General features: G+C 68.2%; 59 protein-coding genes (1 of these 59 running past the window's edge). 20 read left to right on the top strand and 39 right to left on the bottom strand.

The genetic code is table 11. The features are described from left to right. Both A5713_RS17355 and A5713_RS17350 read left to right on the top strand, forming a co-directional pair. A protein-coding gene (locus A5713_RS17355) for a nitroreductase family deazaflavin-dependent oxidoreductase (RefSeq protein WP_068097502.1) crosses the window boundary here: on the top strand, nucleotides 1-380 show its 3' portion. Its footprint begins 13 nt before the window's first position; 380 of the gene's 393 nt are visible here — the last part of the coding sequence; the start codon falls outside the window, past its left edge; it ends in the stop codon at nucleotides 378-380. Between the two features lie 143 nt (nucleotides 381-523). Further along, on the top strand, nucleotides 524-1,021 hold the full coding sequence (locus tag A5713_RS17350) for an STAS/SEC14 domain-containing protein (protein ID WP_068097501.1): 498 nt from the start codon (nucleotides 524-526) through the stop codon (nucleotides 1,019-1,021). On the opposite strand, the gene A5713_RS17345 is transcribed toward A5713_RS17350, so the two are convergent. Genes A5713_RS17345 through A5713_RS17330 form a run of 4 tightly spaced genes read right to left on the bottom strand, consistent with a single transcriptional unit; the run spans nucleotide 990 to nucleotide 5,710 of the window. Beyond that, nucleotides 990-2,375, bottom strand: a complete 1,386-nt coding sequence (locus tag A5713_RS17345; RefSeq protein WP_068097500.1) for an amino acid permease — start codon at nucleotides 2,373-2,375, stop codon at nucleotides 990-992. The two genes, A5713_RS17350 and A5713_RS17345, sit on opposite strands and share 32 nt — an antisense overlap. Nucleotides 2,376-2,398: 23 nt before the next feature. Beyond that, the gene (locus tag A5713_RS17340) at nucleotides 2,399-3,139 is read right to left on the bottom strand and encodes a class I SAM-dependent methyltransferase (protein ID WP_156751923.1); all 741 of its coding nucleotides are present in this window, start codon (nucleotides 3,137-3,139) and stop codon (nucleotides 2,399-2,401) included. Nucleotides 3,140-3,195: 56 nt separating this feature from the next. Beyond that, nucleotides 3,196-4,551 carry an MFS transporter gene (locus A5713_RS17335; RefSeq protein WP_067917786.1) on the bottom strand — a complete coding sequence of 452 codons (1,356 nt, stop codon included), beginning with the start codon at nucleotides 4,549-4,551 and terminating at the stop codon, nucleotides 3,196-3,198. 4 nt (nucleotides 4,552-4,555) lie between these two features. Continuing rightward, entirely contained in the window at nucleotides 4,556-5,710 is a 1,155-nt protein-coding gene (locus tag A5713_RS17330; RefSeq protein ID WP_068097496.1) for an LLM class flavin-dependent oxidoreductase, read from the bottom strand. 417 nt (nucleotides 5,711-6,127) lie between these two features. Between A5713_RS17330 and A5713_RS17325 the strand changes: the two genes are divergently transcribed. Beyond that, nucleotides 6,128-6,994: an alpha/beta hydrolase gene (locus tag A5713_RS17325; RefSeq protein WP_369804491.1), complete on the top strand. Its 867-nt coding sequence runs from the start codon at nucleotides 6,128-6,130 to the stop codon at nucleotides 6,992-6,994. A 314-nt stretch (nucleotides 6,995-7,308) separates the two neighbouring features. Here the strand turns inward: A5713_RS17325 and A5713_RS17320 are convergent, their stop codons facing one another. Beyond that, on the bottom strand, nucleotides 7,309-7,995 hold the full coding sequence (locus A5713_RS17320; RefSeq protein WP_197509018.1) for a GDSL lipase: 687 nt from the start codon (nucleotides 7,993-7,995) through the stop codon (nucleotides 7,309-7,311). Between the two features lie 91 nt (nucleotides 7,996-8,086). Then, entirely contained in the window at nucleotides 8,087-9,325 is a 1,239-nt protein-coding gene (locus A5713_RS17315; protein ID WP_067917813.1) for an acyltransferase, read from the bottom strand. Between the two features lie 324 nt (nucleotides 9,326-9,649). Here A5713_RS17315 and A5713_RS17310 point away from each other — a divergent pair, with 324 nt between their 5' ends. After that, the gene (locus A5713_RS17310; RefSeq protein WP_068097487.1) at nucleotides 9,650-10,066 is read left to right on the top strand and encodes an STAS domain-containing protein; all 417 of its coding nucleotides are present in this window, start codon (nucleotides 9,650-9,652) and stop codon (nucleotides 10,064-10,066) included. On the opposite strand, the gene A5713_RS17305 is transcribed toward A5713_RS17310, so the two are convergent. The 7 genes from A5713_RS17305 to A5713_RS17275 all read right to left on the bottom strand — a co-directional run bounded on the left by A5713_RS17305 (nucleotide 10,053) and on the right by A5713_RS17275 (nucleotide 16,246). Continuing rightward, the gene (locus A5713_RS17305; protein WP_068097484.1) at nucleotides 10,053-10,316 is read right to left on the bottom strand and encodes a hypothetical protein; all 264 of its coding nucleotides are present in this window, start codon (nucleotides 10,314-10,316) and stop codon (nucleotides 10,053-10,055) included. The two genes, A5713_RS17310 and A5713_RS17305, sit on opposite strands and share 14 nt — an antisense overlap. After that, on the bottom strand, nucleotides 10,313-10,879 hold the full coding sequence (locus tag A5713_RS17300) for a DUF3093 domain-containing protein (RefSeq protein WP_068097481.1): 567 nt from the start codon (nucleotides 10,877-10,879) through the stop codon (nucleotides 10,313-10,315). The genes A5713_RS17305 and A5713_RS17300 overlap by 4 nt, the downstream gene beginning before the upstream one ends. Nucleotide 10,880: 1 nt before the next feature. Next, nucleotides 10,881-11,861: a porphobilinogen synthase gene (hemB, locus tag A5713_RS17295; RefSeq protein WP_082973006.1), complete on the bottom strand. Its 981-nt coding sequence runs from the start codon at nucleotides 11,859-11,861 to the stop codon at nucleotides 10,881-10,883. Next, the gene (locus tag A5713_RS17290) at nucleotides 11,861-13,522 is read right to left on the bottom strand and encodes a uroporphyrinogen-III synthase (protein WP_068097475.1); all 1,662 of its coding nucleotides are present in this window, start codon (nucleotides 13,520-13,522) and stop codon (nucleotides 11,861-11,863) included. Before A5713_RS17290 ends, hemB begins: the two co-directional genes overlap by 1 nt. Nucleotides 13,523-13,544: 22 nt before the next feature. Then, nucleotides 13,545-14,489, bottom strand: a complete 945-nt coding sequence (gene hemC / locus A5713_RS17285) for a hydroxymethylbilane synthase (RefSeq protein ID WP_067923558.1) — start codon at nucleotides 14,487-14,489, stop codon at nucleotides 13,545-13,547. A 14-nt stretch (nucleotides 14,490-14,503) separates the two neighbouring features. Further along, nucleotides 14,504-15,874, bottom strand: a complete 1,371-nt coding sequence (locus A5713_RS17280) for a glutamyl-tRNA reductase (RefSeq protein WP_068097472.1) — start codon at nucleotides 15,872-15,874, stop codon at nucleotides 14,504-14,506. A gap of 102 nt (nucleotides 15,875-15,976) precedes the next feature. Then, the gene (locus A5713_RS17275; RefSeq protein WP_067923556.1) at nucleotides 15,977-16,246 is read right to left on the bottom strand and encodes a glutaredoxin family protein; all 270 of its coding nucleotides are present in this window, start codon (nucleotides 16,244-16,246) and stop codon (nucleotides 15,977-15,979) included. Nucleotides 16,247-16,305: 59 nt separating this feature from the next. Between A5713_RS17275 and A5713_RS17270 the strand changes: the two genes are divergently transcribed. The 7 genes from A5713_RS17270 to A5713_RS17240 all read left to right on the top strand — a co-directional run bounded on the left by A5713_RS17270 (nucleotide 16,306) and on the right by A5713_RS17240 (nucleotide 22,842). After that, nucleotides 16,306-16,614, top strand: a complete 309-nt coding sequence (locus A5713_RS17270) for a WXG100 family type VII secretion target (protein WP_067923541.1) — start codon at nucleotides 16,306-16,308, stop codon at nucleotides 16,612-16,614. Next, nucleotides 16,607-16,897, top strand: a complete 291-nt coding sequence (locus tag A5713_RS17265; RefSeq protein ID WP_067923553.1) for a WXG100 family type VII secretion target — start codon at nucleotides 16,607-16,609, stop codon at nucleotides 16,895-16,897. The genes A5713_RS17270 and A5713_RS17265 overlap by 8 nt, the downstream gene beginning before the upstream one ends. 4 nt (nucleotides 16,898-16,901) lie before the next feature. Beyond that, nucleotides 16,902-19,445, top strand: coding sequence for a TNT domain-containing protein (locus tag A5713_RS17260; protein ID WP_068097470.1), 2,544 nt, complete (start codon nucleotides 16,902-16,904; stop codon nucleotides 19,443-19,445). A gap of 23 nt (nucleotides 19,446-19,468) precedes the next feature. Further along, entirely contained in the window at nucleotides 19,469-20,098 is a 630-nt protein-coding gene (locus A5713_RS28375) for a hypothetical protein (RefSeq protein WP_156751921.1), read from the top strand. Between the two features lie 337 nt (nucleotides 20,099-20,435). Next, complete coding sequence (locus tag A5713_RS17250; RefSeq protein WP_067923532.1) at nucleotides 20,436-21,347, top strand: HAD family phosphatase; 912 nt, start codon at nucleotides 20,436-20,438, stop codon at nucleotides 21,345-21,347. 45 nt (nucleotides 21,348-21,392) lie between these two features. Beyond that, nucleotides 21,393-21,902 carry a MaoC family dehydratase N-terminal domain-containing protein gene (locus A5713_RS17245; protein WP_067923529.1) on the top strand — a complete coding sequence of 170 codons (510 nt, stop codon included), beginning with the start codon at nucleotides 21,393-21,395 and terminating at the stop codon, nucleotides 21,900-21,902. 10 nt (nucleotides 21,903-21,912) lie between these two features. Beyond that, complete coding sequence (locus A5713_RS17240; RefSeq protein ID WP_067923526.1) at nucleotides 21,913-22,842, top strand: cyclopropane mycolic acid synthase family methyltransferase; 930 nt, start codon at nucleotides 21,913-21,915, stop codon at nucleotides 22,840-22,842. Between the two features lie 61 nt (nucleotides 22,843-22,903). Here the strand turns inward: A5713_RS17240 and A5713_RS17235 are convergent, their stop codons facing one another. The 9 genes from A5713_RS17235 to A5713_RS17200 form a co-directional block, all read right to left on the bottom strand. Next, entirely contained in the window at nucleotides 22,904-23,989 is a 1,086-nt protein-coding gene (locus tag A5713_RS17235) for a lysophospholipid acyltransferase family protein (RefSeq protein WP_197516393.1), read from the bottom strand. Beyond that, nucleotides 23,971-25,098: an SDR family oxidoreductase gene (locus A5713_RS17230; protein ID WP_068097461.1), complete on the bottom strand. Its 1,128-nt coding sequence runs from the start codon at nucleotides 25,096-25,098 to the stop codon at nucleotides 23,971-23,973. Before A5713_RS17230 ends, A5713_RS17235 begins: the two co-directional genes overlap by 19 nt. A 51-nt stretch (nucleotides 25,099-25,149) precedes the next feature. After that, nucleotides 25,150-25,251, bottom strand: a complete 102-nt coding sequence (locus A5713_RS27720) for a 30S ribosomal protein bS22 (RefSeq protein WP_003402602.1) — start codon at nucleotides 25,249-25,251, stop codon at nucleotides 25,150-25,152. Between the two features lie 123 nt (nucleotides 25,252-25,374). Next, nucleotides 25,375-25,629 carry a cell division/environmental response transcriptional regulator gene (locus tag A5713_RS17225; RefSeq protein WP_067917146.1) on the bottom strand — a complete coding sequence of 85 codons (255 nt, stop codon included), beginning with the start codon at nucleotides 25,627-25,629 and terminating at the stop codon, nucleotides 25,375-25,377. A gap of 140 nt (nucleotides 25,630-25,769) precedes the next feature. Beyond that, a complete protein-coding gene (proC, locus tag A5713_RS17220; protein WP_197516392.1) occupies nucleotides 25,770-26,645 on the bottom strand; it encodes a pyrroline-5-carboxylate reductase in 876 nt (291 codons plus the stop codon). A gap of 27 nt (nucleotides 26,646-26,672) precedes the next feature. Next, a complete protein-coding gene (locus A5713_RS17215; protein ID WP_068097456.1) occupies nucleotides 26,673-27,515 on the bottom strand; it encodes a thioesterase family protein in 843 nt (280 codons plus the stop codon). A gap of 16 nt (nucleotides 27,516-27,531) precedes the next feature. After that, complete coding sequence (locus tag A5713_RS17210; protein WP_067928303.1) at nucleotides 27,532-28,374, bottom strand: sugar phosphate isomerase/epimerase; 843 nt, start codon at nucleotides 28,372-28,374, stop codon at nucleotides 27,532-27,534. A 24-nt stretch (nucleotides 28,375-28,398) separates the two neighbouring features. Then, nucleotides 28,399-29,352, bottom strand: coding sequence for a hypothetical protein (locus A5713_RS17205; protein WP_068097453.1), 954 nt, complete (start codon nucleotides 29,350-29,352; stop codon nucleotides 28,399-28,401). Further along, nucleotides 29,349-30,365, bottom strand: a complete 1,017-nt coding sequence (locus A5713_RS17200; RefSeq protein WP_067928309.1) for a Ppx/GppA phosphatase family protein — start codon at nucleotides 30,363-30,365, stop codon at nucleotides 29,349-29,351. Before A5713_RS17200 ends, A5713_RS17205 begins: the two co-directional genes overlap by 4 nt. 209 nt (nucleotides 30,366-30,574) lie before the next feature. Between A5713_RS17200 and A5713_RS17195 the strand changes: the two genes are divergently transcribed. Next, nucleotides 30,575-31,360 carry a hypothetical protein gene (locus tag A5713_RS17195; protein WP_067928310.1) on the top strand — a complete coding sequence of 262 codons (786 nt, stop codon included), beginning with the start codon at nucleotides 30,575-30,577 and terminating at the stop codon, nucleotides 31,358-31,360. Here A5713_RS17195 and A5713_RS17190 read toward each other — a convergent pair. Next, on the bottom strand, nucleotides 31,323-32,075 hold the full coding sequence (locus A5713_RS17190; RefSeq protein WP_067928313.1) for a FadR/GntR family transcriptional regulator: 753 nt from the start codon (nucleotides 32,073-32,075) through the stop codon (nucleotides 31,323-31,325). The two genes, A5713_RS17195 and A5713_RS17190, sit on opposite strands and share 38 nt — an antisense overlap. Before the next feature lie 42 nt (nucleotides 32,076-32,117). On the opposite strand from A5713_RS17190, the gene A5713_RS17185 reads away from it, so the two are divergent. Genes A5713_RS17185 through A5713_RS17175 form a run of 3 tightly spaced genes read left to right on the top strand, consistent with a single transcriptional unit; the run spans nucleotide 32,118 to nucleotide 35,253 of the window. Further along, complete coding sequence (locus A5713_RS17185; RefSeq protein WP_068097450.1) at nucleotides 32,118-33,065, top strand: hypothetical protein; 948 nt, start codon at nucleotides 32,118-32,120, stop codon at nucleotides 33,063-33,065. Next, nucleotides 33,062-33,391: a hypothetical protein gene (locus A5713_RS17180; protein ID WP_067928318.1), complete on the top strand. Its 330-nt coding sequence runs from the start codon at nucleotides 33,062-33,064 to the stop codon at nucleotides 33,389-33,391. Before A5713_RS17185 ends, A5713_RS17180 begins: the two co-directional genes overlap by 4 nt. Further along, the gene (locus A5713_RS17175) at nucleotides 33,388-35,253 is read left to right on the top strand and encodes a GMC family oxidoreductase (RefSeq protein ID WP_068097447.1); all 1,866 of its coding nucleotides are present in this window, start codon (nucleotides 33,388-33,390) and stop codon (nucleotides 35,251-35,253) included. Before A5713_RS17180 ends, A5713_RS17175 begins: the two co-directional genes overlap by 4 nt. 20 nt (nucleotides 35,254-35,273) lie before the next feature. On the opposite strand, the gene A5713_RS17170 is transcribed toward A5713_RS17175, so the two are convergent. Then, on the bottom strand, nucleotides 35,274-38,210 hold the full coding sequence (locus A5713_RS17170; RefSeq protein ID WP_068097444.1) for an RND family transporter: 2,937 nt from the start codon (nucleotides 38,208-38,210) through the stop codon (nucleotides 35,274-35,276). Then, complete coding sequence (locus tag A5713_RS17165; protein WP_197509341.1) at nucleotides 38,207-38,629, bottom strand: MmpS family transport accessory protein; 423 nt, start codon at nucleotides 38,627-38,629, stop codon at nucleotides 38,207-38,209. Before A5713_RS17165 ends, A5713_RS17170 begins: the two co-directional genes overlap by 4 nt. Before the next feature lie 871 nt (nucleotides 38,630-39,500). Between A5713_RS17165 and A5713_RS17160 the strand changes: the two genes are divergently transcribed. Further along, on the top strand, nucleotides 39,501-39,995 hold the full coding sequence (locus tag A5713_RS17160) for an NUDIX domain-containing protein (protein WP_197516391.1): 495 nt from the start codon (nucleotides 39,501-39,503) through the stop codon (nucleotides 39,993-39,995). Between the two features lie 49 nt (nucleotides 39,996-40,044). On the opposite strand, the gene regX is transcribed toward A5713_RS17160, so the two are convergent. The 6 genes from regX to A5713_RS17130 all read right to left on the bottom strand — a co-directional run bounded on the left by regX (nucleotide 40,045) and on the right by A5713_RS17130 (nucleotide 46,051). Further along, on the bottom strand, nucleotides 40,045-40,728 hold the full coding sequence (regX, locus tag A5713_RS17155; RefSeq protein ID WP_007167631.1) for a two-component sensory transduction protein RegX: 684 nt from the start codon (nucleotides 40,726-40,728) through the stop codon (nucleotides 40,045-40,047). Between the two features lie 82 nt (nucleotides 40,729-40,810). Continuing rightward, on the bottom strand, nucleotides 40,811-42,031 hold the full coding sequence (locus A5713_RS17150; RefSeq protein WP_102418850.1) for a cell wall metabolism sensor histidine kinase WalK: 1,221 nt from the start codon (nucleotides 42,029-42,031) through the stop codon (nucleotides 40,811-40,813). 151 nt (nucleotides 42,032-42,182) lie between these two features. Then, a complete protein-coding gene (locus tag A5713_RS17145; RefSeq protein ID WP_067920783.1) occupies nucleotides 42,183-42,932 on the bottom strand; it encodes a phosphoglyceromutase in 750 nt (249 codons plus the stop codon). A gap of 21 nt (nucleotides 42,933-42,953) precedes the next feature. After that, nucleotides 42,954-43,466, bottom strand: coding sequence for a YbjN domain-containing protein (locus tag A5713_RS17140; protein ID WP_067920781.1), 513 nt, complete (start codon nucleotides 43,464-43,466; stop codon nucleotides 42,954-42,956). Then, on the bottom strand, nucleotides 43,463-44,767 hold the full coding sequence (gene mshA, locus A5713_RS17135) for a D-inositol-3-phosphate glycosyltransferase (protein WP_369804492.1): 1,305 nt from the start codon (nucleotides 44,765-44,767) through the stop codon (nucleotides 43,463-43,465). The genes A5713_RS17140 and mshA overlap by 4 nt, the downstream gene beginning before the upstream one ends. A 24-nt stretch (nucleotides 44,768-44,791) precedes the next feature. Continuing rightward, a complete protein-coding gene (locus A5713_RS17130) occupies nucleotides 44,792-46,051 on the bottom strand; it encodes an ROK family protein (RefSeq protein WP_197509153.1) in 1,260 nt (419 codons plus the stop codon). A 223-nt stretch (nucleotides 46,052-46,274) separates the two neighbouring features. Here A5713_RS17130 and A5713_RS17125 point away from each other — a divergent pair, with 223 nt between their 5' ends. Continuing rightward, nucleotides 46,275-47,024 (top strand): SDR family oxidoreductase, encoded by a 750-nt coding sequence (locus A5713_RS17125; RefSeq protein ID WP_068097437.1) that lies wholly within the window; start codon nucleotides 46,275-46,277, stop codon nucleotides 47,022-47,024. Here the strand turns inward: A5713_RS17125 and A5713_RS17120 are convergent. Both A5713_RS17120 and A5713_RS17115 read right to left on the bottom strand, forming a co-directional pair. Then, nucleotides 47,008-48,369: an Ig-like domain-containing protein gene (locus A5713_RS17120; RefSeq protein WP_231980478.1), complete on the bottom strand. Its 1,362-nt coding sequence runs from the start codon at nucleotides 48,367-48,369 to the stop codon at nucleotides 47,008-47,010. The two genes, A5713_RS17125 and A5713_RS17120, sit on opposite strands and share 17 nt — an antisense overlap. A 33-nt stretch (nucleotides 48,370-48,402) precedes the next feature. Next, nucleotides 48,403-49,509 carry a UDP-N-acetylmuramate dehydrogenase gene (locus A5713_RS17115; protein WP_068097431.1) on the bottom strand — a complete coding sequence of 369 codons (1,107 nt, stop codon included), beginning with the start codon at nucleotides 49,507-49,509 and terminating at the stop codon, nucleotides 48,403-48,405. A 26-nt stretch (nucleotides 49,510-49,535) separates the two neighbouring features. On the opposite strand from A5713_RS17115, the gene A5713_RS17110 reads away from it, so the two are divergent. From A5713_RS17110 to A5713_RS17100, 3 genes are read left to right on the top strand one after another with little or no spacing between them, the layout of a single operon-like run. Further along, a complete protein-coding gene (locus A5713_RS17110) occupies nucleotides 49,536-50,060 on the top strand; it encodes a DUF2505 domain-containing protein (protein WP_067920769.1) in 525 nt (174 codons plus the stop codon). Between the two features lie 24 nt (nucleotides 50,061-50,084). Then, nucleotides 50,085-50,915 carry a carbon-nitrogen hydrolase family protein gene (locus tag A5713_RS17105; protein WP_068097428.1) on the top strand — a complete coding sequence of 277 codons (831 nt, stop codon included), beginning with the start codon at nucleotides 50,085-50,087 and terminating at the stop codon, nucleotides 50,913-50,915. Then, on the top strand, nucleotides 50,912-51,949 hold the full coding sequence (locus A5713_RS17100; RefSeq protein ID WP_067920765.1) for a DUF2993 domain-containing protein: 1,038 nt from the start codon (nucleotides 50,912-50,914) through the stop codon (nucleotides 51,947-51,949). Before A5713_RS17105 ends, A5713_RS17100 begins: the two co-directional genes overlap by 4 nt. Nucleotides 51,950-52,032: 83 nt before the next feature. On the opposite strand, the gene deoC is transcribed toward A5713_RS17100, so the two are convergent. From deoC to A5713_RS17070, 6 genes are all read right to left on the bottom strand, one after another. Beyond that, nucleotides 52,033-52,710, bottom strand: coding sequence for a deoxyribose-phosphate aldolase (deoC, locus tag A5713_RS17095; protein WP_082973005.1), 678 nt, complete (start codon nucleotides 52,708-52,710; stop codon nucleotides 52,033-52,035). Then, nucleotides 52,710-53,126, bottom strand: coding sequence for a DUF2599 domain-containing protein (locus A5713_RS17090; protein WP_068097425.1), 417 nt, complete (start codon nucleotides 53,124-53,126; stop codon nucleotides 52,710-52,712). The genes deoC and A5713_RS17090 overlap by 1 nt, the downstream gene beginning before the upstream one ends. Nucleotides 53,127-53,130: 4 nt before the next feature. Further along, on the bottom strand, nucleotides 53,131-53,418 hold the full coding sequence (locus A5713_RS17085) for a DUF2516 family protein (RefSeq protein WP_067920761.1): 288 nt from the start codon (nucleotides 53,416-53,418) through the stop codon (nucleotides 53,131-53,133). 78 nt (nucleotides 53,419-53,496) lie between these two features. Continuing rightward, nucleotides 53,497-54,102: a heparin-binding hemagglutinin gene (locus A5713_RS17080; RefSeq protein ID WP_067920789.1), complete on the bottom strand. Its 606-nt coding sequence runs from the start codon at nucleotides 54,100-54,102 to the stop codon at nucleotides 53,497-53,499. A 151-nt stretch (nucleotides 54,103-54,253) separates the two neighbouring features. After that, nucleotides 54,254-54,676 carry a helix-turn-helix transcriptional regulator gene (locus A5713_RS17075; RefSeq protein WP_067920758.1) on the bottom strand — a complete coding sequence of 141 codons (423 nt, stop codon included), beginning with the start codon at nucleotides 54,674-54,676 and terminating at the stop codon, nucleotides 54,254-54,256. Nucleotides 54,677-54,759: 83 nt separating this feature from the next. Continuing rightward, the coding region (locus tag A5713_RS17070) for a DUF445 domain-containing protein (protein WP_068097422.1) at nucleotides 54,760-55,970 on the bottom strand (1,211 nt) is incomplete at its 5' end.

Raw genomic sequence — 55,970 nt, 5'->3', positions numbered from 1 at the left:
AGTCCCTCGCCCGGTTCAACCGTCACGTCACCAACCCGGTTCAGCGGCTGTGGGCCGGCTGGCTGCCTCCGTACGGGATCGTGGAGCACGTCGGCCGCCGCTCGGGCACGCATTACCGCACACCGGTGACGGTGTTCAGCGCCGACGTCGACGGCAAGCCCGGGGTGGCGATCATGCTGACTTACGGGCCCGACCGGGACTGGCTGAAGAACCTGACCGCCGCAGGAGGCGGGCGGATGCGCCGCAACGGCAAGGACTTCGGCATCGCCGACCCCCGGGTGGTCAGCAAGGCTGAAGCGGCGGAGCACGTGACGCGGGGCCGGGCGGTATTCGCCGGGCTGCCGTTCGAGGACGCGGTGCTGTTGACGATCACCGACTGAGGCGGCGACGCGGGTGTCACCGCCACCCAGCCGTCGGCCGCCAGACCTGGAGGGTGGACGCGGGATACGCCTCTTGCGCTAACCATATCCCTTTGCAATAGTTGCACTAGGCTAGTAATGCGGTTTCCCGAGAGGGGGTCGTCGTGCTGAAGGCTCTGCCCGGCATGCCGCCCGGCATTCAGGCGCTGGAGGCCGGGGGGACGGTCACCGCGGCAGATTACGAGCGGGTCTTCGCGCCGCTGGTCGATCGGGCGCGACGGACGGGAAGCCGGATGCGGCTGCTCTACCAGTTCGGCCCCGGCTTTCAACGCATCACAGCGGGAGCATTGTGGGCGGACACCCGACTCGGGTTGGACTACTTGCGACTGCTCGACGGCTGCGCTGTGGTGACCGATATCGGCTGGGTTCGGGCACCTAGCCGTGCCATCGGTAGGTGGATGCCCCTGCCGGTGCGGGTGTACGACAACGCCGAACGCGACGACGCGGTCCGATGGCTGGCGCTGCTACCCCGAGCCACCGCGGTGTCAGCCCTCGATAAGACCAAGGCGTTCTTCGGTGGAACGGCCGCCGCAGTGCTGAGCCTCGGCGAGTTTGTCGTCTCCGACGGCGTCACGAATCGACGCCGCCGCGTCCGCGAATAGCGGAGCGCTCCAGCGGGATTCGGCCGCACGCCCGGGCGGCGAAGTACAACCCGATGACCACCGCCCACGACAGCAGGCTCAGCCACAATTGGCTGCGCGCCGAGCGATCGAATGCCATCTGCACCAGCACGGCGGTGATTCCCGCGAGGGTGAGGATCGACAACACGGGAAAGAACCACATCTTCACCCGCAGCTTTTCGGCCGGGGTGCGGCGGCGCAGGACGATCTGCGACAGCGCGATGAGCCAGTAGACGAACAAGATGACGGCGCCGGACGAGTTGAGCAGGAAGAGGAACACGGTGTTGGGCGCGACACGCGCCATGACGACGCAACCGAACCCCACCGCCGAGGAGCACAGGATGGCGACGTGCGGAACGCCCCGCCCGCTCAACCTGACCAACCGCGCCGGGGCCTCTCGCCGGTCGGCGAGCACGAACAGCATGCGCGAGGCCGTATAGAGCCCGGAGTTCAGGCAGGACAGCACCGCGGTGAGCACCACGGCGTTCATCACCTGATCGGCGCCGCGCAGTCCGAGGTGTTTGAGCGCGGCCACGTACGGCGAGGCGCCGACTTCCACTGAGTCCCAGGGCAATATCACCACCAGCAGGAAGACCGAACCGACGAAGAAGACACCGATCCGTGTCACCACCGATCTCGTCGCCTTCTGCACCGCCAGCGCCGGATCCCGGCTTTCGGCGGCGGCCACGGTGACGATCTCGGCGCCGACCATCGAGAAGATCACCACCACGATGGCGGCGAACACCGCCCCGACACCCTTGGGGAAGAACCCGCCGTGCGAGGTCAGGTTGGCCAGTCCGCCGGCATGGCCCGGCACCAGACTCAGGACGAACGCCGTCCCGACGGCGAGAAAGAGCACGATCGTCGCGACTTTGATTCCGGCGAACCAGAATTCGAATTCGCCGAACGACGACACCGAGAACAGGTTGGTCAGCGTCATCAACACCATCAGGCACAACGACAGCAGCCACAGCGGCGCGTGGAACCAGTAGTTGAGGACCTTCGCGCCCGCGACCGCCTCGAAGCCGACCACGATCACCCAGAAGTACCAGTACAGCCAGGCGACCGAAAACCCCGCCCAGCCGCCCAGAGCCTTGGCGGCGTAATCCGCGAACGATCCGGTCGACGGGTCCGCGGCCGCCATCTCGCCCAGCATGCGCATCACGAGCACGATCAGCAGTCCGCACAGCGCGTACGTCAGGAACGCCGCGGGCCCGGTGTCCTTGATCACCACCCCGGAGCCCACGAACAGGCCGGCGCCGATGACCCCGCCGAGCGCGATCATGCAGAGTTGGCGCTGCGACAGCCCTTGGCGCAGTTGTCCAGTACCGGCCATGCTCCGACGGTGCCGTCGCGCGATCAGTCCAGGCGGGTGGCCACCACGGACCACACCGGCAGGTGCACCCGGTGGTCTTCCAGCAGCGGGTCGATCACACCCAGCCGGTGCACCAGCGGTCGCATCCGCTGCAGAATCTCGCCCTGCTGCTCGGAGGCGAACGTCTTCATGGCGTCGAACGTCTCCTTGAGGAAGCGGGCCTGGTAGGTGGTGCCGCCCAGGTAGTCGACGCGCCAGCCGTTGGTGCCGAAGACCCGCTCGAAGTTGTCGGCGGGTATGGCGGTCCACTGCAGGCCGTTGACGTTGTGGGGGCTGAACTCGAACATGTACAGGCGCGCCCCCGGCTTGGTGGCCCGGTGCAGCGCCTGCGCGTAGCGCGTCTGGACGGCCTCGTCGTTCAGGAAGATGTGATAGAAGGCGCTGTCCACCACGGTGTCGAACCGGCCCTCGAAGCCCTCGAGCTTGGTGGCGTCGGCCACCTGGAAGTCGACCTGAACGCCGGCCCGTTCGGCGTTGCGCTTCGCGAGCTCGATGGCCGAGGGCGAGTCGTCGATTCCGGTTGCCGAATACCCTTGCGCGGCAAAGTGAATGGCGTGATAGCCCGGACCAGTTCCCGGATCGAGCACCTCGCCGCGGACGCCGCCGTAGGCCACCAGCTGCTGCACCGCCGGCTGCGGGCCACCGATGTCCCAGGGGATCCGCCCGTCGAAAGGTGCCGCCTCGTCGTACAGCGGCTCGAAACCGGCGACGTTCGCGTCAGTCATTGCCTTCTCGCTTCCTCGCGGCTCCCCGACGGGAACGACAATAGTGCGAAGTCAGCTCAAAGGTGGAGGTCTTGCTCACGGATCAGCGCGGTGGCAAGCACGCTGATGACGGCCGTCGCCACCAGGTACCCACACGCCAGCCACGGCGCGCCGCCGAGGGCGGCGATGAGCGCAGTCATGATCATCGGGGTCACGCCGGAGGCGTAGATGCCCGAGAACTGGTAGACGAACGACAGACCGGTATAGCGGGAGCCGGTGGGATACAGCGACGAGTACAGCGTCCCCTGCGCCCCGTAGAACAGCGCGTGCACCACACCGAACACCACGATCAGCGCCACGCCGAACCAGACCAGGTTCCTGGTGCCGAACAACGCGAACGCGGGAAAAGCCGCAATGCCGTAGCAGGCGACACCGGCCAGATAGACCCGGCGGGCGCCGAACCGGTCGGCCAGCAACCCGGAGACGGGTATCAGCACCGCCATCAACAGGGCCGCGATGGTCACCACCACCAGCACCGACACCCGGTCGAAGCCCAGCGCCCCGGTGGCGTAGCTGATGGCGAAAACACCCCAGGTGTTGAAGGCCGATCCCTCGGCCCAGCGAGACAGCAAGCCCAACAGGGTGTTTCGGCGAGCTCGGGGTTCGCGGACGATCTCGCGGATGGGCACGCTGGCCGTGGCATCGAGGGGCCGCAGCTCCTGAAAAGCCCGGAAAGCCGGGGTCTCCTCCACCCGCAACCGGACCACGATGCCGATCACCACGAGCACCAGACTCAGCAGGAATCCGATCCGCCAACCTAAGGCCAGGAAGCGGGCCGGACCCAGGGCGATTTGCAGGAGCGCGAATATGCCTGTGCCCAAGGCCAATCCGAGCGCCAGACCGATCTGCGGGATGGCCCCGAAGCGGCCCCGCCGGCCTTCGGGACTGTGCTCGACCGCGAGCAGCACGGCGCCGGCCCACTCGCCGCCGAGGGCGAAACCCTGCAGGATCCGCAGCCCCAACAGCAGCAGCGGCGCCCACACCCCGATCTGGGCGGCGGTGGGCAACACCCCGATCAGCGCCGTGGCGACGCCCATGATGAGCATGGTCAGCGCCAGGCTGCGTTTGCGCCCGATCCGGTCCCCGATGTGCCCGAACACCAGGCCGCCCACCGGGCGCATGACGAACCCGACGGCGAACGTCGCGAACGCCAGCAGGGTCCCGACCAGAGAACTCTGGCCGGGAAAGAAGACCTTGTTGAACACCAGGCCCGCGGCGGTGGCGTAGAGGAAGAAGTCGTACCACTCCACGGTGGTGCCCAGCAGGCTCGCCGCGACGACCGTGCGCAGGCGCCGCCGTTGCTGCGCGACGGGCTCGGGGACCGTGAGGTTGGGGCCCGCGCCGATCGGCGGCGCGGGCAAGGTGGCGGCCATGGCCTTAGTGGGCCGAGGCGACCGCGAACGGCGTCGCCGTCACCGGGTGCGACTGACGGTTGGTCCGATTGGGGTGGCGCCACAGGCCCTTTCGCTCCAGCAACGGCAGGACGCCCTCGCCGAACCAATAGGCCTCTTCCAGGTGCGGATATCCCGACAGGATGAAGTGGGTGATGCCGAGGTTGGCGTACTCGGCCAACCGCTCGGCGACCTCGGCGTGCGACCCGACCAACGCGGTGCCCGCTCCCCCGCGCACCAGGCCCACGCCGGCCCACAGGTTGGGCCCGACCAGCAGCCGGCTGCTGCTGCCGCCGTGCAAGTCCAGCATGCGGCGCTGCCCCTCCGATTCGCTGCGGGCCAGGCTGGCCTGCACCCGCTCGACGTCGGCCGGGTCGACGGCGGCCAGCAACCGGTCGGCCTCGGCCCACGCCTGCTCGGAGGTGTCGCGGCTGATCACATGAATCCGCAGGCCGTACTGCAGGATCCGGCCGGCGTCCACGGCCAGCCCGCGGATCCAGTCCAGCTTCTGCGCCACCGCTTTGACCGGCTCCCCCCAGGTGAGATACACGTCGGAATGCTCGGCCGCGACGGGGCCGGCCGACGCCGACGATCCGCCGAAGAACACCGCCGGTACCGGATCGGGTGGGTTGTTCAGCTGCGCGCCCTCGACGTGAATGTGCTCGCCGGCGAAGGTGACCGGCTCCGACGACGTCCAGAGCCGGCGCACCACCTGCAGGAACTCGGCGGTGCGCGCGTACCGCGCCTCCTTGTCCAGGAGATCGCCGTAGGCCCGCTGCTCGTGCGGTTCGCCGCCGGTGACGACGTTGAGCAGCAGTCGCCCGTTCGAGTGCCGCTGGAAAGTCCCGGCCATCTGGGCGGCCAGGGTGGGGCTCAGCAGCCCCGGCCGGAAGGCGACGAGAAACTTCAGCGTCTCGGTGGCCTCGACCAGCATCGCCGTCGTCAACCAGGCGTCCTCACACCACAATCCGGTGGGCGTGAGCACCGCCTCGAAGCCGTTGTCTTCGGCGGCCGCGCAGATCTGGCGCAGGTACTTCAGCGTGGCCGGCCGGTCGCCGGACATCGGCGTGCCATGCCCGCCCGCCACCAGGTTCCGCGAATCGCCGTAGGTCGGCAGGAACCAATGGAACGCCAGAGTCATCCTCAATCCTCTTTCGGTCTACGACGCCAAGCACGAAAGCTCCATACTGCGAAAGTCCTGCCGGGTGCGCGAGGTTTGAAACCGTCGAGATTGCATCCCCACCCGGCGGCGGGTCGCCACGGCGGAAGGCGGTCGGCCGGCCCGAATCGGTGTCCGCGCCGCGACGTCGCGTTCGCACCGACTTCCATTGCCGCACAAGGGGATAGAAGCTTTTCAGACGGCCCCACCACACGACCGCCGCCCCACGGCGGTCGTATCACGATGCCGCAACTCGGCCACCAGACCCGCCCTCGAGCAGGTGCCCGGTGCACCGCAGGTAACCGGTTGGAGACCGACAGGTCACGCGAGATCACACAATGCTTCCAATTCGGCGTGGCTCGGGCGAGAATGCCCGGTCAGCGCGGCATCATTGCGATCATGCCTGACCTGACACGCCGGGCGGTGCTGCGGATGGGAGTCGGCACCGGCCTGGGAGCTGCTGGCGTGTTCGCCCTAAGTGCCCTGCTCGATCCGGTCAGGCCGCTCGCCGCGACGTTGCCGCAAGCGCCGGCCCCGTTCGAGCCGTCGGCGGCGAGCAGCAACCTACCCACGAAGCTGACCGGCTCGTTCGTCTCCGCCGCCCGCGGGGGCGTGAAGACGAATTACGTGATCGCGTTGCCGCCGGGCCAAACCGGGACGCTGCGCCCCGTGATAGCCCTGCACGGCAAGGACGGCGACGCCACCATGATGCTCGACTGCGGTGTCGAGAGGGGCCTGGCCCAACTGGTCAAGGAGGGCAAGCCGCCGTTCGCTGTCGTGGGAGTCGACGGCGGCAGCGATTCCTACTGGCACAAGCGGGCCGACGGCACCGACGCCGGCGCCATGGTGCTCGACGAGCTGTTGCCGATGCTTTCGACGATGGGCTTCGACACGTCTCGGGTGGGCTTCCTGGGGTGGTCGATGGGCGGATACGGGGCGCTGCACCTGGGCGCCAAGCTCGGGCCGGCGCGGACCGCGGGGATCTGCGCCATCAGCCCGGCGCTGTACACCTCGTTCGCCGAAACCGCCCCCCAGGCCTTCGACAGCGAAGACGACTGGGCGAAGAACACCGTGCTGGGCGTGCCGGCGTTGTCGCAGATTCCGTTGCGGGTGGATTGCGGCACCTTCGACCGGTTCTATTTCGCCACCCGGCAATTCGTGAACCAACTGAAAACGCCACCGGCGGGGAGCTTCTCGATGGGCGGCCACGACATCGGCTACTGGCGGGCGCAGTTGCCCGGCGAGCTCGCCTGGATGGCGACCTAGCGCAGACCGATGACCATCCGGCCGAGCCAACTCCGCACCCGCCAAGTCGAGCGGGCGGTGAAGCGGACCGGATTCCGACCCGGGATCAGCAGGGCCGCGCCCGGGCCGGTGCGTGCGCGGAAATGAACTTCCGGTGGCCGACGAACGTCATATCAGCGAAGGGTTTTGGGAGGTTGAGGGGATGACTCCGCTGCTGCTGGCCTGCATAGCGGCCGCCGCTCCGATCGCCGGGTTCGGCTTGCTGAACTTGCAAGCGCGTCTGGAGCGGTGGGACTACGAGCGGCACGCCGAGGACTGAACCGCCTGGACGCAGCTCAGGTCGACAGCTGCGTGCGGATCAGCGGCGCGATCTTGTCCGCCATGTATTGGTGCCCGGCATCGTTGGGGTGCACGCCGTCCGCCCCGATCAGATCGGGCCTGCCGACGAACCAGCGTTCGGCGATCGGGTCAACCCATGTCGCCCCCGCGGCCCCGGCCGCCGCGCCGAGCGCGTCGCGGATCTGCAGGATGGGCAGGGGGACGTCGGCCGTCGGCCACGGTGGCCCGATCACCAGGAACCTCGCGGACGGCGCCAGCCGGCGGGCCAAATCGAATGTGCTACGGGCCTTTTCACCGACCACATTAGGGTCGATGGGCTCGTCGTTGCGGGATCCGAAGAACACCACCAGCACGTCGTCGCCCTGGACGGCCCGGGCGGTCAGGTCCTCGAACACGCTGCCGTGGTCGCCGGGGATGCCATAGCCGGCCCTGCCCTCGGCGGCGACGTCGGCCGAGATCCGTTCGCCCCGCACGGCCAGCAAGTCCCAGGCGCGGGCGGGCCACGACCTGGGGCCCAGACCACCCTCGCCGGTGCCGGTGGTGTACGAGTCCCCGACGACGGCCACGTGGTTCAGCCGGAAATCCAGGGTCAAGGTGTCATAGGTGCGCACCTGAGCGGGGTATGCGATGCCGACGCCCACCAGAAACATCAGACCGATGACAAAGGTGGCCAGACGACTCACCACTACCTCCCCCGTCAACGGCATCGTCATGTGCCACCGCGTTTTCATCGATTATCCGCCCGCCGTCCGCGGCTGGGCGCTAAGACAACCGTCACACCGCGCGAGCCGAAACCGCTTCCAGCGAGCGGTCGATCGGATGAACCTTGCCGCTCGGCGGCTCATCGGGCTCGCTTCTCGCGGTGACGGCTTTGACGTCCACCATCCTGCGCATCCAGCGGCGGGCGGGCTCTTCGACGAAGTGATACATCGCGATCGAGATGACCACGGCAATCGCAAGCAGGCCAATGACATTCCATTTCCACGGATTGTCCTGCGGCCGCAGCTCGAACTGCTCCACCGACCAGCCCCACGCCGTGTGCACCAGTTCGTGAACCATGTACAGGCAGAACGAGATCTGCCCGCCATACACCATCAACCTGGTTGAGAGCACCCTGGGCAGGCTGCCGACGCCGATCGCCAGCGTGATCACCAAGGGAATGAACAGGATGTCGACCACCCCGCCGCTGTCGTTCTCCACGACGCCGGAGATGGGGTGCGCGTCGAACCAATAGAGGACGCCGACCATGGCGCCCAGCAGAAGCAGCGACAGGTAGCCGGCGACACGGCGGCCGCGATCGGTCAGCCGCAGCCTGCGCACCGCGGCGCAGGCCAGCGCGCCGGCGGTGAACTGGGTGACGATCCGCGGCAGCCAGCTCCACGGTGTGTAGAAGTGGCCGCTGGCCAGCAACATGATCACCGGCGGCAACGCCGCGGCGAACGCCAGCACCATCAGGCTCCGCGCCCGCGTCGCCTGCTTCATCCGCAGGATCACCAGCACCAGGAGGCCGAAGAGCAGGTAGGCCAGCCATTCGGCACTGATCGACCAGGCCGGTCCGTCCCAGCTCGAGTCGTCGAAGAACGGCACGAACCACAGCTGCACCAGCAGGATCTGGCGGACGTAGCTGATCGCGGTGAGCTGGCCGGCGTCCGGTGACGGCACGTGGCCGACGTGCAGGGTGAAGATCACCCACAGGGCGGCGAGGTGCAGGGTGACCAGGTACACCGGCCACACCCGGGCCAGCCGCAGCCACAGGAAGTGCAGGGTCGCGCGGGTGGACCATGACCGGCCCATCCGATCGAGATAGTTCCAGGTCAGGACGAACCCGCTGAGGATGAAAAACAGGTCGACGCCCTGGGCTCCGCAGTTGAGCACCGGCGCGAGGGCGTCGCGGAAATCGGGCCCCACGTCGCCCAGCATGGGCCGGAAGTGAAACAGCACCACCCACAGCGCCGCGACGATGCGCAGTCCCGTCAGGGCCTTGATCTCTCCCCTGATCTCTGCGCCGCGCACGATGCTCTTTCCGCCTGGGCTCCGCTGTTCCATTCGCCGTTAAGCTCGACTGACCGGGCGACCACGCGATTTTCTGCAAGCCCCCGCCTCGCAACCGGTAGCCATGGCAGCCTAGCAGCGCAATCGCCCCGATGCGCGGACGGTTGTGGTGTGGCATGCGGTCTTTCACCGGAAATCGAGGCGAGCCGACCTTTGCTCGAGCGGCGCCAAAACCGCCATGAAAATGGCTTCTTACCAAAACGTTAGTTGCGGCTTCCAGCCTCCTTAAGCTTGCGGTTTAGCGTCAGAAGGCACAGCGAACGGCACGGAGAATGAGGGGTGCCCATGACGATCGCCGACGTGCTGACGCAGGAGCAAAACGGCGTCTTTCGCTGCGAGGGCGCCCGGGTTCGGGCCCACCGCCGTCAGCTGGCGACGGTGGTGACCATTCGAGGTGAGATCGACGCCCTCAATGCCGACCAAGTGGGCGACCACATTCGGCGTTTCATCCTCGGCGAGGACCGTGTGGTGCTGGACATGGGCGACGTGAGCCAATTTGCTGAGGCGGGCATTTCGCTCTTGGAAACCTTCGACGAGGACTGCCGCGCCGCAGGGGTGCAGTGGACCTTGGTCGCGAGCCCCGCGGTCGCCGAATCATTGGGTGACGGCGCCACCTGCTCGGTGCACGAGGCGCTGCACGACGTGGCCGACGCCATCGCGAGGCGGCGCCGGATGGCCCTGTCGCTGGTCAGGACGTCTTGACGCGGCGCTCACGGCGCCACCTGGCGGTTCCGACCACCGCCAGCACCCCCGCGCTCGTCAGCAGCAGCAGGGTCAGCAAGAGCAGCTGAGGGTCATACACGACCGACGTGGTGAATGGCTGCCCGTCGGCGATGGGCGCCACCCCCACCGTGTGATGGGACCGCGACCAGCTCACCCCCGCGCCGATCAGCGCCGCGCAGGCCAGGACCAGTTCCAACAGGGCCCGGGAGCTCCGGTAGCGCGCGCTCACGGTGCGGCTCCGCCGTCGTCGTCACCTTCGGAGTCGGTGACATCGGCGGGTTCGACCCGCTCCTGAACCAGCGGGGTAAGCGCGGCGCGGAGCTCACGGTGCCGGCGCGCCCAGGCCTGGGCGTAGCGATCCCCGGTCAGCTTGAGGCCGATGCCGATCCGGCCGCGGGGCACCCCGACCAATTCGCCGAGCGCCCGCGCCGACTGCCACCGCGCCAGCTCCTTGCCGGACGCTTCGTGGTGCTCGGGTTCGGGATACACCCGCAGGATCTCGCGCACCAGGATCGTTTCGGTGCCCTGGCGCAGGGAGTCTTCGGTCAGCTCGACCGAGACGTGGATCCGCGCCGCCTTGACCTGCAACCCGACGAACCCCGACACCAGGACCAGAAAGATCACCGGGATCAGGAAGGACACCGGGGCGCCGCTCCAGACTTCGATCAGGATCATCGCGCCCGCCGCCACCGGGCCCCACAGCACCCAGATCCAGCTGGCGCCCGATTCGTAGAACAACCGCTTCCGTTCGGCGCCCCTCGCTGCAGTCTCGGAATTCACCGCCAGCCCCATTTCACGAAAGCCAACCGGCCGCGTCCGCGGCCCAGTAGGTCAGCACGATGTCGGCTCCGGCGCGGCGGATGCCGGTCAACGACTCCAGCGCCGCCGCACGCTCGTCGATCCAATTGTTCGCGGCCGCAGCGCAAATCATGGCGTACTCGCCCGAGACCTGGTAGGCGGCCACCGGCACCGGTGAGACGTCCGCCGCGGCGGCCACCACATCGAGGTAACTCATCGCGGGTTTGACCATGATCATGTCCGCACCCTCGTCCAGGTCCAGCCGGATCTCGCGGAGCGCCTCGCGAAAGTTGCCCGCCTCCTGCTGATAGGTGCGCCGGTCGCCGGACAGGCTGGAACTGACCGCCTCGCGGAACGGGCCGTAGAACGCCGAGGCGAACTTCGCGGCATACGCCAAGATCACCACGTCGGCGTAACCCGCGGCGTCCAGCCCGTCGCGGATCGCGGCCACCTGCCCGTCCATCATTCCGCTGGGCCCGACCACGTGCGCGCCCGATTCCGCCTGTGCCACAGCCAGTTTGACGTACCTGGCCAGCGTCGCGTCGTTATCCACCCTGCCCCTGGCGTCGAGGACACCGCAGTGGCCGTGGTCGGTGAACTCGTCGAGGCAGGTGTCGGCCATCAACACCGTCGCTTCGCCGAGATCCTTGGCCAGGTCCCGCAGGGCTAGATTGAGGATGCCGTCGGGGTCGGTGCCGGCCGACCCCGTCAGATCCTTGTCCTCGTCGCGTGGCACCCCGAACAGCATCAGCCCGCCCACCCCGGCGGTGACGGCATCGGCCGCGGCGCTGCGCAGTGAATCGCGGGTGTGCTGCACGACCCCGGGCATCGACGCGATCGGGCGCGGTTCGTCGATACCGTCGGCGACGAACATCGGCAGTACCAAATGCCTTGGCTCCAAAGATGTTTGCGCCACCAGACGACGCAACGCCGGGGTGGAGCGGAGCCGGCGCGGACGCTGCCGCGGGTAGGCCACTACCGCCTGCGGCTCTTCTTACGCGGCGGCGGCAGCGCGCCCTCGGCGCGCAACCGCGCGGCGTGTTCGGCCAACGCGTCGACCAGCGGGCCGACGGCGGCCGTTTCGGGCTGCACGTCCACCCGCAAGCCGAACTCGGCGGCGGTCTCGGCGGTCTTGGGACCGATACAGGCGATGATGGTCCGCGCGTGCGGCTTGCCGGCGATGCCGACCAGGTTGCGCACCGTGGAGCTGGAGGTGAAGCACACGGCGTCGAATCCGCCGGTCTTGATCATCTCCCGGGTCTCCGCCGGCGGCGGGGCGGCCCGCACCGTCCGGTAGGCGGTGACATCCTCGATCTCCCAACCGCGTTCGCGCAGGCCCTCGGCCAGCGTCTCGGTGGCGATGTCGGCGCGCGGCAGCAGCACCCGGTTCACCGGGTCGAAAATGCTGTCATACGGCGGGAAGTCGTCCAGCAGACCCAGCGACGACTGCTCACCGGCCGGCACCAGCTCGGGGCTGATGCCGAACGCGCGGACCCGGTCGGCGGTGGACTCGCCGACACAGGCGATCTTCACCCCCGAGAACGCCCGGGCGTCCAGACCGAACTCGCCGAATTTCTCCCACACCGCGCGCACCGCGTTGGTGGAGGTGAACACCACCCACTGGAACCGGCCGTCGACCAGGCCCTTGACGGCCCGCTCCATCTGCGCGGGGCTGCGCGGCGGCTCGACGGCGATGGTCGGCACCTCGATCGGCAGGGCGCCGTACGCCGTCAGCCGCTCGCTCATCTCGCCGGCCTGGTCCTTGGTGCGCGGCACCAACACGGTCCAGCCGTACAGCGCGCGGCTCTCCCACCAGTTCAGCTTCGCCCGGCTGGCCACGGTCTTGCCGATGGTCACCACCAGCGGCCCGGTCAATGGGCCCGCCGGATCGGTCCCGCCCAGCACGGCCGAATCGGTCAGGCCGCCCAAGGTGGTTTCGATCGACCGCTGCTGGCAGGTGGTGCCGTGCCCCGTCACCACGCACGGAGTGGTCTCGGCCAGCTCGTGCTCGATGAGGGTCCGCGCCGCGTCGGCCAGGTGCGACGTGGTGGCCTGCAGGATCAGCGGGCCCGGCGCCGCGGCCAAAGCGTCCCAGTCCACGTTTGGGTCGCGCACGTCGGCGACCGTGTGCGACGAGCCCAGCGGCAGCCCCGCATAGGTGGGCACGGCGCCCGTCGCCGCCAGGCCGGGCACGATCTCGAGGTGCAGGTGGCTTCGCGCGACGGCGTTCACCTCGGTGATGACCGCGTCGACCGTCAGCGGGTCGCCGGCCACCAGCCGCACCACGTCGGCGCCGGCACGAGCCTCGGCGGTCAGCGTCTTGGCCACCTCCGCCGGCTCGCCCAGCGCGGGACGGACGTCCGGGCCGGCCGATATCACCGCGGGTTGCTCGGCACCGCCCGAGGCGGCGTCGCCGTCGCCCGCCGTGGCGTCGGCGGGTGCCGCCGGGCCGGAAACCGGCGGCAGATCCTTGCCGATCAGCGCCAGCACCTGCTCCGGCACGTCGGGGTCGGTGAACACCAGCGCGGCGTTCGCCAATACCGTGGCGGCCCGGGTGGTCAACAGCCCGGGGTCGCCGGGACCGGAACCCACGTATGTGATGCGGCCGGGTCTCGGCTTACGCCCTCGCGTCGTCATTGTCGCTCCCAGTCATTCGCAATTAGTTTCCTCGTGCCGGGTCCTGCCGCGCCTCGGCCATGAGTTCTCGGGCGCCGAGTTCGAACAACTCCGCGGCGACCGAAATCCCCAGCTCCCGCGCCCGGTCGGCGGTGCCGATGCCGGACGCGCGGATCACGTCGGACCCGTCCAGCGCCGCCACGCAACCGCGCAGCGACAGCTCGTCGAAGACGCGGCCGTCCTCATCGATGGACTCGACCACCTCCGCGATCGCGCCCACCGGCGCGGAGCAACCCGCCTCCAGTTCGGCCAGCAGGGCTCGCTCCGCGGTGACCGACGCGCGCGTGTCGGCGTCGTCCAGTTCCGCCAGCACTGCCGCCAATTCATCACCGGCGCGGCATTCGACGGCGAGCGCGCCCTGAGCCGGTGCTGGCAACATCTGCACCGGCTCTAGCGTCTCGGTGACATCGTCGAGGCGACCGAGCCGGGCCAGTCCGGCCCGAGCCACCACGATCGCGTCAAGATCACCACTGCTTACCCTGTTCAACCTGGTATCTAGGTTGCCTCGTAGGGGGCGGATTTCCAAACCGAGACCCAGTGCTCTAAGCTGCGCGGCCCGCCGGGGGGACGACGTCCCGACCAGCGAACCCGGCGGCAACTCGCCCAGCACCAGCCCGTCGCGGGCCACCACCACGTCGCGGGGATCGTTGCGGGGCGGTATCGCCGCGATGGTGAACCGCGGGTCGTCCGCGGTGGGCAGGTCCTTGTGGGAGTGCACGGCGGCGTCCACCCGGCCGTCGCTCATGGCCTCGCGCAGCGCGGTGGTGAAGGCGCCCACACCCAGGGTCTCGATGGGGGCCGACGAGCGATCGCCGGCGGTGGTGATGATCACCAACTCCGCGGGGTGACCGTTGGCGATCAAGGCGTCCCTGACGACGCCGGCCTGGGTGGTGGCCAACAGACTGCCCCGGGTGCCTATCCGGATCACGTTCGCCAATCGGCTTACTCGGCGGACGGTTCGTGCGTTCCGACGTCGAATCCCGTTGCGATGACGGGCAATTCGCCAGCGGCAACGGCGTCGACAGCGGTCTGGTCGAGTTCGAAGAGTTCGCGCAACGCCTCGGCGTAACTGTCCCCTCCGGGGGCGCTGGCGAGTTGCTTGATCCGCACGGTGGGCGCATGCAGCAGCTTGTCCACCACCCGCCGCACGGTGCGCGCCACCTCCTCGCGCTGGGCGCTCTCCAGGCCGGGCAGCCGGTTGTCCAGGCGCAGCAGCTCCGCCTCCACCACGTCGGCGGCGCGCTGCCGCAGCGCGGTGACCGTCGGGGTGACCTCGGCCATCCGCTGGCCCGCCAGGTAGGCGGCGACTTCGGCGGCCACGATGTGGCGGGCGGCGTGCACGTCGGAGGCCGCCGCGTGCGCCGACGGCTCGTGCTGGACGCGGTCCACGTCGATGACCCACACACCGGGCAGACCGGCGACAGCCGGGTCGACGTCGCGCGGCATGCCGAGGTCGCAGATCACCAAGGGCCGGGTCGACTCGTCACGGCGCGCGGCCGCCAGCGCGAGGTGCACATCGGCCAGCGTGACCACCGGGCTCACCGCACCCGTGCAGCTGACCACGACGTCGGCGTCCGCCACCGCGTCGGCCAAGCGGTCGAGTGGCATCGCGTCGGCCCCCACGCCGGATTCGCGGAGCCTGCGGGCCAGCCGCTGCGCGCGCGACAAGGACCTATTCAGGACGTGCACCTGTCCGATGCCGGCCCGGGTCAGGTGGGTCGCCGCCAGGGCGCCCATCGCGCCGGCACCGACCAGCGCGGCCGTCTTGCCCTCCATGCCGTCCAGCCGGCGTTCGGCCATGTTCAGGGCGACCGACACCACCGAGGCGCCGGCCGCGTCGATGGCGGTCTCCGAGTGCACCCGCTTGCCCACCGACAGCGCCCGCTGGGCCAGCTCGTGCAGCACCCGGCCGACGGTCCGGTTGGTTTCCGCCGTGGCATACGCGCGGCGCACCTGGCCGAGCACCTGCTGCTCACCGACGACCGCGGAGTCCAGGCCGCTGGCCACCGCGAACAGATGCTCGACGGCGGCCTCGCTGTAGCGGACGTACGCGTACTTGGTCAGGTCCCCCATTGACATTCCGGAGTGATCCGACAGCACCTGCCCGATCGCCGCCAAGCCGCCGTGGAAAGCATCCACCACCGCGTACACCTCGACGCGGTTGCACGTCGAGAGGACCATCGCCTCGGTCACCAGCGGCGACTGCAGCACCCGGTCGACGATCTTGCCCTGATCGGCCTCGTCGATGGTGAGTTGTTCCAGGACGGAGACCGGCGCACTGCGGTGCGAAACCCCGAAAAGCAGGACGCTCACGGCAGCATCACCTGGCCAGCTCCCTTGCTTTCTCCAGTAATTGAACTGGTTTCCAAGGTAATCGTTTATCAGGTGGGCTACCAAATAATCGCCCGGCCACCCTCATCTCCCGAGATCCGCGCGCAGCCGGGCTTCGTCGATGTCCCAGTAGCTGTGCTCGCGGCCGTTGAGCAGGACCACGGGCAGCCGATCGCCGAACTCCGCCCGCAGCGCCGGGTTCCCCGCCGTCGCGGCGGCGTCGACGTCGGTCGTCGACAGGTCGAAGCCCAGCTCAGCGGCCAGTTCGGCCAGCCGGGCATGTACGCGCTCGCAGATGGTGCAGCCGTCGCGGGTCAAGAGCTCAACGTGCGGCCGGCCGGTCGCTTCGGTCATGGGCACCAGTGTGGCATCGGTGACTTGTGGACCCATCTACCAGGCGTTATGTTCCGGTCATGGCCGACGAGACTGTGCGGGTTGACCCGGTGGTGATGCAGAGCCACGCCATGTCCATCGGCGGCGCCGCCGAGCACCTTTCGGCTGAGTTGACCCAGCTCGACGATCAGGTGGGCCAGTTGTTGGGCGGTTGGCAGGGCGCGGCGGGGACCGCGTACGGCTCGGCGTGGGAGCTGTGGCATCGAGGGGCTCGCGAGGTGCAACAGGGCCTGTCCCTGTTGGCGCATCTGGTGGGCCAGGCCGGCGAGGGCTATCAGAGCAACGAGGCCGGGGCCGCCCAGGCGGAACGCGCGGTGCGTGGTGGCTGAGGCATTTCGGGTGGACCCTCAGGCGTTGGCCGACGTGGTGCAGCGGATGGCGGCGTTCCAACGCTACGCCGAGGACATGATCACCGAAATCGATTCGCGCGTAACGCGTCTGCACACCACATGGACGGGGCAGGCCGCGGCCGCCCATGCTGAGGCGCATCAGCACTGGGTGCGCGGCGAGGCGATGATGCGCGAGGCGCTGGCGCAACTCGAGAAGGCAGCCACGACAGCGCACGGCAACTACACCGGAGCCATGTCGACGAATCTCGGTATGTGGTCGTGACCCGATGGCGCCGCTGGCGTGTGACCCGACGGCCCTAGACCGCACCGGCGCGACGGTGCTGGCCGCCGGCGAGTCGCTGGGATCGGTGATCTCCGGCTTGACTGCGGCGCTGGGCGGCAGCACGGGCATGGCCGGCGATGATCCGGTGGGCGCGGCGCTGGGCCGCGCGTATGACGGCGCGGCGGCCAAGGTGATCGACGCGATGGTCAGCACCCGCAACGGGTTGTGCAGTATCGGCGACGGGGTGCGGGTGTCGGCGCACAACTACGCGCTGGCCGAGGCGTTGTCTGATGTCAATGGCCAAGCCGCGGGTCTGCCCGCACCTCAGGTGACCGCGCCCATGACCGTCGGCGCGAAGCCGCCGTCGGCGGTGGGCACCGGCAGCGCCGCCCCGGCGGGCTGGGGCTGGGTGGCCCCCTACATCGGAATGATCTGGCCCAGTGGCGATTCGGCGAAATTGCGAGCCGCCGCGGCGGCGTGGGCAACCGCGGGCGCCAACTTCATGGCCGGCGAGACCGCGGCGGGCGGCGGGACGATGGCCGCCATTGGCGCCCAACAGATCCCGGAGGGCGCTGCCATCAACAAGGCGTTGGCGGATGCCTCCGAGGCCACCATCAACGTCGCACGCCAGTGCCAAACGATCGCCGCGCAGCTCAACGGCTACGCGGCCAAGGTCGACAAGGTACACGCGGCGATTCTGGATTTGTTGTCGCGCATCTGCGATCCGCTGACCGGAATCAAAGAGGTCTGGGATCTGCTCACCGACGAAGACGAAGACGAGATCAAAAGGATCGCCGACGACATCCGCACGGTGGTCGACAACTTCGCGGGCGAAGCCGAGACGTTGGGCGCCCAGATCAACGCCGCCATGACCGCCGCCGTCGCCGCGGCTGAAGCCATGGGCCGGTGGACGGGCAAAGAATGGGACCACTTCCTGCACGGCACCTCGGTGGGCAGAGTCCTCAACCACGTGGGCCAGTCCCTGAAGGGTGTCGGTGTGGAGGCCTGGGATTGGCTCGAGGGCATGGCAAAATTCAGCCCGAGCCGACTCCAATCCGATCCGGTGGGTTACGGCAAAGACGTCATCGGCATGGTTGCCGGCGAGGCGCCTCTCGTGGGCTTGGGCCCCGACGGGGGGCCCGGAGTGGCCGAGTCCTGGAAAGCGCTGGGTAAGCAGGTCACCCACTGGGACGAGTGGGGTACGAACCCGGCCGAAGCGTTCGGAAAGACCCTCTTCGACGTGGGGACTCTGGCGCTGCCCGGCGGCCCACTGTCAAAGCTCGGCAAGCTGGGGCGCGGCCTTGGCGACGTGGTGAGAGATGCGCCGAAGCCGCCGTTGCCGGACGCCGCGAAACCGCCCTCGGTGAAGCCCCCGGCGGAACCACCCCCGGCCGCACCCAAGCCACCGGAATCGGGACCGCCCGCGACCCCCGGCAAGCCGGAACCGGGCAAGCCCGCGCCCCCCGCCTCGGGCAAGCCGGCACCCGGGCCCGCTGACGGCCCTCTGCCGCACAGCCCGACGGAGTCGAAGCCACCGGTCGGCGAGAAGCCCCCCGCCGGTGAGCCGCCCAAACCGGCCGCCGCGCCGACCGAGCCCGTTGGCAAACCGGCAATGCCCGCGCCGGCCGAACAGGCGCCCCTACCCCACCCGAAGCCGGCGGAGCCAGTGCCGGCCCACGCGCCGTCTCCTCCCGGCGAACCGGCCGCGGCTCCCAGCGCGGGTCTGCCATCGCTACCGGAGCCACACCTGCCGACGCCGCCTTCGGTGCCCATGGGCGGAGCGCCCGCCGAAGCACCTCCCGGCCTCGGTGAAATACCCCACGAACCAGGCGTCCATCCACCCGAAATGCCTGGTCCCCAAGATGGCGGCCCGCCGCATCTACCTGATGAAGGCCCGCCGCATGGGCCCGGTGACAACACCCCGCAACATCACCCGGGCGAAAGCAATGGACCGCATCATGGCGACAACCACGGACCGCATCCCCCCGGCGATGAGAACGCGCCGCAAGACTCGCACCCGGACGACGGCGGCGATACGCCTAGTCATCATCCCCACGGCGGCGGCGATCATGACCCACCTAAGGCGAGAGACGTTTTTCCTGACGCCAAAGAGTTTGGTGAACTCTCGGAAGACCAATACCGACAGCTATTTGTAGACGAAGACGGCAACCTGAGATATCCCGACGTAAACGATCCCGCAAAGCCTTACGCTGTTGCAGGTACTGTCCGGAATTTCACACCTGCTGATATCGCTTCGTTGGACCGCCAATGGCTAGATCGTATCGGCCATCCCGCCGGGAATTGGCTCGCTTTCGAAGGGACACCATATGAGGGACGCTCACTGCCTCACACGAGCCTAGATAAACCCTATCAAGCCTACCAAGTTGACGCATCGGTCGGCCTTCCGCCCGGCTGGAAAATAGAATTCTCTATTGCGGCGCCTTGGTTCGGACACCCCGGCGGTGATCCCCAGCTTCTTATACTGGCGCCAGAGGGTGAGGAAGCCAGCGTTCAACAGCTTATTGACACAGGGTTCTTGAAGGACTGAACACTATTCTCAAGGAGGGCAGCGTGGCTGACGAATACCACGTCAATTTGAAGGACTTTCCCCCGGAGTTATACCGGATCGTCAAATCGTGGTACTCATGGCAGGAGGTTTACCTTCGCAGAACGGGTAGTTCACTACTGCAGGGCGAGTTCTTATCAGGAGAGCGCAGCCGCGAATCTACTTGGGGGACAAAGCCACCCAGGATGTCCGAGGAGAAGGAACTCTGTTTCATCGATGATGGAGAACTTTCATACTACCTCGTGATAGCAGACGACAAATACTATATCGATAAGAAGTCTCGAAGCTCGCGAGAACGCTATTGGATGTTCAGACGATTCGAGGATGCCGAGAAGTATGTGTTGTTCCTTATAAGCCAAGCAGCGAGGCCGGGGAAGTACAGCGATTCTCCGAGCTTCCGTTGGTATCGAGAAGGCCTGAATCCTGAGGTCACCCTGACGAAGCCCGATCCCGTGAATTTTCCTGGACGCGTCAGCATGACGGTTGACCATGAGCCGAGTGACCGCGGATGGATGCCGGAGCACGACGCGATCGCAGCATCGCATTTGATCGTTCTTAGTTTCGAGGAACTTGACGAAGTGCTGCGGCAGGGAATTCCACGTGACTGGTTCAATATCAAGATTGTGGCTAGTTGAGAGCTCGACCAATCACATTGTCGAAGAACCGCTTTGTCGTCCGGAGGGCTGACCGGGGCACCTACTCTCCGGCATGCCGGGAACGAACATTTCAAAGTCCTACCCCCGCGGCAATAGCTACGCTGGGCGATCCGCTCCGTTCCGCGAGTGTGAAGTTAAGTTCACGTTCGGGGCCGAGCGTGAAGTTAACTTCACGTTCGGACGCGCCAGGCTCGGCAGGCCAGCGTCGATGTGAGCTTGCCGAAGACGCAACGCATCCCCCGCCTCCCGCCCGATAGGGTTAGACATCGGGACCCACTGGGTCGCCAGGCAACACAGCGATCTAGGAGGTTTGGCGATGACTTCCTCTGAACCGGGCAACGGAGACGTCAGTCGCGTTGACTTGGAGTCGCTGGCCGCCGACGCCAGCGCCGCCCGCGCGCTGGAAGGCCTGCAGGCCGAAAAAGCCGCCACCGACGAGGACCGCCCGCAGCCGCCGATCGACCTGACCGCGGCCGCCTTCTTCGACGTCGACAACACTCTGGTGCAGGGCTCGTCGGCGGTGCACTTCGGTCGCGGCCTCGCGGCGCGCAACTACTTCACCTATCGCGACGTGATCGGCTTCATCTATGCCCAGGCCAAATTCCAGATCCTCGGCAAGGAGAACAGCAACGACGTCGCCGCCGGCCGGCGCAAAGCGCTCGCCTTCATCGAGGGCCGATCGGTCGACCAACTGGTGGCACTGGGTGAGGAGATCTATGACGAGATCATCGCCGACAAGATCTGGCCGGGCACCCGCGAGCTCACCCAGATGCATCTCGACGCGGGCCAGCAGGTGTGGTTGATCACCGCCACGCCTTACGAACTCGCGGCGACCATCGCGCGGCGGCTCGGCCTGACCGGCGCCCTGGGCACCGTCGCCGAATCGGTCGACGGCGTGTTCACCGGGCGGCTCGTCGGCGACATCCTGCACGGCACCGGGAAGGCGCACGCGGTGCGTTCGCTGGCGATCCGGGAAGGCCTCAACCTCAAACGCTGCACCGCCTACTCGGACAGCTTCAACGACGTGCCCATGCTCTCCCTGGTGGGCACCGCCGTGGCCATCAATCCCGACGCCCGGCTGCGCACCCTGGCCCGCGAACGCGGCTGGGAGATCCGCGACTTCCGCACCGCGCGCAAGGCCGCCAGGATCGGGGTGCCGTCGGCATTGGCGCTGGGGGCTGCCGGCGGGGCACTGGCCGCGGTGGCGTCCCGGAGGCAATCGCGCTGATAGGCTGCGCCGCTGAGACATATTCGAGCGGAGAGCGATAGCGGCATGACGACCCCCAAAGAAGCCGAAGGACTCATCGGCAGCCATTACCGGGCACCGGACTACTTCCTCGTCGGGCGCGAGAAGATCCGGGAGTTCGCGCTCGCCGTCAAGGACGACCACCCGACGCACTTCAGTGAGGAGGCGGCCGCGGCTGCCGGGTATGACTCGCTGGTGGCACCGGTGACGTTCCTCGCCATCGCCGGACGGCGTGTGCAGTTGGAGATCTTCACCAAGTTCAGCATCCCGATCAATATCGCGCGGGTGATCCACCGCGACCAGAAATTTAAATTCCACCGGCCGATCGTCGCCGGCGATAAGCTGTACTTCGACACCTATCTCGACTCGGTGATCCAATCCCATGGCACCGTGCTCGCTGAGATCCGCAGCGAAGTGACCGATGTCGATGGGAACCCGCTTATCACCAGCGTCGTCACGATGTTGGGGGAAGCGTCAACCGAAGCTGACACTGAAGCAACAGTGGCCGCGATTGCATCCATATCAGCCGGAAAGTAGGGTCCGATCAATGACGTCACAGGGGGAAACGGGTAGCACCCAACTCAAGCCACCGGTCGAAAAGGTGCGCTCCCATTACGACAAGTCAAACGAGTTCTTCAAGCTGTGGCTTGACCCGTCGATGACCTACAGCTGCGGTTACTTCGACGAGAATCCCGATCCCAACAACCTCACCAAGACGCTGGAAGAGGCGCAGTACGCGAAGCGCAAACTCGCGCTGGACAAGCTCAACCTCGAGCCCGGCATGACCCTGCTCGACATCGGCTCCGGCTGGGGCTCGACCATGCGGCACGCGGTGCAGGAGTACGACGTCAATGTCATCGGCCTGACGCTGAGCGAGAACCAATACGCCCACTGTGTGGCCGAGTTCGAAAAGATGGACAGCCCCCGCCGCAAAGAAGTGCGGATCCAGGGCTGGGAGGAATTCCCCGGTGACGTACCGATCGACCGCATCGTGTCTCTGGGCGCGTTCGAGCACTTCGCCGACGGCGCGGGTGACGCCGGGTACGAGCGGTACGCGACCTTCTTCAAGAAGTACTACGACCTGCTGCCCGACGACGGCCGCATGCTGCTGCACTCGATCGTGGTCCCTAGCCGCGAAGAGGGCAACGCGATGGGCTTGAAGGTGAACATGACCCTGCTCCGGTTCATCAGCTTCATCCTGAAGGAGATCTACCCGGGCGGAAAGTTGCCCCAGGTCAACTTGGTCGACAAATACGCGACTGACGCCGGTTTCAAGATCGAGCGACACCACTTCATCGGCAAGAACTACGTTCCGACGCTGACCGCCTGGGGGGATGCCCTCGAGGCGCACAAGGAAGAGGCGATTGCCCTGAAGGGGCAGGAGACCTACGACATCTACCTGAAGTACCTGCGCGGCTGCTCGGACCTGTTCCGCGACGGCTACACCAACGTCTGCCAGTTCACGATGGTCAAGTAAGTCGCCCGAGGACGCCCCGGAACCAATTGGCTCCGGGGCGTTTTCGCGTTGAAAAGCGTCTTTAGCCGAAGAAGATGTTGCGACGGCCCGCGAGCAACCGGTACAGCGTCTGCTGGATGGTCTCGCGGACCTGATCGGTCAGCTCGAAGGTCACCATCGGGTCTTCTGCGTCGGAAGCGGCGAAGTCGTTGGTGTAGATGGGCTCACCGAAAGCGATGCGCCACTTCGACGGCAGCGGCACCAGACCCGCGGGCCCGGCCAGCGGAAAGAGCGGCGTGATCGGGAAGTAGGGCAGTCCGAACAGGCGGGCCAGCAACTTCACGTCGGTCAGCATCGGGTAGATCTCTTCCGAACCGATGATCGAGCACGGGATGATGGGGGCCTTGGTGCGCAGCGCCGCCGTCACGAAGCCGCCGCGGCCGAAGCGCTGCAGCCGGTAGCGGTCCTCGAAGCGCTTGCCCAGACCCTTGTAGCCCTCCGGGAACACAGCGGTCAGCTCGCCGGCGGCGAGCAGCCGGTGCGCGTCCGTCGTGCAGGCCATGGTGTGACCCGCCTTGCGCGCGGCTTCGCCCACGACGGGCAGGTCGAACACCATGTCGGCAGCCAGCAACCGCAGGTCGCGGTGTGCGGGATGCTCGTCGTGCACCGCCACCGACAGCATCAGCCCGTCGAAGGGCAGAACCCCGGCGTGATTGGCGACCACCAGCGCGGGACCTTCGCTGGGCAGGTTCTCCACACCGCTGACCTCCACCCGGAACCAGGACCGGAAGAAGAACCGGAGCAGGGGGCGGACGATGGCGCTGTTGAAGTGCGGATCGAAGCCGAATTCGTCGACGGCGTAGTCACCGGTGATCCGCTGGCGCACGAATCCGGTCACCGCGGCGACGCGTTGAGCCAGTTCGTTGAGCGGGACCTCCGACGACCCGGCGGCGGCGCGACGGTGCTCATCGATTTCACGGACGACGGCCGCGATCTGTTCGGCGGACGCCCGACCGTGGGGATCAGAGAGCAGGGAGGGATGCTGGCGAGAGGACTCCGCGCGCTGATCGGCTTTCCGGCGTGCCGCTACCCGACCCCGATTCGTGTGCAGCGGAATGACATTCGCTCTGGTTTCACCCGCCACAATACCTACCTGACCCCACCCCACGGAACTGGATTTCGACCACCCCAGCGCTGAGCTAAAGATACGGCGCGACCCTCCAGGGAGCGTACCCGATGTGGGTCGATAATGGGAGTCATGCCTCGGCCCCGGACGTAATCGTCAAAGGCCTCGGCCGTCGTCCATTTCGGCTGGTAGCCGAGCTCCGAGCGCATCCGGGTGGTGTCCATGACCCGGCCGTAACTCAGGTAGGCAAACTGGTCGCGGCTGATCTCGTTGTAGCGATTGGCCCGCCTCAGCGAATCCAGCGCCCAGACGCCAAACCCTGGCACCGGCAGAGGAATCCGGCCGGCGCGACGGATCGCCTGCGACAGCATGATGATCCCGTCGGCCCCGATGTTGAAGGTGCCGGCCTTACCGGCCATCGCCGCGCGCTCCAGCGTGCCCAGCGCGTCCTGCTCGTGCAGCAACTGCAGTCGCGCGTCGCGACCGAACATCGTGGGCACCAACGGCCCGGCCAGATACCGCGACAGCGTGGTGTCCATGGCCGGCCCGATCATGTTCGCCAGCCGCAGGATCGTCACGGCGATATCGGGCCGGCGCCGACCCAGGCCGCGCGCGTAGGCCTCAATGTCGAGGCTGTCCTTGGCGAAACCGCCGCGCAGGGGACGGCGACTGGTGCTGTCCTCGGTGAACATCACCGGATCGTGCGCGCTGGACCCGTACACCTCCGACGTGGACTTGAGCACGACGCGGCGCACCGACGGCGCCTTCTGACAGGCCGCGAACAGCTGCATCGCGCCCATCACGTTGATTTCCTTCAGCGCCGCGGTGCCCCCGGACCGCGGCGCGTAGGACGCCGCTGCCGCGTGCACCACCGTGTCGACCTCGCCGTTACGAATCACCTTGGCGATGAAGGGATTACGGATGTCGGCACGAACGAACTCGGCGCGGCCCATCCGGCGCAGCATGTCCTTGCTGGGCGCGATCGCGTCCACCGCGATGATCCCTTTGATCATCGGGTTCTGCGCGAGCCGAGCCGTCAGGTAACCACCCAGGAACCGGCACGCACCGGTAACCAGGACAATCTTGGGGTAATGCACCGTGTTGCTCGTGGTGTCGCCGGTTCCGGCACCTTCCCCACTCGACTGATCCACCCAAACAGCCTATCGACTCCGGAGACCGCAGCACTACGCCGCGGCTGGGCCCTACTTGCCGAGTTTTCTGCGCTGCACCCGGGTGCGACGCAACAACTTGCGGTGCTTCTTCTTCGACATGCGCTTGCGCCGCTTCTTGATTACTGAACCCATGAACTCCGCTATCTGACCCGTGACCTGCTTGCAGGATTGACCCGGACACTTTACCCGGCGGGATACGCCCAACACCAAACCGGCGCCGGCGCCCGCCGCGTGATCGCGGATTGCGGTTTCGGGTCAGCCCGCGTCGAAGTAAGACGTCTCGAGCATGTCGTGCACCGCCTTGGCGTGCACCCGGAACGACCGCCCGACCCGGACCGCGGGCAGCTCGCCGTTGTGCACCAGCCGGTACACCGTCATTTTCGAGACCCGCATCAACGCGGCCACCTCGGCGACGGTCAAGAATTGTGTCCTGCCCTGCTGGCCCTCGCTGGGACCGGTGTCCCGCTTACCAGCAGAATCTCGCGCCGATGGCCCGTTCGTAGACGTCATCGCAACCCAATCGTGTCAGGCCCGCGCAATGCCAGCGGCTTCCCCTCCGCTGGCACCCACACGTGCATACAAAGAGGAGAATAGCGGGACTAATGGGGTTACTGGTACTGGTGGGGGACAATCAGTTCAAATTTCTTGGATTACTCCGATGTAATTCTTAGCTGCTCAGAGCGCGTTTTGGCGGCCTGAACGGCCGCATCGACGGCCGCCCGCAGGCCGCCCCGTTCCAGTTCGCGAAGCCCCGCGGCGGTGGTGCCCCCGGGTGAGGTGATGGCGGCGCGCAGCTGCGTCGGCGTGGCGTCGACGCGCAACCCCGGGCCCTCCCCTTCGCCCGGTCGCCGCTCGCCGTCCATCCGTTCCAGCAGCATGGCCGCCGAGCCCGCCATCGTCTGCGCCGTCAGGTCGGTGGCCACGTCGCGGCTCAGCCCGGCGGCAACCCCGGCGTCCACCAGGGCCTCGACCATCAGGAAGAAATACGCCGGTCCAGACCCGGAGAGCGCGGTCACCGCGTCCATTTGGGCTTCCGGCACCGTGAGCACGCCGCCGACCGAATCGAACAAGGCCGAGACGCCCTCCAGCTGCCCGGCGGTGACGAACCGGCCCTTGGCCAGCGCGGTCACCCCGGCGCTGACCAGCGCCGCCGCGTTCGGCATCGCCCTGACCACCGGCGTGCCGGCGGGCAGCTTGGACTCGAAATACGAGATGCCGATCCCCGCCGCCACCGTGACGAACACCTGCTCGGCGGTGTCGCTCTCGGACGCCGCGGCCACCCGGGCCAGCTCCGTCATCACCGGCTCGACGTCGCCGGGCTTCACCGCGACCACCACGAACGACGCGTTCTCCACCGCCTCGGCCACCGAGGTGACCAACACGGAATAGGTGGCGGCCAGATACTCGGCGCGCTCCGGCACCCGCTCGGCCACCACCAGGTCCTTGACCTGCCGGCCCGCCCGCAGCAGACCCGACAGCAGAGCCTCCCCGATGCTGCCGCCACCGACGATCGCGATTCTTGCCATGCCCGACAGCATCGCAGACAGCGGCGGCTACCCGGCGGCAGGGACCAATGCCAATTGGCGGGCTTGCACCACCAAGCGGCCCAGACTGTCGACCACGGTGTGGTCCTCGTCGAACCAGTCGTGCCCGATCTCGGTACACGTCGCGATGATCCGCAGCCACCCGTCGGCGGGCAGGCCGCGCAGGAAAGCGGTCAGCTGGATGGTGGGAGCCCAGCCGGTGCGCTCCACCGCGAAGGTCACCGGCGCCGACAGATCCCCGCACATGAGCGCGAACAGCCCGTCCGGGGCCACCCCGCGCGGGCGCGCCCACATCTGGATCACCGGCGGGCCTCCGTCGGCGGGTGGCTCCAGGCTCGACAGCACCGGCCGCACGTCGCAGCCTTCGCCCAGGTGCACCAGGCCGGCCAGCGGGTGGCCGGGCCCGATCGGTGCGACGTCGTCGGGCGGCTCGGGCGGCATCAGGCCCACCACCGGGTTGGCCGACAGCAGCGGCTTGGCTTCGCCATCGGGTGGGAAATGCTCCGGCTCGCCGAGGTTGACCACCGCATGCACGGCCGTGCGGTCGCCCTGGGTGAGCTCGACGTCGACGACGCTGATCCGGCGGCCGCGCTTGCGGATCGAGGTGACCAGCCGCATCGGTCCCGGATCGGGGGCCCACAGGAAGCTGGCCGACACCGCGACCGGTTCCAGGGCCGGTTCGAGGCCGGCCGACGGCCCACCGCAGGCGGTGCGGGCGGCTTTGGCGCACAGCGCCAGCATCGCCCCGCCGTGCACCTTGGGCCCGATGGTCCAGTGCTTGTTCAGCTCGCCTTCGAAGGTGCCGGGGCCGACCTCCCGCAACGCCATTGCGGTGGTGAATAACGCGTTCATGGTCTCCTGGATCTGATCAGCGCAGCAGGTGCGTGCGGGCGAACTGCAACGACTCGGCGAGCATGCTCTCGCGCTCGTTGGCTGAACGCGCGCTGGACGTCGACACCTCCAGGATGACGTGGCCGGCGAAGTGGCTGCCGGCCAGCATCTGGCAGACCTCGGCGGTGGGCTGTGTGCCCCGTCCGGGCACCAGGTGCTCATCGGCGGGCAGGCCGCTGCCGTCGCACAGGTGCAGATGGACCAGCCCATTCCCCATCCGTTGCGCCATGTCCAGCGAGTCGCTGCCCGCGGTCGCGGTGTGCGACAGGTCCAGCGTGTAGTGCGCGTGGTTGCCGTCCAGCGGGTCGTATGAGGGCGCGAACGCCGAGATCGCCGGGCCGGGGCCGCCGCCACGCCGGCGCATCCGTTCCCGCGACTGGCCCGAGCCGAAAAACCGGTCGGCCCGGAACGGGAACATGTTTTCCACCGCGACCAGCACGTCGCTCGACGCTTCCAGGGCGGCGACCTGGTCGCTGAAGCCCTCGGCATAGCGACGCTGCCAGCGAAACGGCGGGTGCACGACGACGGTCTGTGCACCCAGCTGTTCGGCGGCCCGCACACTGCGGTCCAGCTTCGGGATCGGGTTGGCTCCCCACACGCGCTGGGAGATCAGCAGGCAGGGGGCGTGCACGGACAACACCGGCACGCGGTAGCGCCGGGACAGTTTGGCGATGGCGTCGATGTCCTGGCTGACCGACTCGGCCCACACCATCAGCTCGACCCCGTCGTAACCCAGCCGGGCCGCGTACTCGAACGCGGCCTCGGCCCGCAACGGGTATACCGAGGCCGTGGAGAGTCCGACTTTGATAGCTGGGCGCAACGGTCTGTGTGGTTCCGGGTCCGCCTAGCCTGACTGCAAAGACAGCGCCAAGGGGCCCAGGGTGATCAGTGCCCCCACCGCGACGGCGATCAACGTGCTGGCGATGTCCTCCGTCTTGCGCACCACCCGGACGCCGACCACCAGGCCGAGGATCACCAGCACCGAGAGCACCAACGCCACGATCCTGTTCCAGCGCCACAGCTCGTCGAACGCGACGAACAACCCGGCGCCGAAAGCGACGGCCAGGATGGACTGGAACACCACCAGGCTGCCGCGCCACAGCGCCTCGAGCCGGCCCGCCGGGTGGACCTCTGTGGCCCGGTCGGCCTCGTCCTCGAGGTGGCCCTGCTCGCGCTCCTCGTGCGGCAAGAATCCGGCGGCCAGCAGGTCCGCGTCCTCTTCGGCCTCGTCGGTCTCGGTCTGCAGGAAGGAGCGGACGTACGCGGAGTCCTCCAGCGCGGGTTCGGCCTCGCGCACCTCCGAATCCATCACGTCCACCGGGAGGTCGGTGTAGTGGTCCATCGGGTCGGGATTCATGCCCTCGGCGCCGGATCGCCCGGTGCCGTTGGTCTCCCCCGCCTCGCCATGGCTCAGCGGGCGCGGGTAGGCACTGCGCTCCGGTCCCGCTGCTTTCTTGGGCTGCGACGGCGACTTGGGCCAGCGCGGCTCCGGCTGCGACCAATAGGCGGCGGGCCTGCTCTCGGTTTGCTGCCGGGGCGCGGCCCGCTCGGTGACGGGCTCCTCGGCTACCGGTTCTGCGCTGGGCCGCCCGGCCGTGCGCGGGTCCTCCTGGTCGTCGCGGATGACCGGGATCTCGCCGGTCAGCTCGGCGACGGTCACCGCGTCGCTATCGCCGCGGCGCCGGCGACGCCGCCGCGTGACCGCCGGGGCGCCGATGGTTCCGTTCTTGGCCAGAAGTTCGGCCACCGAGATCGGCCGAGTGCCGGGGCTCTCGGTCTCGGAGTGTGGTCCGGTCATGCTTTGTCGCCTCTCGATCGGTTGCCGTCCCGATCACCTGCCTGGCCTCCAGCATCGCGCACGGATCGCTTCATGAGGGGCGTTCCGTCGGCTTCGCTGTCGAGTTTGCGCAAGATGAGACCTTCCCGTAACGCCCACGGGCAGATATCCACCGATTCAATCGACAGCGCTCGCATACTCGCCTCCGCCACCAGCGCACCCGCCACGATCTGCGGCGCCCGCTCGGCGCTCACCCCTTCCAGTTCTGCCCGGTCGGCGGTCGTCATCCTAGAGATGAAAGATATGAGTTGCCTGAGGCCGTTTGCTGTGAGCGTCCTTTTCACCCGCGGTCCGGCGGCCGACGGCGCCGCGCCGGTGAGCCTCGCCAGCGAGCGGAACGTCTTCGACGTCGCCACCGCCAGGTCGGGCGCGCCGGCTTCGAGCACCGTCACGGCGGAATCGGCGAGCTCGGCGTCCAGCCAATCCCGCAGCATGCCGACCCGGCGCCGCCCGGGCGGATCGTCGGGCAGCCACTCGCGGGTCAGCCGGCCGGCGCCCAGCGGCAGCGACAAGGCCACCTCCGGCTCCTCGTCGACCCCGCTGGACATCTCCAGCGAGCCGCCGCCGATGTCGAGGTTGATGATTCGACCGGCGCTCCACCCGTACCAACGGCGCACGGCCAGAAAAGTCAGCCGGGACTCGTCGACCCCGCTCAGCGCCTCCAGCTCGACACCGGTCTCTTTGCGGACGCGGGTGAGCACGTCCTCGGAGTTCACCGCGTCGCGCAGCGCGGAGGTGGCAAACGCCATTAGCTCGGCGCAGCCCGAACTGTCCGCGATCTTGGCGAACTCGTCGATGGTGGAGATCAGCTTCTCCGCGCCCCGCTTGGTGATCTTGCCGGAGCTGTCGATCGACTCGGCCAGCCGCAGCGTCGCCTTCGTCGAACTCATGGGCGTGGGGTGCCCACCACGGTGCGCATCAACCACCAGCAGGTGAACCGTGTTGCTGCCCACGTCGAGGACGCCCAATCGCACGGGAAACAACCTAGTCGGGCGACGATGCGGGCCGCCTCGCGGCCCGCTGAGGAGCACGACAATTTAACCTTGCGGGCGACGATGCGGGCCGCCTCGCGGCCCGCTGAGGAGCACGACAATTTAACCTTGCGGACGACGATGCCGGCCGCCTCGCCGGGCCCCGAGTGTCAGCGGGCCGAACAGCCGGAATCGTCGTCTAACGTGGACCCGTGGCGAATTCTTACCCGGAGCGGGGAAACGAGGTCGAACTGGACTTCGCCCGTGAGTGGGTGGAGTTCTACGACCCGGACAATCCCGAGCACCTGATCGCGGCCGACCTCACCTGGTTGCTGTCCCGCTGGACATGCGTGTTCGGCACGCCCGCCTGCCACGGCACGGTGGCCGGTCGCCCGGATGACGGATGCTGCTCGCACGGGGCGTTCCTGTCCGACGACGACGACCGCGCCCGGCTCGACGACGCCGTGCAGCAACTGACCGACGAAGACTGGCAATTCCGCGAAAAGGGCTTGGGCCGCAAGGGATACCTGGAACTCGACGAGCACGACGGACAGCCCCAGTACCGCACCCGTAAACACAAGGACGCCTGCATTTTCCTGAACCGGCCCGGCTTTCCGGGCGGCGTCGGATGCGCGCTGCACAGCAAGGCCCTCAAGCTGGGCGTCGCCCCCCTGACCATGAAGCCCGACGTCTGTTGGCAGTTGCCCATCCGGCGCAGCCAGGAATGGGTGACGCGGCCCGACGGCACCGAGATCCTCAAGACCTGGGTCACCGAATACGATCGGCGCGGCTGGGGCTCCGGGGGCGCCGACCTGCATTGGTATTGCACGGGCGACCCAGGCGCCCATGTCGGGGCCCAGCAGGTCTGGCAGAGCATGGCCGACGAGCTGACCGAGTTGCTCGGCGCGAAGGCCTACGCCGAGCTGGCGGCGATGTGCAAGCGGCGCAGCAAGTTAGGCCTCATCGCGGTGCATCCGGCGACTCGACTCGCCGAGTAGCCTCAGTCCTGTTGTAGGCCAAGACCATTCGCCCCGCACTCGCGTTCAGGTACTCCTCGACCGCGGCCGCGGCCGCGGCCTCGTCGCCCGCCAGCACGGCGTCGGTGATCGCGGCCAGCCCGGCCACCACGGGCGCGGCGTCGTCGTAGGCGGCGGTGAGCTCGTGCTCGCGGCCCCCGAAGGCGTGCTCGACCCAGCGATACAGCAAAGCCAGCGCCCGGTTGCGGCTCAGCTGGATCAGCACCCGGAAGTAGGCCAGGTCGGCGGCTTGGCGCGCCTCCGCGCTGTCGGCCTCCCGGACCGCGGCGAGCGCGCCGCGCAGGGCCTGCGCATCCTCGGCGCCGCCCCGTCGCGCGGCCGACCTCCCGATCAGCGGGCCCAGCGCGGCCCGGATCTCGAACAGCTCCACCAGGAACTCGGGCCCCAGTTTGCGGACCAGCGCCTCGACCACCGCGGGGTGGGTGAGCGCCTGCGGGTCCGCGACCACGTTGCCGCTGCCGTGCCGGGCCTCGACCAGGCCCATCTGCTGCAGCCGGGCCAGCCCCTGCCGCAGCGACGTGCGGTTGACGCCGAGCTGCTCGGCCAGGTCGCGCTCGGGCGGTAAGGCCGAGCCCGGCGGAAACGCGCCGTCGAGGATGGCGTCGGTGATCGACGCGGCGATCTGTTCATCGACGCGTTGGCGATCGAGGGGACGCAGCGGACTTGACTGGTTCATTGGTTCAACCAATATAGTGGACGAACCCATCGGAGGTGAGCAATGGACGAGGACACGCGATCGGCCTCGGCGCCACGCTGGCGCGGCGCGGCCGGCCGCCTGGAAGTCTGGTACGCCACGCTGTCGGATCCGACGACGGGCGCGGGGCTGTGGGTGCACTGCGAGACGGTGGCCCCACTCGTTGGCGACGACCCCTACGCGCACGGCTGGGTCACCTGGTTTCCGCCCGACGGCCCGCCCCTCACGGGGCGGTTCGGGCCCGTGCCGACCCGGCCGGCGACCGGCCCGTGGTGGTTCGACGCCGCGGGCGTGCGGGTGGGCGACAAACAGCTCAGCGGGCACGCCGGGTCACTGGCGTGGGATCTGTCCTGGACGGACACCGGCGCTCCGCTCTGGACGTTTCCCCGTGCGGCGTGGGACCGCGAGCTGCTGCCGGGCGCCCAGGTCGTCCTCGCCCCGACCGCCGACTTCACCGGCTCGCTGACCGTGGGCGACGCCGCCGCGCCCATCGAAGGGTGGCGCGGCGGCGTCGCCCACATCTACGGGCACGGCAACGCCAAACGCTGGGGATGGGTGCACGCCGACCTGGGCAACGGCGACGTCATGGAGGTGGTCACCGCGGTCTCGCACAAGCCGGGGCTGCGCAGGCTGGCACCGATGGCGTTCGTTCGGTTCCGTATCGACGGAAAGGATTGGCCCGCAGGGCCTTTACCGTCGCTGCGCATGCGGACGACGCTGGGCCTGCAGCACTGGCAACTGGAGGGACGCATCGGCGGTCGTCGGGTGCTCATCCGGGTCGACCAACCGGCGGAGAAGTGCGTGAGCCTCGGTTACACCGATCCCGACGGCGGCAAGGCGGTGTGCACCAACACCGAACAGGCCGACGTCCACATCGAGATCGACGACCGGCGTTGGTCGGTGCTCGGTCATGCCGAGGTCGGCTTGCGCGGCGCCGAGGCACCCGACCTCAACGAAAGGATTCCGACATGAGCTTTCTCCTCGACCCCCCGCTGCTGTTCGCCGCCGGAGCGCTGATCGAGCGGCAGGTGCCTTCGGATCGTCGCGACGTCGCCGAGGCCGCCACCCTGGGCGTCTTCTTCGGCGGGTCGTTCGGGCTCTACAACAACGTGCCCGGGCTGGGCCTGCTGTGGCGACCCTTCCGCGCCCGCAATGGCCGCGACTTCATGTGGAACAGCGGGGTTTTCAGCGTGCAGACCGAAGAGCTCGACTGGCCCATGCATGCCGCGGCCGGGGCCATTTTCGCCACCTATCCGTTCTTCATCAAGATGGGCCGCCGCTTCGGACGCCTGCTGTGAGCCGTCTCGCCAGCCGGGCGACCGCCGCGTTCGGCACCGCGCTGCTGCCGCAGGAGTGCGGCGGCCCCCACCCGGCTCAGCTGGTCGAGCGCATCGAACGCTATCTCACCCAGTTGCCGGTGACGTCCCGGCTGGGTGTGCGCGCCGGGATGGCATCGGCAGCTGCCGCAAGCTATCTCACCACCGGACGATCATTGTCGCGACTGAGCCCTGACCGGCGCGACCAGGTGCTGCGGCGGGTGGCATCGCTCAGCCCGGAGGCCGGTGCGGCCGTCGAAGCCGTGAAGGCAATCGTGTTGCTGGCCAACGGCGCCGATGCCTACGCACCGGAACTCTTCGCCCGCGCGAACCGGCATGACGTGGCGCGGCCCGATGCGGACCTGGCCGTCACCGTGTCGGCCGACAGCCCGTCCGTCGTCATCGCCGACGCCGTGGTGATCGGTTCCGGGGCCGGCGGCGCGATGGTGGCCCGCACGCTGGCGCGCGCGGGGCTGGATGTCGTCGTGCTCGAAGAGGGCCACCGCTGGACGGTCGAGGAGTTCCGCACCACCCATCCGATCGACCGCTACGCGGGGTTGTACCGCGGCGCCGGGGCCACCGTCGCCCTGGGACGCCCGTCTGTGGTGCTGCCGATCGGTCGCGCGGTCGGTGGGACCACCGTCGTCAACTCCGGCACTTGCTACCGGCCGCCGGAGGCGGTGCAGCGGCGCTGGCGCGACGAATTCGGGCTTGCCGTGGCCGATTCGGACCGGCTGTCGGCGCACCTCGACGATGTCGAACGCACGCTGCGGGTCGCCCCGGTGCCGCTGGAGATCATGGGCCGCAACGGACACCTGCTTCTCGGCGGCGCCGCCGCGCTGGGCTGGCAGGCCGCGCCCATCCCCCGCAACGCGCCGGGCTGTGAGGGGTGTTGCCAGTGCGCGATCGGCTGCCCCCGCAACGCCAAGTTCGGCGTGCACCTCAACGCGCTGCCCGAGGCGTGCGCGGCGGGCGCGCGAATCATCTCCCACGCCCGCGTGGAACGGGTGCTGCACCGGCACGGGCGCGCTCGCGGGGTGCGCGCGCGCCGACCCGACGGCACCGCGCTGGACGTCATCGCCGACACGGTCGTCGTGGCCGCCGGAGCCACCGAGACGCCAAACCTCTTGCGGCGCAGCGGTCTTGGCGCACACCCCCGCCTCGGGCACAACCTCGCGTTGCATCCGGCGACCGTACTCGCCGGACGCTTCGAGGACGACGTCGTCGCCTGGCATGGTGTGCTGCAAAGCGCGGCCGTCCATGAGCTGCACGAGTCGCACGGTGTGCTGATCGAGGCGACATCGACCCCGCCGGGGATGGGGTCGATGGTGTTTCCCGGCTACGGCGCCGAGCTGCTCGGCTGGCTGGACCGGGCGCCGCGGGTGGCGACGTTCGGCGCCATGGTGGCCGACCGCGGGGTGGGCTCCGTGTCGTCCGTGCGCGGCGAGACCGTCATCCGTTACCCCATCGATCGAGGCGACGTCGCCAAGCTCATGACGGCGATGGAGGCCATGGGCCGGTTGCTGTTCGCCGCGGGTGCCGTTGAGGTGCTCGCCGGCTTGCCCGAGGCGAACACGGTCGCGTCGCTGCCCGCGTTGCAGGATGCGTTGCGCCGAACCAACCCGAGAAGCCTGCACCTGGCCGCTTTTCACCCGACGGGCACGGCGGCCGCCGGCGTCGACGATCAGCTCTGCCCGGTCGACCAGACCGGCCGGCTGCGCGGCGCCGACGGGGTATGGGTGGCCGACGCCTCGATCCTGCCCAGCTGCCCGGAGGTCAACCCGCAGGTGTCGATCATGGCGCTGGCGCTGGGGGTGGCCGACGAGGTGCTCGGCGCGCGCTGAGTCCCCGTGCTGTGCCGCCGCTACGACCGCGCGTCCGCCGGGGCCGCGTGCCGCGGCTGATGCAACAGCGCCCGCACCAGCGGGCGCGGCCCGACGGACCGAAGCATCTGGCTGGCCGGGCGGACCCGCACCCGCTTCGGCCACCAGAACCAGCGCCCCATCACCGTCATGATCGACGGCGTGATGAGAGATCGGACGACGAAGGTGTCGAACATCAAGCCGAGCCCGATCGTCGTGCCGAACTGGCCGATCGCCCGGAGATCGCTGGTGATCATCGTGGCCATCGTGACGGCGAACACCAGACCGGCCGCCGTCACCACCGGGCCGGTGAGACCCATGCCGCGGATGAGTCCCGTTTTCAGGCCGGCTCCGATCTCCTCTTCGATCCGGGACACCAGCATCAGGTTGTAGTCCGACCCCACCGCCAGAAGCACAATCAATGCGAATTCTGTTGCCACCCAGTGCAACTGGAAATGGAGAAGGTGCTGCCAGATCAGTGTCGAGAAGCCGAAGGCGGCTCCCAGCGACATCACGATCGTGCCGACGATGACGCCCGCAGCGACCAAAGCGCGGGTGACGATCACCATGATGATGAAGATGAGCACGATCGAGGCGATCGCGGCGATCAGCAGGTCGAACTTGGCGCCGTTGGCGATGTCGTAAAACGTTGCGGCCGTGCCGCCCAGGTAGATGTCGGCGTTTTGCAGCGACGTGAGTTTGAGCGCCTCCTTGGCCGCGTTGCGCTCCTGGTTGACTGACGCGATTCCCTCAGTCGTCGCCGGATCCACCGAGTGGGTGATGATGAAGCGCGCAGCCTTGCCATCCGGCGACACCATCAAGCTCAGCCCCAGTTGGAAGTCCGGGTTACTGAAAATCTCGGGCGGCAGGTAGAAGAGGCTCTCAATCTGAGAGTCGTTGAAGGACTTGCCCATTACGGCGTTCGTGTCGGTCAGCCGGTCGAATTGATTGATCAGGCTGTCGAACGTGCTGTAGATGGTCCACGTCGTATCCCGGATCGCCTTCGAGGTGGCGATGTTCTGCGGAATGATCGCCAGCAGCTCGCGCGTGGCCGCGGCCGTGTGGTTGAGATCGTTGGTGAGATTGTGGAATTGCTCGGCGAGTTTGTCGAACCCGTCCAGGGCGTCGAACAGGCTTCGCAGCGACCAGCAGATCGGGATGTCGTAGCAGTGTCTCTCCCAGTAGAAGTAACTGCGAATCGGCCTCCAGAAGTCGTCGAAATCCGCGATGTGGTCCCGGATTTCGTCTGTGATGGCCGCAGTGTTTTCCGCGGTTTTCGCGCTGTCGTCGGTGGCGTTCGCGAGATCCTGGGTCACCTTGTACTGGCGCTCCAACAGGGAGATCAGGGTGTCCAGATCACCGATGATCTTCTTGATATCGGCGACACGGTCTTTCAGGTAGTTCAGGTTGCTCCGGATCGGCGCGGTTTGCACACTGAGCTGGAACGGAACGGATCCGTCTTGGATTGGCGGCCCGAGGGGTCTGGTGATGCTCTGCACCCGTTCGATGCCGGGCACCCGGAAGATGGCTCCGGCGATCTTGTCCAGCACCAACATGTCGGTGGGATTGCGCAGATCGTGGTCTGATTCGATCATCAGCAGGTCCGGGTTCAGCCGGGCCTGGGTGAAGTGTTGATCGGCCGCGTCGTACGCCTGAACCGAGGACGCGCTCTTCGGCAGGTAGTACAGGTCGTTGTAGCGCGGGTTGAAGCCCGACAACCCCAGGGCGCCGACGATCGCCAGGATGACGGAGGTCGCGAGGATGGGTGCCGGCCACCGCACGATGGCCGTCGCCAGGCGGCGCCACCGCGTGTAGTTGAACTTTCGCTTCGGATCGAACAGACCGAAGCCGCTCGCGAACGCGATCAGCGCCGGTGTCAGGGTCACGCCGGCGGCCACCACCACCAGCAGACCGATGGCGCACGGAAACGCCAGCGAACTGAAGTAGGGCAGCCGAGTGAAATGCAGACAGGCCAGCGCCCCGACGATCGTCAGACCCGAACCCAGCACCACCTTGCTGACCCCGGCGAAGGTGTCGTAGTAGGCGGCTTCGCGGTCCAGTCCCCGCTCGCGGGCCTCCTGGTAGCGGCCGACCATGAAGATCGCGTAGTCGGTACCGGCGGCGATGGCCAGTGCCGTCAGCAGGTTGACGGCGAAGGTCGACAACCCCATGATTCCGGTGTCGCCCAGCAGCGCCACCACGCCCCGGCCGGTGGCCAGTCCGGCGAACAGAATCACCATCGTCAGCAGCACGGTGCCGATGGACCGATAGACGAACATCAGCATGATCGCGATGATGATGATCGTGATGATCGTCATCTTGAACAGGCTGGCGTTACCCACGACGATCGTGTCGTCGGTCAGGGCTCCCTGCCCCGCGACGTAGGCCTTCACCCCCGGCGGCGGCTTTGAGTCCGCGACGATCTTGCGAACCGAGTCAACCGACTTGTCGCCGACTGCGCCGCCTTGGTCACCCCGCAGGTTGACCTGGACGTAGGCGGACTTGTGGTCATAGCTCTCGACACCGGAGGCCGTAAACCGCTGACCCCAGAAGTCGAGCGCATGCTCGACGTGTGCGGTGTCCTGCTTGAGCTTCTTGACCAGATCGTCGTAATACCGGTGAGCGTCTTGGCCGAGCGGCTTGTCACCGACCAGCGTCACCAGGACGAGGTTGTCGGAGTCGTACTCCTTGAACTTCTCCCCGATGTGTTTCATCCCGGTCACAGAGGGCGCGTCGGATGGCGAGAGCGGCACCGAGACGTCCTCGGCAACCTTTTCCAACTGTGGGACGAAGACGTTGACGCCGACCGCGATCAGCAGCCAGGCCACGACGATCGGCAGCGCCAGCACACGGATGGTGCGGGCCAGCCGCGGTTTGTGCTCGACTTCGGAGCGCCGCGCCACAGGGATTTCGTCCGTGTCGCTCGTGTCGTCGGTCACGCGGACTTGTCCAAGCAGGAAACCTGCGCGTCACGCGTGTCGACCTGTTGCTGATCGACCAATTTGCCGTCGACGGTGATCCGGCAGCCGATCGAGGGGCTGTCACCCTGGGCGACGACGTAGGCGAAGATACCCGGCATCTCGGCGACTATCGTCTGCGACCACGGCAACGTGGTGAAGTTGGCCTTCTGCGGTTGTGCGTCCGCATCCATCCAGTTGACGACGCCGGCGGTCCCGGGCGGTCCCAGGATTTCGTAGATGGCGGTCTTGGCCGCGTACGGCGGCGTCGCATCCCGCGCATCGGGCTTGGGCAAGCCGGGTCCCGGGAAGACGCCGTTGAGGCGATCCACTGCAACGCCGCCGATGATCGCTGCCACGACGACGACCAGCGCCACCCATCCCCGCTTGAGAAGCGTCAACACCGTTCTCCCCCATCACGAACGCCCGTTGGGCTGATGCTAAGGCGTTTCATCTGTTCAGGCATTTCGTCGCGTGCGCCACGGCTAGCCGAACACCATGGCTGCCGATTTAATTCCTGCGGTGCGGCGTCGCGTCACAGCCACGGCGCCCGCCCGGGGCCGTGACCGCACCGCTCGTCGTACCCGGCCTGGGCCGCTCGCCGACACCCACTGGCGTCGCAGACATGGAAACCGCTTGCGCTGCAGTCTGTTTCGCTGCCATGCGCCGGCCCAGGGCCTATTAGCCTGTCACGCCGCCGATTTCATCGAGATGATCGCGCGGGCCGGGTCGGACCGCGACGCAATCGACAACGAACCGCGAAAGAATTAGTTTCAAAAAGTAATTCGCTGGAGTTGGCGATTTTGGGTTGAATTGCACACTTGGCGATTTTCCGAAATGCAGAAACCGGCAGCGATCGAGGGCCCCTGCGCGTACCCTGACGACATGGCTACCAAGGTCAGGACCTGCGTGCATTGCGGCCACACGTTCGATCCCAATGACCGGCCCCGCGACCTGTCGGACCCGGATTGGCTTCCGGCCGCGTCAATTTATTGTTCGCATGAATGCAGTGACCAGTTCCATTGCGAGATGACGCATTGCTGCTCGACCCATGCGAAAAGGAAGGGTCATCGCGAAGCCGCCAAGGCGGCGCGATAATCCGCGCCTGCGCCAAATCAACGGGCTCCTGCGACGAAAACCATATCCACGTCCGTCCCGCGGCACTGGGAGTGTTCCGCCGGCCATGGGCTGGCGTTTCCAACGCGGCTCACGTGAACATGGTGTCTCGGCCGGCGGGCAGAGGTCCTGCGGACCATGTGTTATGAACGGTGCGTGCCAGTCCCCGACTTCATCGTTGAGCTCCGTCGCGCCATTGGGACTGCACCGTTGTGGTTGGCCGGCGTTACGGCGGTCACGATCCGCGACGGCCAGGTGCTGCTGGTCAAGCGCTCGGATAACGGCGCCTGGACGGCGGTAACAGGGATCGTCGAACCGGGAGAGAATCCGGCCGACTGCGCCGCCCGCGAAGTGCGCGAAGAAACCGGGGTCAGCGCGCGAGCCACCAGGCTCGCCTGGGTGCACGTGACCCAACCGACGGTGCACGCCAACGGCGATCGGGCCCAGTACCTCGATCACGTGTTCCGTATGCAGTGGCTAACTGGGGAGCCCTACGCCGCCGACGACGAATGCACCGCGGCGGCGTGGTTCGAGCTTGACGACCTCCCGCCGATGACGGCGAACATGCGTCGTCGTATCACGCTGAGCGCAATCGACCACGCCGCAACCGTTTTCGACACCGTCGACGACGCGCCCGCCGACTGGTTGTGACCCGAGCCTTGACCGTGCGCCGTCAGCGCACGCCCGCCGCCCGGGCGGCCTAGCCTTCGAGCTTGTAGCCCAGCCCTCGCACCGTCACCAGGTGGACGGGGTTGGCCGGGTCGGCTTCGATCTTGGAGCGCAACCGCTTGACGTGGACGTCGAGCGTCTTGGTGTCGCCGACGTAGTCGGCGCCCCATACCCGGTCGATCAGCTGCCCGCGGGTCAGCACCCGGCCGGAGTTGCGCATCAGGTACTCGAGCAGGTCGAACTCCTTGAGCGGCAACGTGATCGTGTCACCGTTGACCGAGACGACGTGGCGCTCGACGTCCATCCGGACCGGCCCGGACTCCAGCACCCCGTCGCTGATCTCGGAGTCGTCGTCGCCACCACGGCGCAGCACCGCGCGGATCCGGGCGATCAGCTCGCGCGCCGAATACGGCTTCGTCACGTAGTCATCCGCGCCGAGCTCCAGCCCGACGACCTTGTCGATCTCGCTGTCGCGCGCGGTCACCATGATTACCGGCACGCTGGACCGGGCACGCAGCTGCTTGCACACGTCGGTCCCCGACATGCCGGGCAGCATCAGGTCGAGCAGCACGATGTCGGCTCCACCGCGATCGAATTCGGCCAGCGCGGCTTGTCCATCGGTCACGACCGTGGCCTCGAAGCCCTCCTTGCGCAACAGGAATGCCAGCGGATCGGCCAGCGACTCCTCGTCCTCCACGATCAGCACACTGGTCATCAGCGCGACTCCTTCTCATCGCTGCGGCCCCCTCGCCGCTGCGCGGCTGGGGGTGCCCCCACTGCATCGTCGTACGCGCGGGTCATCGACTTAGTTCTTCCTCTCGTTGTGACCTGTTGGGCCGCACCTCGCGACCCTGCGGTTGCTCGGGTTGTTCGTCGTCGTCCTTGTAGGCCGGGATCGACAGCGTGAACGTCGATCCGGTCCCCGGCTTGCTCCACACCCCGATGCTGCCGTTGTGGTTGGCCGCGACGTGTTTGACGATGGCCAGGCCCAGCCCACTGCCGCCAGTGGCGCGCGAGCGTGCCTTGTCCCCCCGGAAGAACCGCTCGAAGACCCGCTCCTGATCCTCCAGCGCGATCCCGATGCCACGGTCGGTGACGGCGATCTCGATGTTGTCGCCGCGGCGGCGGCGACTGATCGAAACCGGCGAACCGGGCGGCGAATAGGCGATCGCGTTGGACACCAGGTTGGCCAACGCGGTGACCAGAAGCGTTTCGTCGCCCAGCACCCGCAGGCCGCTGGGCGCATCGGTGCGGATCTCGATCTGAGCGTTGTCGGCGGCCACCTTGTGACGTGAAATTGCTTCCGACACAACGGTATCCACGTCAACCTCGGTGACGTTGGGCAACCGCTCCGCACCCTGCAGCCGAGACAGTTCGATCAGCTCGGCGACCATGTCCCCCAGCCGGTTGGCTTCGACAAGCACCTTCTCGGCGAACCGGCGAACGGTCTCGGGGTCGTCCGCCGACGCCAGCAGGGCCTCGGCGAGCAACGCCATGGCCCCGACCGGGGTCTTGAGCTCGTGGCTGACATTGGCCACGAAGTCGCGCCTGGTCGCTTCCATGCGCGCGTAGTCGGACTGGTCGTGGGCGAACACCACGGCGAACCGGCGGTCTTCCTCGCTGAGCAGCCGCGCCTGCCCGTGCACGGACAGCCCCGAGCGGCCCCCCGCCCGTTTGGCCGGCCGCAGATCGAATTCGACGTCGATGCCCCCCAGCGCCTGCTGCGCCGCCTCCCACGCTTGATCGTCGAGCTGCCGGTCGCGCACCAGGCCCAGTTCCCTGGCCCGGTCATTGAGGTAGACGACGTCGCGGTGGGAATCCACCACCGCGACCCCCAGCGGCATCAGGGCGACGATGCGTTGCAGCATCTGCGCGACGGTGATCCCGGTCCATTCCGTGCTGACCCGCTGCCGGCGCTGGGCCGCTTTCGGCGACAGCCGGGTCCCGGCCGCTACACCGACGGCCAGCCCGAGCACGGACAACACCCCGGCCAGCAACAGCGCCGAGAACACAGTCACATAGCAAATCCTACAAATCTTCCTGAACGCCGCCCTAGCGGAACGAGGCCAAAATCGGACAAGTCACACTCTGCGCTTCAGGTGTTCCACTGCCGTTCACGCGATGTTCGGCCAACAGGCCTATGGATATTGCAAAAGACCGCGACCGGAGTCAGCCGCGCCCCTGGCTGGCAACCGCCGCGGCGCCCGCTGCGGCCGCCTCCGGGTCCAGGTAGGTACCGCCCGGCACCACCGGCCGCAGGTCGGCGTCCAGGTCATAACGCAGCGGAACCCCGGTCGGAATGTTCAGCCCCACCACGTCGTCGTCGGTCATCCCGTCGAGGTATTTGACCAGGGCTCGCAGTGAGTTGCCGTGCGCGACGATCAACACCGTCTTGCCACTGCGCAGGTCCGGGACGATGACGTCGGTGAAATACGGCAGAAAGCGGACCACCACGTCGGCCAGGCATTCGGTGAGCGGGCCGCCGCCGATGTTGGCGTACCGCGGGTCGGTGTCCTGGCTGAACTGGCTGCCCCTCTCGATCGGCGGGGGCGGCGTGCCGTAGCTGCGCCGCCAGGTCATGAACTGCTCCTCGCCGTAGCGCTCCTTGGTCTCCGCTTTGTTCAGGCCCTGCAGCGCGCCGTAGTGCCGTTCGTTGAGCCGCCAGCTGCGCCGCACCGGGATCCACAACCGGTCGGCGGCGTCCAGCGCCAGGTGCGCGGTGGTGATCGCGCGGCGCAGCAGCGACGTGTAGAGGACGTCGGGCAGCAGGCCCTGCTCGGAGAGGAGCTCGCCGCTGCGCACCGCCTCGGCCCGACCCTTCTCGGTCAGCCCCACGTCCACCCAACCGGTGAACAGGTTCAGGGCATTCCAGTCGCTCTCGCCGTGGCGGAGCAGCACCAGCGTGGCAGTCTCTCCCATGCCGGCAAGTCTCTCACGGCCCTATTCGTCGTCGTCTTCGTCGATCAGGTGAGCGAACGCCTCGAGGTTCTTCAGCGACTCGCCGCGGGATACCCGCCACTCCCATTCCTTCTGGATCGACGAGCGAAAACCCAACTCCAGCAATGTATTAAAGTCCGAATCGACCGCTTCGAGCACCTGCCCGAGCACCCGGTCGATCTCGTCGGCGTCCACCGACGCCAGCGACATGCGGCCCACCAGGTAGATGTCGCCGACCTTGTCCAGCGTGTAGGCCACCCCGTAGAGACGGCGGTTCCGCTTGAGCAGGAAGCGGTAAACGCCCTCGTGGTTCTCGTCGGGCTTGCGGCACACGAACGCCTCGACGCGCACCGAATGCTCGCCGACGCTCAAGATGGTGTTGGTCTTGAGTTTGCGCTCCCCGGGCAGCTCCACCACCAGCCCGGAGAGGCCGCCGTGCGCCCCCTCCTGCTTGGAGTAGGTCAGACCACTGGCCTGCAGCGCGTCCTCGATCACGCGCTCCACAGTGGAGGTCACGCACCCACCCCCCGGCGTTCGGCGGTGTACCCGCTGATCGCCCGGCGATAGCTGGCCAGCAGCGCATCGGTGGTGTTCTCCCAGGAGAACGTGGCCGCGTGCGCGGCGGCCGCGCGGCTCATCGCCTCGGCCTGCGGCGCGCGCAGGCGCAGCATCCGGTCCAGGGCGTCCGCCCATCGGTCGACGTCGTGGCCGGCCACCAGCGTGCCGGTGATCCCGTCGCGCACGGCCACCGGCAGGCCCCCGACCGCCGCGGCGACCACCGGCGTGCCACACGCCTGCGCCTCGACGGCCACCAGACCGAAGGACTCCGAGTAACTCGGCACCGCGACCAGGTTGGCGGCCTGGAACAGGGTGGCCAGGTCGGTGCGGGACTGCGGGGGCAGGAAGGTCACCCGCGCCGCGATGCCCAGGTCGTCGGCCAGCCGTCGCAGCCCGTCCGGGGACGCCAGGCCGCTGCCCGACGGGCCGCCGGCCACCACGATGCGCACGCCGGGCAACTTCGCGGCGGCACGCAACACGATGTCGGGCGCCTTCAGCGGCTGGATCCGCCCCACGAACACCACGATGTCCTCGTCGAGGGGCAATCCCAGCGCGGCCCGCGCCGCCCGACGGTCACCCGGGCGGAACACCTCGAGATCCACCCCGGGGTGGACGACGTCGATGCGCGCCGGGTCGGCGCGGTGGATCGAAATCAATTGCCTGGCTTCGTCTTCGGTGTTGACGATCAGCCGGTCCGCCTCGTCGACGACCTGCTGCTCGCCGACCGTGCGCAGCGGCGGCTCGGGCGCATCCCCCGCCGCCAGCGCCGCGTTCTTCACCGCGGCCAGCGTGTGCGCGGTGTGCACCAGCGGCACCGCCCAGCGGTCGCGGGCCAGCCAGCCGACCTGTCCGGACAGCCAATAATGCGAGTGCACGATGTCGTAATAGCCCGGCTCGTGCGACGCCTCCGCGCGCAGCACCCCGGCGGCGAACGCGCACAGCTGGGTGGGCAGGTCGTATTTGTCCAGGCCCTCGAACGGCCCCGCGACCACGTTGCGCACCAGCACACCGGGCGCCACCCGCGCGACAGGCGGGTCGGCGGACGCGGTGGCCCGGGTGAAGATCTCCACCTCGATGCCCCTCCGCGCCAGGTGCAACGCGGTTTGCAGCACGTAGACGTTCATGCCCCCGGCGTCGCCGGTGCCCGGCTGGGCCAGCGGTGAGGTGTGCACCGCCAACACTGCGACGCGGCGCGGTTTCAGCCGGAAGACGTCTTCGTGCCGCACTCTCTCATCTTTACAGGATGCCGGGCCGGCCAGCCCAACCCCCACGTCGGCTTCGCCCTAAGCGGACGGCTCGTCCGCGGCGACGTCGCGCAGCCTCGCCCCGGCCCGCCGCATCGCGCCGAGCGGGTCGGCGTACAGGCCGCCCAGCGACACGGTGCCCGCGCCGGCCTCCTGCACCCGGTTGCCGAAGACGGTGACGCGGATGTCGCGCGGCGGCAACACCGAACGTTCGGCGAACGCCGCCTCCACGTGCTCCATCGCCTCGGGGTACTCGGTGAAGGCCTGGCCACCAACCACCAGTTCGTCGGGGTTCAGCATGTCGCGCAGCAACGCCACCGCCTCCCCGAGCACGCGGCCGCGCTCGTTCAGCAGCTCTTTGGCCTGTTCGTTGCCGGCCCGGGCCACCCGCAGCAGGTCGGCGATGCCCGCGGCCGGTGCGTTGGCGCGGCCCGCGGGGGCGAACGGCAGCACCCGCAGCCGGCGCGCGGCGGCCAGCACCGCCTCGTCGCTGACCGTGGACTCCAGCTGGCCGGCGCCCCCGAGCAGCTCCGAGTGGGCGGGCAAGGTGGCGATGGTGCCGGGTCCGCTGGCGGGGCAGTGCACCCGTCCGCCGATCACCAGCGCGTAGCCCACGGTCTCGCGGGCGTAGACGTAGAGACTGGTCGGCGAGCTGGGCAGGAATCGCCGCATGCCGAGCAGGAGCTCCGCGCCGGCCATGGCGTCGACGTGCGAGGCCACCGAGACGGGCAGGCCCAGCGCGTCGGCCAGGACCGGGCCGACCGGCGCCTGCCGCCAGCCCAGCCGTGGGTGGTCGACGTGGCCGGTGGCGCTGTCGACGGTGCCGCCGATCGCGACGCCGACCCAGAGCGGGCGGCGCCGATGCCAACGCCGCAGGTAGCGGGCGGCGCTGTCGGCCAGCGACGCCAGCGCGGGCCCGGCGGGGCTGAGCGGTGTGGGTGTCTCGACGGTGTCGAGCGTGCGACCGAACAGGTCGGTGGCCACGATGCTGGTGGTCCGCGCGCCGATGTGGATGCCCAGCGTCACGAACGGCTCGTGGTTGACCTCGACCGGCACGCGGGGGCGGCCGATCGCGCCGGAGACGGCCAGGTCGGCGCGTTCCCGCAGCAAACCGGCGTCGAGCAGTGCGATGACTTGGCGGTTGACCGTCGCGATGCTCAGCGAGGTGACGCCGGCGATGACGTCACGCCCGACGGGACCGCGCAGCCGGACGGCCCGGAACACCGAGGCGGCCGCGGAGTCGGGGATGTGCAGTGCCGGCGGCAGGATCTGACGGCGTACCGTCCGGTGCCCTTTGATGCCGGCACGGTTGGGCGAATGATGAGGCTGGGTGAGGGTATTCGAGCGCACGAGCGTCCTTTGTCCGATTTTTGTTGGCCGTCACTGGCCACACCTGAAAATCAGGAGCGGCAAAGTGCGCGACAACAACACGCACCCGCCGCGCAAAGACACGCGGTGGTGGTGCTGGACATGGCGCTGAGGTGCACTCCGAAAATTTAGCACGTTCACTAAGGTTGTTTCGATGGTTGGAAATGTCAGGAATGAGCGGGTCGCGGTGGTCACGGGCGCCAGTTCCGGGATCGGGGAGGCGACGGCCCACACCCTTGCTGCGCAGGGCTTTCACGTGGTCGCGGTGGCGCGGCGGGCGGCCCGGATCAACGCCCTGGCCAGGGAGATCGGCGGGACGGCGATTGTGGCCGACGTCACAGACGACGCCTCGGTCGCTTCGCTGGCCGACGAGCTGGCCCGGGTCGACGTGCTGGTCAACAACGCGGGCGGGGCCCGCGGGCTCGCACCGGTTATCGACGCCGATCTCGAGCATTGGCGGTGGATGTGGGAGACCAACGTGATGGGCACGCTGCGGGTCACCCGCGCGCTGCTGCCCAAGCTCATCGATTCCGGCGACGGCCTGATCGTCACGGTGACTTCCGTTGCCGCACTTGAGGTTTACGACGGCGGCGCCGGGTATACCGCGGCCAAACACGGCCAGGGAGCGCTGCACCGCACGCTGCGCGGGGAGCTGCTGGGCAAGCCGGTGCGGCTGACCGAGATCGCACCGGGTGCCGTCGAGACCGAGTTTTCGCTGGTTCGCTTCGACGGCGATCAACAGCGCGCCGACGCCGTGTACACCGGGATCACCCCGCTGGTCGCCGAGGACGTCGCCGAGGTGATCGGCTTCGTGGCCTCCCGGCCGCCCCACGTCGACCTCGACCTGATCGTCCTGAAGCCGCGCGATCAGGCGTCGGCCACCCGCTTTAACCGCCGGGGCTAGTGCTCGTGGTCGTGGTCGTCGGTGTGCCGGACAGGCTCGGAGCGGTCGACGGCGTGACCGGCGCGGTGACCGGGATCTGCGTCGACGGCGGACGCGTGGTGGGCGGCGGCAGCGCCGACATCGCCACCCAGGTGTCCCAGTCGACCGCCCAGTCCCAGATGTCACCGTCGGAGTAGGACAGCTGGATCGAGCTTCCGGTCACCTCCACCGGGTCGCCGTACATCGCCGACTGGTAGTACTGCTCCGCGTCGCCGGTCGACAGGTTGATGCAGCCGTTGGTGACGTTGCTGTTGCCCTGCGCGCCCGCGCTGGACGGGTTGGCGTGGATGAATTCGCCGTTATTGGAAATCCGCACCGCCCAACGCTCGTGGGCGTTGGTGTAGCCGGCGGCCGGGTTGGACATGTAGAAGTCCGAGTACTTCTCGGTGACGACGTGGATGCCGTTGCGGGTGACGTTGCGCGCCTTGTCGGCCTCGCCGTAGCTGCAGGGGAAGTCCATGATGACGCCCGCGTCGGTGACGACCTGGATGCGGTGCGAGGAGACCTCGGCCTTCACCACCTGCCGCCGGCCGATGTTGATGTTCAGCGAGATGTCGTCGGCGCCGTACGCGCCGCCGCCGAACGGCACACCGTAGAGCTTGGCGTCGACGTTGACGGTGGTGCCCGCGGGGTAGTACTCGCGGGTGCGGTAGTGCACCCGCGCGCCCGCCGCCTCGTCGGGCAGCCAGGCCCAGCTGCCCTCGACGGGCGGATTCGTGGTGACGGTCAGCGCCTTCTCCACGGCGGCCTTGTCGGTGATCGGCGCGTCGAACTGGATGATGATCGGCGCCGCCACCCCCACCGTCTGCCCGTCGGCCAGCTGGAACGCCCCGCTGATCTTCTTGCTGGGCGACACCGTGGTGAACTTGCCCGCGACCGGGATGGCCTTGCCGTCGTGCCCGACCGCCGACCCGCTCCAGGTGTAGGTCGAGTCGTAGCCCAGCGGCTCGGTGACCGAGTACACCGTGCGGTCGGAGTTGAACTTGCCCGCCACGGCCTTGCCCGCGGAATTCGTCAGCGCCACGTGCTGGAACCAGCCGTCGCTGATCTGGACGCTGATCGGAGCGATCGGCACCACGTTCTCGGTCGCGTCGGCCGGCTGGAACCTCAGCTGCGGCGCGGGCTGCTCCTTCTTCTCGGCCTGCTTGGCCGTGGTGCCGCTGCACGCGGCCAATAGGCTCGGGGCGAAGACTCCCAGTCCGAGGGTCGCCAAGGCCACGCGCCGGTTGATCGGCGGCGGGGTCTGTGACGTGCTCACGAAAGTCAAAGATACCGGGCAAAATCCATCATCTCCGCCGCGACAAATCGGGGTCGGGGCGGTCGTGCGAAGGATTCCGAGCTACAGCCTGCAGCCGAGCAGGACAGGCTCGGGTTTCAGTGTGACACCAAACACATCGTGAACTCCGTCGCGGACGGTGCGGGCCAGTGCGATCACGTCCTCGGTGGTGGCGCCGCCGCGGTTGGTCAGCGCCAGCGCATGCTTGGTGGACAACCGGCACCGGGCCGCCGGGTCGTCGGGATAGCCCTTGGCGAAGCCGGCCCGCTCCACCAGCCATCCGGCGGCCAGCTTGACGCCGTCCGGTGCCGGGTAGTGCGGGACCGGCCCGTCCACGCTGCGGGCCAGCCGCTCGTACGCCTCGGGCGCGACCACCGGGTTGGTGAAGAACGAGCCCACGCTCCAGGTGTCGTGATCGCCCGGGTCGAGCACCATGCCCTTGCGGCCGCGCAGCGTGAGCACCGCCCGCCGGACCGCCCGGGGGTCGGCACGCTCACCGCCGGCGACGCCCAGTGCGGCCGCGACTTCGCCGTAGCGCAGCGGCGCACTGCGGCCCGAGGCGTCCAGCGCGAACTCGACTTCCAGTACCAGCCAAGGCATTTCGAACGCGGAGTGAGCGGCCCGCTTGAAAACGCTGGTGCGGTAGCCGAAGCCGAGCTCGGCGCCGGGCACCCAGCGGACCTCCCCGCTACCGCGATCCAGTATCCGCACCCGGGTGAGGGTGTCGGAGACCTCGGCGCCGTATGCCCCGACGTTCTGCACCGGGGTCGCCCCGGCCGAACCGGGGATCCCGGACAGGCATTCCAGGCCACCCAGACCGTGCTCGATGGCGCTGACCACGACGTCGTCCCAGACCGCACCGGCCTCCGCGCGAACCAGGTTGCCGTCGACGGCGATGCCGCGGTTGGCCAGCCGCACCGCGGTGAGGTCGGTCAGGGTGTCGGCGATCACCAGGTTGGAGCCGCCGGCGAACACCAGCACCGGGCCACGTTCTCCCGCATGGCTTTCGGCGTCCAGCCCCCGCACCACGTCGAGCACCTGCCGGGTGCTGGTGCAGGTGATCAGGCGGCGCGCCACCGGCCCGATCCGCAACGTCGTCAGCGGCGCGAGCGACACCGCCTCGGCGACATGCGCGCCGGCGAATGTCGAACCGGCATCGCTGGATTTCATGGCCCGTAACGGTAGCCTCACCTGCTATGCCGCGTTCATTCGACTTGTCGGCCGACTACGACGGCAGCGTTGAAGAGGTGCACCGGGCCTTCACCGACGAGACCTATTGGCGGGCACGGCTGGCCGGATCCGGTGTCGACCTGGCCACGCTGGAGTCGATGCGGGTCGGCGGCGACACCGGGGACGACGACACCGTCGAGGTGGTGACCATCCAGGTCATCCACAGCCACAATCTGCCGGGGATGGTCACGCAATTGCACAGCGGCGATCTGCGCATCCGCCGCGAGGAGACCTGGGGACCGGTCGCCGACGGCGCGGCGCGGGGCTCCGTGGTCGGCGCGATACTCGACGCCCCTGTGCAGCTCACGGGCACCGCCACGCTGTCGCCGATCCTGGAGACCGGCGGCGCGCGGCTGAGCTTCCGGGCCACCGTCCAGGTACGCGTCCCGATCATCGGCGGCAAGCTGGAGAACATCATCGGCACCCGACTGGCCGAGCTGGTGGCCGCCGAACAACGGTTCACCACCGAGTGGATCGCCGGAATGGCGTGACCTCCCGGGCCTAAGCTGGCGCCCATGCGAATCGCGTTGGCGCAGATCTCCAGCGGCACCGATCCGGACGAGAACCTCCAGCTGGTGCGCGAGTACAGCGGACGGGCCGCCGACGCGGGCGCGGACCTGGTGGTGTTCCCGGAGGCGACCATGTGCCGGTTCGGTGTTCCGTTGGCGCCGGTCGCCGAGCCGCTCGAAGGCCCGTGGGCGACGGGTGTGCGGCGCACCGCGACCGACTGCGCGATCACGGTGATCGCCGGCATGTTCACCCCGGCCGGGGACGGCCGGGTGAAGAACACGTTGATCGCGGCCGGACCCGGCAGCCCCAACGAGCCCGACACCCACTACGACAAAATCCACCTTTACGACGCGTTCGGGTTCACCGAGTCGCGCACCGTCGCGCCCGGGCGCGAGCCGGTGGTGATCACGGTCGCCGGCGTCCGGGTGGGGTTGAGCGTCTGTTACGACATCCGCTTCCCGGCGCTGTACATCGAGCTGGCCCGCCGGGGCGCCCAGCTGATCGTCGTAAGCGCGTCCTGGGGCGCGGGCCCGGGCAAGCTCGACCAGTGGACGTTGCTGGCGCGGGCGCGCGCGCTGGACTCGATGACGTACGTCGCGGCCGCCGGCCAGGCCGACCCGGGCGCCCCGCTGACCGATTCGGGCGCGCCCACGGGGGTGGGCGGCAGCCTGGTGGCCTCCCCGTTCGGCGAAGTCGTCGCGTCGGCCGGCTCCGGGCCGGAGTTGGTGGTCGCCGACATCGACGTCGAGCGGGTGGCGAAGGCCCGCGAGAGCATCGCGGTGCTGCGCAACCACTCAGATTTCGCTCAGCTGGATAGGGCAGAATCGGTCGGGTGACGAACCCACAAGGACCACCTAACGACCCGTCGACGTGGGGCCGTCCCGGCAACCAGGGCCACTTCGGCCAGCCCCCCACCGAGCGCCCGACCGAGCGGATCAACACCGGCGGCCCCGCCGCGCCGCCGCCGCCGGCCGCCGGTCCGCTGCCGGGTCAGACCGAGCGGCTCGGTACGCCCCCGCCGAACATGCAGCGGCCCGATTACCCGCCGCCTCCGCCACCGACCCCGCCCGCGGGCCCGACGGAGAAGCTGGCCACGCCCGGTGGGGACACCACGCCGGGGAAGAGGAAGCGCCGCTTCCTGCGCGACCCGCTGTCGGTCGTGCTGGTCTGCATCATCGTGGTCTGCCTGGTGATCGCCGGGCTGGTCGGCGCCGAGTTATACGTCCGCCACGTCGCCAACAGCAAGGTCGCCGAGGCGGTGGCGTGCGAGGTCAAGGACCAGGCCACCGCGTCGTTCGGGGTGGCACCGCTGATGCTGTGGCAGCAGCTCACCAAGCACTACACCAACATCTCGGTGACGACGGCGGGCAATCAGGTCCGCGACGCCAAGGGCATGAAGATCGACATCAACATCCGCAACGTCCAGCTCAAGAACACCGCGGACTCCAAGGGCACCATCGGGTCGCTCGACGCGAACGTCACGTGGACGTCGGACGGGATCAAGGAATCCGTCCAGAACGCGATTCCGGTGCTCGGCCCGTTCGTGACCAATACGGTGACGACGCATCCCAACGACGGCACCATCGAGCTGAAGGGCATGCTGGACAACCTCACCACCAAGCCGGTGGTGTCGGGCACTGGCCTGCAGCTGCAGATCGTGAGCTTCAACGCGCTCGGGTTCACCATGCCCAAGGAGTCGGTGCAGTCGACGCTGGACGACTTCACGTCGCAGTTCACCAAGAACTACCCGCTGGGCATCCACGCAGACAGCGTCCAGGTCACCCCGACCGGTGTGACCAGTCACTTCTCGACGCAGAACGCCAGCATCCCCACCGGCAACAACAACGACCCCTGCTTCGCCAACCTCTGAGGGTCTAGGCCGTCCGGCAACGATGCGCGCCGGTACGGCGTGTTGTAGGGGTACCGCCCGCTTGCGGGGGAGCGCCGGACCATTCAGCCAAGCCCGTCGAGCACCGCCCGGGTGCCGGACAGGCCGAGCCGGGTGGCGCCCGCGTCCAGCATCGCCAGTGCCGCGGCGGCGTCGCGGATGCCGCCGCTGGCCTTCACGCCCAGCCGGCCGCCGACGGTCTGGCTCATCACGGCGACCGCCCGAACCGAGGCGCCGCCCGCGGGATGGAACCCGGTCGAGGTCTTGACGAAGTCGGCGCCGGCATCCTCGGCCGCGCGGCACACCTGGATCAGCGTGTCCTCGTCCGTCCCGGAGAACAGCACCGCCGACTCCACGATCACCTTGAGCACGGCGCCGGGGACGGCGGCGCGCACGGCCGCGATGTCGGCCCGTACGGCGCCGATGTTGCCGGCCAGCGCGGCGCCGATGTCGATGACCATGTCGACCTCGGCGGCGCCCGATGCCACGGCCTGTTCGGCCTCGTGCGCCTTGACCGCCGAGGTGTGCTTGCCCGACGGGAAACCCGCCACGCTGGCCACGGGTACGCCTCCCCCGGCTCGCACGGCGACGGGCACCATCGACGGCGAGACGCACACGGCGTAGACGCCCAATTCGGCGGCCTCGACGACCAGGGCGGCCACGTCCGCCTCCGTGGCCTCGGGCTTGAGCAGGGTGTGGTCGACCATCGCCGCCAACTGCGCCCGGGTGGGTTTGCTCGCCACTAGAACCTTTCTTCGGGTGCGCCCGGGTTGCACCCGGAGGCCGCCATTTCGGCGTCGTCGACGACGGGCCGCCACGGCTCCAGGTTCCAGCTGGTCTTACCGGGCTCCGCCACCTCGGCGAACTGCCAGTGACAGATGAACTGCGCGCGCATTCCGGGGGTGTCGGCATTCGGCGACAGCGCCAGCACCTCGCCCCACGCCTCGTCGGCGAGGGCCGAATCGCCGGGCTGCTGCCTGGCGGCCTGCCGGCCAGACGGCGTGGGGAAGACCCGCAGGCTACTCAGGCCGTGCCACTGCCCCCACTCGGTGTGGTCGATGAACGGCGGCGACACCGTGACCGGGTCCGCAGCGACGGCACCCGCCGGGCCCCACAGCGCGACAAGCACCGCCGCCGGCATCGCCAGCAGGGCTTTCATCCCGCTAGCGCGACTTACCTTGAATTTCCAGCAGCTTCGGCCGCACGTCGACCAGATACACGCCCGCCGCACACGCGGCGATGGCCATCCCGAGTACCCCGAAAACAAAACTCAGGATGGATGTCAGCGCGACAGCCCCACCGAGGATCACCAGCCACACCGGCTTGGTCAGCTTGTCGGCGGCGGTGTATGCATCGGGCCGCTGCAACGCGGCGTGCACGAACGCATATACCGCCGTGACCAAGACGGCGATCTGCAAGACCAGCATGACGGTACCCACGAGGTGGCTCACGCCTTAAGCGTATGCGGGCGCCATCGGAATCGTCGACTCAGAGTTGCCCGAAGGACAACTCCGAGTCGACCGCTCGACTTACTTCTGGGTGACCTTCTTGGCGGCGGCCTTCTTGGCCGGAGCCTTCTTGGCCGGAGCCTTCTTGGCGGGCGCCTTCTTCGCGACGGCCTTCTGCGCCTTCTGGGCGGTCTCGTCGGACTTCTTGGGCAGCTCGATGCCGACCAGCTTGGCCGCGCGCTCACCGACGGCGCGGGTCTGCGATGCGACGGTGCCCAGCGCCTCCTGCGTCAGCTCGACGGCCTGGTCCACGTAGCCCTCGGCGCGGGCGGAGGCGTCGTCCAGACCGGTCTGGCTGCGCAGCCGCTGCAGGGCGGCCTCGCCCCGCTCGACCAGCTCGTTGTACCGGTTGGTCGCCGCGTCCAGGTAGCCCTCGGCCGCCTTGCGCAGTTCCTCGCTGGTGAACCGCTCGCGGAGCTCGCCGAGCTGCTCGGGCAGGTCCTCCTGCAACTTGGTCAGGCGAGCGCGGCTCTCCTCAACCCGGCTGCGGGTGTCCGCGCGGGTCTCTTCTGCGCGGTCACGCAGGTTGGCGATCAATTCGTTGACCGTCGCCAGAGCCAGGTCTGCCGCGCCGAGGGCCGCCAGCAGCGGAGCTCGCAAGTCCTCGATATTCGTGTTGTCCGCCATGGTTTTTCCTTTCATGGTTTTCCGTTATCGGCGTTCTTGGGTTTCTTCGGTGTTGTTGTGGGAGCCAGGCGCGCCCGTTTCTCCGCCGGCGACTGCCGGATCCTCGCTTCTGGGTAACCCGGGCGGTGGGTGGTTAATACGTCGCCACCCGCTAGCCGTTGGGTTCGGTCGGACACTCCTCGCTGGTTGGTTCGCTGGATTCGTTTTGGTGGGTGAACGATGTGTAGATGTCGAGCAGAACCTGCTTTTGCCGCTCGGTGATCGCGGTATCGGTGATGATGGCGTCGCGCACCTGATTCTTGTCGCTGGGCTCGAGGATCCCGGCCCGCACGTAGAGCACCTCGGCGGAGACCCGCAGCGCCTTCGCGATCTGGTTGAGCACGTCGGCCGAAGGCTTGCGCAATCCACGCTCCACCTGGCTCAGGTAGGGATTGCTGACGCCGGACTTTTCGGCGAGTTGGCGCACCGAGACCTGCGCGAGTTCGCGCTGGCTCCGGATGAAACTACCGATGTCCGATGCCATGTCGGAGGCGGCGTTGGACACCTTGGCGGAGAGCTTCTCCTCGGGCGCCATTGCGTGCTCCTGGCTCGGACGATCGACCGTGACGCCCACAGACTACTACAAGTGCTTGCTATTGCAAGCACTTGTTAGCACTACTAGAAAAGTAGCTGCGCCACGGCGTAGATGACCAGCCCCGCCAACGAGCCCACCACGGTGCCGTTGATCCGGATGAACTGCAGGTCACGGCCCACGTGCAGCTCGATGCGCCGGCTGGCCTCCTCGGCGTCCCAGCGCTCGATGGTGTCGGTGATGATCGCGGTGATCTCCACCCCGTATTGCGAAACCAGGTGCTGGGCCGCGCGCACGATCCAGTTGTCCACCTTGTCGCGCAGGTCGGCGTCATCGCGCAGTGACTCCCCGATGCGGACCACCGTGTCACTGATGCGGGTCCGCAGCGTGCTGGACGGGTCATCCACGCCCTCGAGCACCAGCCGTTTCAGCGTCTTCCAGGCGGTCGCGGCGGCGTTGGCGATCTCGTCGCGCGCCATCAGCTGTTCCTTGATCGCGTCCGCGCGCGCGATGGTCTCCGCGTCGTTTTGCAGGTCGTCGGCGAATTCGAACAAGAACCGGGTGGCCGACCGGCGCAGCTCGTGATCCGGATTCCGACGCACCTTGTCGGTGAAGTCCATCAGCTCACGGTGAATGCGGTCGCCGACCAGGTGGTCGACGAAGCGCGGCGACCACGTCGGGGAGTCGCGCTCGACCACCCGTTGGATGACCTCACCGGCGTTCAGCGACCACTGGAAGGCGCGGTCGGCCAGCAACTGGATCAACGCCTCCTGCCGATTCTCGGCCAGCAGGGTCGCCAATACCCGTCCGACCGGCGGTCCCCACTGCGGCTCGGCGATGCGGCGCACGATCATGCGGTCGATCACCTGCTGGACGTCGTCGTCACGGAGCAGCTCGACCAGCACCCGCAGCACCGTCGCGGTCTCGGCGGCCACCCGCTGGGCGTGCGCGGTCTCCGACAGCCACTTGCCGAGCCGTCCGGGCACCTGGGCGTCTCGCAGCTTGGTCTCCACCACCGGCGCCGACAGGAAGTTCTCCCGGACGAAGGTGCCCAGGCCCTCGCCGAGCTGATCCTTCTTGCGCTTGATGATCGCGGTGTGCGGGATAGGAATGCCCAGCGGATGCCGGAACAGCGCCGTCACCGCGAACCAGTCGGCCAGCGCGCCCACCATCCCGGCCTCGGAGGCGGCTCCGACGTAACCGACCCAGGCGCCGAGGTGGGCGTGGGCCTGGGCCCACCGGCAGGCGAGGAACAGCACGCTGGCGCCGATCAGGAAGCTCAGCGCCACCGCCTTCA

This window comes from Mycobacterium sp. E2497 (assembly GCF_001668695.1).
In the GTDB taxonomy this organism is placed as follows: Bacteria; Actinomycetota; Actinomycetes; order Mycobacteriales; family Mycobacteriaceae; genus Mycobacterium.
The sequence above is the reverse complement of the archived record's forward strand: the minus strand, read 5'-3'. Positions and strand labels throughout refer to the sequence as shown.

Bases quoted from the DNA above. Each gene is read 5' to 3' on its own strand.
- A5713_RS17245 (WP_067923529.1), top strand. From the start codon at position 21,393: ATGACGACCCCCAAAGAAGCCGAAGGACTCATCGGCAGCCATTACCGG.
- A5713_RS17250 (WP_067923532.1), top strand. From the start codon at position 20,436: ATGACTTCCTCTGAACCGGGCAACGGAGACGTCAGTCGCGTTGACTTG.
- A5713_RS17275 (WP_067923556.1), bottom strand. From the start codon at position 16,246: ATGACCGAAGCGACCGGCCGGCCGCACGTTGAGCTCTTGACCCGCGAC.
- A5713_RS17125 (WP_068097437.1), top strand. From the start codon at position 46,275: ATGGTTGGAAATGTCAGGAATGAGCGGGTCGCGGTGGTCACGGGCGCC.
- A5713_RS17205 (WP_068097453.1), bottom strand. From the start codon at position 29,352: ATGACCGGACCACACTCCGAGACCGAGAGCCCCGGCACTCGGCCGATC.
- A5713_RS17310 (WP_068097487.1), top strand. From the start codon at position 9,650: ATGACGATCGCCGACGTGCTGACGCAGGAGCAAAACGGCGTCTTTCGC.
- A5713_RS17215 (WP_068097456.1), bottom strand. From the start codon at position 27,515: ATGAACGCGTTATTCACCACCGCAATGGCGTTGCGGGAGGTCGGCCCC.
- A5713_RS17105 (WP_068097428.1), top strand. From the start codon at position 50,085: ATGCGAATCGCGTTGGCGCAGATCTCCAGCGGCACCGATCCGGACGAG.
- A5713_RS17110 (WP_067920769.1), top strand. From the start codon at position 49,536: ATGCCGCGTTCATTCGACTTGTCGGCCGACTACGACGGCAGCGTTGAA.
- A5713_RS17270 (WP_067923541.1), top strand. From the start codon at position 16,306: ATGGCCGACGAGACTGTGCGGGTTGACCCGGTGGTGATGCAGAGCCAC.
- A5713_RS17290 (WP_068097475.1), bottom strand. From the start codon at position 13,522: ATGACGACGCGAGGGCGTAAGCCGAGACCCGGCCGCATCACATACGTG.
- A5713_RS17185 (WP_068097450.1), top strand. From the start codon at position 32,118: ATGGACGAGGACACGCGATCGGCCTCGGCGCCACGCTGGCGCGGCGCG.
- A5713_RS17340 (WP_156751923.1), bottom strand. From the start codon at position 3,139: ATGACTGACGCGAACGTCGCCGGTTTCGAGCCGCTGTACGACGAGGCG.
- A5713_RS17335 (WP_067917786.1), bottom strand. From the start codon at position 4,551: ATGGCCGCCACCTTGCCCGCGCCGCCGATCGGCGCGGGCCCCAACCTC.
- proC (WP_197516392.1), bottom strand. From the start codon at position 26,645: ATGGCAAGAATCGCGATCGTCGGTGGCGGCAGCATCGGGGAGGCTCTG.
- A5713_RS17260 (WP_068097470.1), top strand. From the start codon at position 16,902: ATGGCGCCGCTGGCGTGTGACCCGACGGCCCTAGACCGCACCGGCGCG.
- A5713_RS17240 (WP_067923526.1), top strand. From the start codon at position 21,913: ATGACGTCACAGGGGGAAACGGGTAGCACCCAACTCAAGCCACCGGTC.
- A5713_RS17080 (WP_067920789.1), bottom strand. From the start codon at position 54,102: ATGGCGGACAACACGAATATCGAGGACTTGCGAGCTCCGCTGCTGGCG.
- A5713_RS17325 (WP_369804491.1), top strand. From the start codon at position 6,128: ATGCCTGACCTGACACGCCGGGCGGTGCTGCGGATGGGAGTCGGCACC.
- A5713_RS17345 (WP_068097500.1), bottom strand. From the start codon at position 2,375: ATGGCCGGTACTGGACAACTGCGCCAAGGGCTGTCGCAGCGCCAACTC.
- A5713_RS17190 (WP_067928313.1), bottom strand. From the start codon at position 32,075: ATGAACCAGTCAAGTCCGCTGCGTCCCCTCGATCGCCAACGCGTCGAT.
- A5713_RS17145 (WP_067920783.1), bottom strand. From the start codon at position 42,932: ATGGGAGAGACTGCCACGCTGGTGCTGCTCCGCCACGGCGAGAGCGAC.
- A5713_RS17225 (WP_067917146.1), bottom strand. From the start codon at position 25,629: ATGACGTCTACGAACGGGCCATCGGCGCGAGATTCTGCTGGTAAGCGG.
- A5713_RS17115 (WP_068097431.1), bottom strand. From the start codon at position 49,509: ATGAAATCCAGCGATGCCGGTTCGACATTCGCCGGCGCGCATGTCGCC.
- A5713_RS17180 (WP_067928318.1), top strand. From the start codon at position 33,062: ATGAGCTTTCTCCTCGACCCCCCGCTGCTGTTCGCCGCCGGAGCGCTG.
- A5713_RS17075 (WP_067920758.1), bottom strand. From the start codon at position 54,676: ATGGCGCCCGAGGAGAAGCTCTCCGCCAAGGTGTCCAACGCCGCCTCC.
- A5713_RS17330 (WP_068097496.1), bottom strand. From the start codon at position 5,710: ATGACTCTGGCGTTCCATTGGTTCCTGCCGACCTACGGCGATTCGCGG.
- A5713_RS17090 (WP_068097425.1), bottom strand. From the start codon at position 53,126: ATGAAAGCCCTGCTGGCGATGCCGGCGGCGGTGCTTGTCGCGCTGTGG.
- regX (WP_007167631.1), bottom strand. From the start codon at position 40,728: ATGACCAGTGTGCTGATCGTGGAGGACGAGGAGTCGCTGGCCGATCCG.
- A5713_RS27720 (WP_003402602.1), bottom strand. From the start codon at position 25,251: ATGGGTTCAGTAATCAAGAAGCGGCGCAAGCGCATGTCGAAGAAGAAG.
- A5713_RS17300 (WP_068097481.1), bottom strand. From the start codon at position 10,879: ATGGGGCTGGCGGTGAATTCCGAGACTGCAGCGAGGGGCGCCGAACGG.